Here is a 57671-nt window from a genome sequence, read left to right as displayed (position 1 = left end):
CCTGGATTTTTATTTACCCTTAATAAAAAACAGATTTTTAGCGGATTTTCTGAAATCTTGAAATATGGGTTAATTACTGAAAAAAAATTCTTTTATGATGTTTTTGTGTTTCTTAAAAAAATTTTTAATAATAATTCAAATTTTACTGAAAAAGAATTTTTAAATCTGTTAAAGGAAAATTTGAATAAAATTACATACTTTATTAAACATTCAATAGAGATAAAGTTAAATATTGTTAGAAATGATTTTGATGATAAGGGAATAAGGAATTTATTGAATTTTGGACATACTTTTGGACATGCGATAGAAAAATTAAGCAGAGGAAAAATAGAACATGGTATTGCTGTTTATATTGGTATGATAATTTCTTTAATAATTTCAAAATATTATTTTAAAATGAATTTTTCTAAAGATAATAATGAAATATCTAATGATAATATTCAAAAAAAAGATTTTCAAAATTTTGAATTAATAGCAAAAAATACAATTTTTAGATTTAATAATAGAATATTTAATAATAAAAACATCAATATTGGTAATAAAGAGTATATAAAAAATATTAATTTTAATAATAAAGAATTTACAAGAGAAGGAGACAAGGAACAAGAATTTGAAATTGTAATAAATGGTCTGGTTTCATTAATGGATTCTAAAAAGTTCAAATATCTAAATTTAAAATATTTAAATATAGATAGGTATTGGCAAAAACTTTTTGAAATAATAAAAAATGATAAAAAGAGTATTAATGAATTAATTAATTTTATAATTCTTGAAGAAATTGGAAAAGCAAAAGTTGTTAAATTTAGAATCTGATTAATTATAATTTTTAAAGTTTAGTGATAACTATTTTGGAAAAATTAAATCAGGATAATGCATGTGGAAGAAGAAAAGCTTAATAAAAAATTATGTGTAACTATAAAAGGGAAAAACATCAAAGAGATTAAAAGATTAGTTAAAGACCTTGATTTTGTAGAAATAAGAGTAGATTTGATTGATGATTTTGATTATGAAAAAGATATTAATAAACTTCGAAAAATAATTAATTATATGAATAAAGTAATATTTACAATAAAAAAAGATAAATTTAATTTTAAAATAAGGAAAGAACTGGTACTTTTTTGTTTTCTTTCAAATATATCCTATATTGACATTGAATATGATGATATTGAGTTAATTAAATATTTTTTTCATTTCAAATCAGAATTTTTAGAATTTAACAATAGAATAAAAACAAAAGTTAATAATAAAAATATTATTTTGGCAAACATTCCATATTTAATTATTTCATACCATAATTACAATGAATTTCCTGCATTTAAAGAATCTTACAAAATTATAAAAAAAATAATAAAAAATAATCCTGATTTTATTAAATTTATAGTATATTCAAAAAAAGAAGATTTTGATAAATTGAAAGATTTTATTGATTTAGTTTATATAGAGAAAAGGTATGATGTTAATCAAAATAAAACTAATAGAGAGAATAAAATAGGGAATAAGTATATAAAGAAGCTATTAAGTGAAATAAAAAACTATAAAAACAGGGTTATATTTTTTACAATGGGGGAATATAGCTTATTTTCAAGAACAATAAGCGTAAAAAAAGGAGCCCCTTTTACTTATGTCGCTTTATCAAAAGATAAAAGAGCTGTTTCTGACCAACCTACAAAAGAGGAATTTATCAAATATTATTTTGAAAAATAAAGCTTTAAAAAATTCTTATTTTAAACTAATATAGATATATGATAATATTATCTGGAGTTGCAGGAAACCCAATTTTACATAGTTTAAGTCCAGCTATTTTTGATTTTTTATTTAAAAAATATAAAGTTGATGCAAAATACTTAAAAATTTCATGTGAAAATGAAGTTGAACTTACTAATTTGATAAAAGAACTTAATTTAAGTTATATTAATATCACTTCCCCTTTAAAACAAAAAGTATTAACAAATCTTGATTATAAAGATTATCCTGTTAAAAAATCTAACTCTTGCAATACTATTGTTAACTACAAAAATAAACTTTATGGGTTTAATACAGATATAATTGCACTAAAGAAAATACTGGAAGATAATGTTTTTAATATTTACTTTCAACAGAATGAAAATATCAAAAATAAAGGAAATATAAATATTCTACTTCTGGGTGCAGGTGGTGCTGCATACTCTGTTTTATATGCAATTAATATCATTGTTTGTAAGTTAACTAAAAATGGTATAAATTTAAAGATTAATGTGGATATTTTAAATAGAACAAAAAGTAAAGCAATAAAATTGAGAGATCAATTTATAGAAAAAGATTATGATTTTGAATATCAAGATAACAAAAATTATAAAGAAAATAGTAATTTAAATAATGAAAATTCTGAAATTGATTGTAAAAATAAAAAGAATGATTTTAAAAACAATATATTTAATATTAAAATTTTGGATAGTTTACAGGATAAAATTAATAAATTGGTTAAAGTGGATGTTGATAATTATGATGTTATAATCAATACAATTCCTGATAATAATTATTTACAGAAACTATTTGGTAAATGTGATGAATTAAATAAAAAAAATATGATTATAATTGATGCAAATTATAAAAATTCATATTTTCAAGAATTTTCAAGAATTTATGGGTTTAAATTTATAGGAGGGTTAAACTGGCTAATTTTACAGGCAGTTGAAGGATTTAATATATTTTGTAAATTTAGAAATAAAACATTTGAAAATAAAACTAATATATTTGAAAATAATAAATTTAAAAATAATAAATTGAAATACAAAGATAATAAATCTAAAAGTAATTTATTAAAAAATAATAAAATTAAAAATAATTTTCTTTTAGAAAAAATAAAAAAACATGTTTTAAAATCAAAGAAGAAATTTTTGAATAAAAACAAAGGGATAGCAATAATTGGTTTTATGGGATCTGGAAAATCAACCATTGGGAAAAAGGTTAATGATAATATTAGTGTTATCAATAAAAAGATTAATAATAAAAGGATAAATATTAAATATTTTGATACAGATGAAATTATTGAAAAAGATTGTAATATGCCAATTGCTGAAATATTTGAAAAGTATGGTGAAAAGAAATTTAGAAAAATTGAAAAGAAAATATTAAAAAAAATAATAAATGGAAATTGGCAAAACAGGTATAAAAATGTAAATAATAAAAAAATAAATTCTTATGATTATAAAATGAACAAAAAAAATAGAATAGGATATCAAAATAATAATTATGATAAAATAGATAATAATACCGATAAGATTATTTTATCAGCTGGTGGTGGAGCTATTTTAAATAAATCTATAAGAAATTTATTAAAGAAAAAATTTATTGTAGTATGGCTTGTAAACAATTTTGAAACAACTATTTCTAGAATTGAAAAGGATAGTAATGTCAGACCTCTGGCTTATAAAAAAGATGATTTTAAATCTAATTATAAATTGAGAAAAAATGACAATTTAAATAATGAACCTATATTAAACGAAAAAGTTATTGTTGATAAAAAAAATCTAAAAAAAATGTGGGAATCAAGAAAAAAATTTTATGCTGAAATTTCAGATATTGTAGTATTTACAGAAAATAAAGAAATAAATCAAATTTGTTTGCAAGTAATTAATGAAATAAAAGAGTATTTGTAAAATAGATATTTAATAAGATGAAATTTTAATAAGTTTTTAATTTGTAAAATAGTTTAAAAGGGTATGCAATAGTTTTATGGTTTACCCATGCTATATTTAAATTTACTTAGATTTTCATCTTTTTTTGGTTTTCTAAAAATAAATAAATGTTCATGCATTATTAATAAAAAATTATATTTATTTACCATTGCTTTCCAGTATAATGTCTGCTTTTTCTGGTGTCTCCAATCAGGATGGCACAATATGAATCTTCTTTCAAAACTCTATAAAATTCTTTAATAGCTTTTTCAAATTCATTTAAAAATTTTTTAACACTTGATATATTTGAAAGGTCATTTTTTATTTTACCATCAGAATATTTAATAATATTTAAATATGGAGGATGTGTTAATATTAAATCTACACTTTCATTTTGTATTTCTTTAAGGTTTCTAACATCTCCAATTTTTACATTTTGATTGTATTTACTATTAAAATCAAAGTCAAGATTTTTTTTAGTAATTTCAATTGCTTCAGGATTAATATCGATACCAATCCCTCTTCTATTTAATAATTTGCATTCTATAAGTGAGGTACCTCCACCTACCATTGGGTCAAGGACTATATCACCTTCTTTAGAATATCTAAGAATAATATTTTTAGCTATTTGTGGCGCAAAGTTTCCTCTATATTTTGAGTTATGTGTTGCCCATCTATTCTTGCATGGGTATCCATCCCAACTTCAATTCCAATTAAATAGTCATAAATGCTTTTTGAAGATAAATTTAGAAAAAAATGTTTTAAACCTGTTTTTTCAAAAAAAACAATAAGTTTTTCAATTTTATTATCTTTTAGATTTTGATTTTCAAAATTGTATTCTATAATTTCATAATTTTTTTCAGAAAAATCTTTAATAATTTTTAATTTTGTATCTCTAATTGCAAGTAATAAGGGAATTACAGGAATTACATTAGGATAATTACTTAAAATATTTTTTAAATCTTGATTAAAATTTTTACTTCCTATTAGTGAGTTAAAAATATTTAATTCAATTTTAAATTTTTCAGCATTTTTTTTAATTTTATCCCAATCTACAAAAAAATTAAAACTTCTGTTTGTATCAATTAAAGTATCATGGAATAATTCAATTATGTTATCTATATTGTTTACATTTAAATATTCATAATATAGCTTTTCTTTCATTATAGCTCCATCAAAATTAATATTAATATTTATTTAAAAATAATTTCTTATAATTAATTCATTAATTTGTCCTCTTTTTGAAGCAATTGAATTAATAGATCTTTTTGCTGATATTCTTTCAATATTAAAGTTTTTAAATAAATCTTCAAAAAAGTTATCATCTTTATTATGGTTTTTAGGATCAGAATTACTAAGCATCAAATATGCTCCATTTTTATCCATTTTTTTAAAAAAGTTAGCTAATCTAATCTGATCTTTATCAGTAAAACCAGTTTCAGTATAACCTGTAAAGTTTGATGTTTTATTTATAGGTCTATAAGGTGGATCAAGATAAACAAAACTATCTTTTTTTATATAATTTTTTGATAATTCGAAATCGTCATTAAATATTTCAGTATTTTGTAAAGCTTTATTAACATTAACTATATTATTCTCATCGCATATTTTAGGCTTTTTATATCTACCAAAAGGAACATTAAATTCTCCTTTTTTATTTACTCTAAATAAACCATTAAAGCATGTTTTGTTTAAGAATATAAGATAAGCTGTTCTAATAATCCATTCAAAAGAATAATTTTTATAATTGAATGTAACAAGCTGTTCATTATAAATATTTCTTATATTATAGTAAAATTTTTTTTCTTTTCTTCGGTTTTTAATGTATAATATGATTTTTCAATTTCTTTTAAATACCTTATTAATTCATTATGATATTTTTGAATAACTTTGTATGCCAAAATTAATTCTTTATTTATATCAAATAAATAAGATTTTTTTATTATGTAATTTCGTTTTAAATAGAAAAAGAAAGCTCCTCCTCCAACAAAAGGCTCAATATAAACATCAATAATTTTTTTTTCTTTATATTTAGCAGGAATTCTTTTGTAAAGTTCTTCAAGCAGTTGTGTTTTCCCCCCAGCCCATTTAAGAAATGGTTTTGCATTTATTAAAAATTCTTTATTAATTGTTGTAGTCATTTTAATCTCTTATAAAATTAATTTCTGCAATATTAATTTAATTTATATAATTTTAAATTACATGATCTAATATTTATTGATTCAAGTAAAGTTTAAATTAATTACTTTTTTTTCAAATTAAAAAATTTATTTGATAAATGGAAAAATTACAATAAACTAAGTTTATCTTTTAAATTATTTTTAATGGTTAAAAAATATAATAAAAAAGGTATTGAAATTAAATCATTTAACCAAATTGTTGAAGAATGTAATGATAGTTATTAAAATAATATTCAGAATTTTGTTATAAACAAAAATATATTTAATATTTCAACTATTAAAGAGGAAAAATTGGATATTGTATTTAGAGCAATATCTGAAGCAACAGAAGAAGCAGTACTAAACTCAATGGTTTGCTCTAATGATGTTATTGGGTATAATGGAAATAAAAGATTAAGTTTAAAAAAATTTATATAAAACAAACCAAGAAAAAACAAAATAATAATTTTTAAAATGACTAAAAAATTGATGAATTTAAAAAAAAACAAAAAAAATATTATTAATATTCCTGCATCTAAAAGTCTATTAATTAGAGCAATTGCTTTTTATTCGATGCCTGATTTTGATTTTAATAAAATTGATAATAAAACAAATAATGAGAAAAATAGAAATAATAATTATAGAAAAAATGATGATAATAAAAAGTTAAAAATTAGTATTTATGATTATTCTATTTTAGAAAATATTAATTTATGTGATGATGTAATTTCTACAATAAAGGTGTTTAAAAAACTGGGAACAGATATAAAGGTTAATAAGATGAAAAATTATATAAAAATAAATAAAAGAAAAATAAATAAAAGAAATTTTTTAAGCAAATCATTTTCTTTACCTGAAAAACTTAATTGTGGAGAATCAGGACTTTTATGTAGAATGCTTATTTCAATAATTCCATATTATTTGCTATTCGATTTTACAATAAAACTATTTCATTTATTTGAAAATACAAAAACAACAATATTAAAAAAATATATTTTAAAAGATAAAAAAAATAAAGATAATGATAATTTCTTAAAAAAGAATATTAAATTAGATAAAGTTAATGAAGGTAAGTTTAATTCAGATTTTAAAAAGAGATTTATTTCAAGTTATTTAAATGGATTTATTTTAAATTATTCAAAGAAATCTGTTTTAATGTATGGAAAAGGAAGTTTAAATAAAAGAGTTCTTGATATTGATCAAAATTATTTAAATCAGGGAATATTAAAATTTTTTAATTTTGAATTTATAGAAAAATATGATTATTTACCAGTTAAGATAAGTTACAATATTGAAAAGTTAAAGGAATTAATAGATTATTTGTATGATTTAGATTCTAATGGGATATTAAAAAATTCTTTTGAAAATAAAGAAGATTATAAAAACGATAAAGAAAATTTTTTAAAAAAGAATGATTTTTTAAAAAAATATTTCACTTTTTTTGAAAACAATTGTAACGAAATTGTTATAAATAGTTTTAAAACTTCACAAATTGCAACTGGTGCTATTTTAGTTTCCTCAAAATTGCCATTTGAAACCACTATAAACTTACTAAATATTAGAAGTAAACCTTATATAGACCTTACATTGGATTTTTTAAGAAAAATAAATGTTAGTTTTGATGTATATGATAATGATGTTAATAATATTGTTCATAATAATTCTATTAAAGACAAGGTTATTTATAAAAATAATTATAATTTAATCTTTTATAAAAATGATAAGCCAATAAAAAATAGTATTTATATCGAAGGGGATTGGTCAGCAGCAGCATTTTTTTATGTTTATAAATATTATATGTTAAAAAATTCTTACATATTTAAAAATGATTATAGACTAAGAGATTTTGATATAAAAGGGGTAGATGTAAATTCAAAACAAGGTGATAGGGTAATTTATGATTTTTTTAATTCAAAAATAAAAGATGAAAAATTTAAAATTAGCAAAGATAATAAATTTAAAATTAATTTTGTTAATGGATATATGGAAAGTTTTAATTTTGATGCAAAGGATAACCCTGACCTTGTTCCCCCTCTTGTTTTATTAGCATCAGGTTTAAAAGGGATTTCAACTATCTATTCTGTTAAAAGATTGAAAAACAAAGAATCAAATAGAATTAATTCATTAATTGAAGGATTTTCAAAATTAAAAGTTAAGCTCCATTATGATGATGATAATGACCTTTTGAAAGTTTATGGCGTTGATATTTTAAATCAAAGGTTTTTTAATAAAAATTCTAATAAATTCAATTTTGATAATAAAAACAATAATTTAGATGATATAAAAAAGAAAATAGTAATTAATTCTTTTAATGATCACAGAATAGTTATGACATTTGCTTTTGCTTCATTGATTTTTAATAAAAAGATAAAAATACTTAATGAAAAGTCTGTAAAAAAGTCATTTCCAGATTTTTTTAAAGAATTTAATAAATTGAAAAATAAAAATTAATAGTTAAAAATATAAGTTAATAGCAAAAAATAAAGTTAATAAGTTACATTAAAAAGGTAGAAATATTAATAGAAAGATCAATAGTAAAAGTGGTTATAGTAATAATAGTAATAAAAAAATAGTAATAGAGGTATTGTATGAATAGATTTGGAAATATTTTCAATATACAGATATTTGGGGAGTCACATGGGAAATATATTGGTGTAACAATAGATGGAGTACCATCAGGAATTAAATTAAGTGAAAAGGATTTTGAAAAGGATTTAAAAAGGAGAAAACCAGGTGGTTCAGGAGAAACAAAAAGGATTGAAGAGGATAAACCATTAATTATAAGTGGAGTTTTTAAAGGTGTTACAACAGGAATGCCTGTTACCATTCTTTTTGAAAATAAAAGCTATAATTCAAAAAATTATGAAAAGATAAAAGATATTCCAAGACCAGGTCATGCTGATTTTGCTGCATATATAAAGTATAATGGGTATAACGATTATAGGGGTGGGGGACAATTTTCAGGACGAATGACAATTGCTTTAGTTGCAGCAGGTGTTGTTGCAAAAAAGATAATTAAACCAATTCAGGTTGAAAGCTATATAACAAAAATTTATAAATATGATATTAAAAGTGATACAAATCATACAAATCATACAAATCATACAAAAATTAATCCAATGAAAGATAATTTAGCAAAAAAAATAAAATATAATTTTAATGATATATTCAATGAAAAAGACAAAATAAATTACAAGAATAAAAAAGAAAGGAATGAAGAAACAAAAGGAAAAAATAACGATGAATCAAATAATTTTAATATCTCCAAATTTATTGAAAATATTGAAAAAGAAGGTAATTCAGCAGGGGGCATTATTGAATGCAAAATAACTAATGTTGATGCAGGGTTAGGAGAGCCCTTTTTTAATTCAGTGGAATCTATGTTATCCCATATCCTTTTTTCGATCCCTTCAATTAAAGGGGTTGAGTTTGGACTTGGATTTGAATTTTCACAATATCTTGGAAGTGAAGTTGCTGATATAATTGAAGATATTTCAGGAAAAACTAAATATAATTATAATGGTGGGATAACAGGAGGTATAACTAATGGAAATGAAGTTTATTTTAGAGTTGTATCAAAACCTATCCCAAGTATTTCTAAAAAAATTAAAACTATAAATTTAAAAACAGGTAAAAAAGATGTTTTGAAAATAGAAGGACAACATGATTCTATAATTTTATTTCGTTTACTACCTGTAATTGAAGCTGCAGCAGCTATAGTATTTGCTGACCTTGTATTATATAATAAATTATATGGAAAAATGGAGACATAATTATTTTTATTTAGTTTTTTATGTTTATTTTGATAAGATTCCCTTTTTTGATTATTTTCCTTTTTTTTGCAAGAATAGACAGTCTTCTTGAAAGAGATGGACGTTCAACATTTATAAAATCAGCTATTTTATCAATAGTATAAGGTAATTTAATCCATCCATTAAGATCTGGTTTAATTTTTCCTTTTTTTAACTGGAGTTCTATAAAAAATAGAAACCTTTTATCTATTGTTTTAAATTGTAGTAATAATAATTTTTCATATATATTGTAAAATCTATTGGCTATCAATTTGTAATAAGCCTGTTCAAATCTCTTATCTTTATGAATTAATTTTAAAATTTTATGTTTAGGAATAAACAAAATTTCACAATCTTCAAATGCTTTAATATGAATGGAAATGTAAATTTTAAAGAACCTCCATTTTTTGATAGATTAACAATTTATGTTATAGTTTCTCTTATTTTGATAATTCTTTCAGGATTAATTCAAAGAAAAACAGGTTTAGTTATTAAAAAAATAACAGATTATAGTCAAACCTATAAAATTTTACACCTTATAAAGTTTATTTTAACAGGTTTTATGCTCATATTTATAATTTTAAGGCAGAAAATGAGATTAAAGGAAAAAAAAGAAAAACTAAGAGGTGAGAAAATTATCAAATATAATAAAAAAAGAATATTCCCAATTTTAATTAATTCGAGTCTTGCATTAATAATTTTAATAATCAGTGGGATAATGGCTGCTATTTAATTATAATTCTGGAATGTCATAAGTTGATATTAAGAAAAAGTGTATTATTAATATATAAGGATTAATACAATTTATTGAAATAATAAGTATCCAGAACCCTGTAAAAATGTTCATCGTTTTTAACGATTTACTTTTTAAAAGTTATATAATACTTAATTACTAAAGTAATAAGTATTTTGTAATGATATAATAAAACAAAATGGAGGGTATATGAAAAAGATTGCTATAGTTTTCCTTATTTTAATTTTTGTTTTCTTTTCCATGTATTCATGTGAAGCTTTAACAAAAGTTACAGAAAAAATTCCTGAAATAGCCATGACTATCCCTGCAAGTTTGGCATCAACTGTAAAAAGTGTTAAAGCAACAACAGGTGCACCTGATGCTCCAGGAGTTTTTCAACCTTTTAGAGATGCACTTTCAGCAGCAGATTGGGGAATTGACACTGTTAATCAGATTATTAATACATTGAATGAAAATTATATTCCAGATTCTTTTGCAGGTGTAATTGGAAATTATTATGTTGTTGTATCAACGGATTCATCAAGAACTTATGCTGTTAGAATCAATATTTATAATGGAACAACTGAAGATCCTGCTACATTAATGTTACAAATTAATTATAATAAGGGTGAAGTAAAAGGGGAATTTATTCTTGATGTTCAACAGATGGATTCAAGTTCAGATGTATCAATGGTAAAGATTTTTTATGATGGTACTGTAACAGGTTCAGAGCAGTTAAAAGGATGGGTTACATGGGATACTTCTTCACCTTCTTCAGCTATTTATCCTATTAACTTATACTTTCATGGGTATAAAGATGGTGATTTAATAGATTTTGAAGGTGGTGTTTTATATAACTATGTATTTGATGATGGTACAAATCCACATTCTTATGAAGCAAACCATGTTTATATGTTTAAAGCAGTAAATGACCCGGTTAATGATTATTCAACAGTTAAATTATATTTCCCAGAAAGTACAGTTTCGGATAATACCAGTTTAAAATCTATTGATGAAGCTTTTTTAACTATTCTTTTTACATGGGTTAACTATCCAGAAAATAATGATGTTCAAAGTGCTCTTACTTCAGCTGGAATTGGTTGGGATGAAAATGCTGGTGTAACTGAACAGGATTTTAAAACTAATTTAGAAACATGGCAAACTAATAATCCTGATGATCCATCTCTTGATTCAATACTTTTTATTTTAAATCTTGATAATCCAATTTATTACAATAATGTTGATGGTTATGTTGCAAATGGAGCATCTCCAGCTGTGGATGTTTCTGCATACCCTCTTGCATTATTACTTGATTCTATAACTTTTATTTATACACCAGATGATTTTGAAAATTCAACTGATTTTAATATTTCTTTTTTAACTGATTAATAAAAAAAGGGGGTAATTCCCCCTTTTTTTTATCCCTTATTTACAGTTTTCATCATGATCACAATCACTTTCTCCATGATTATGGTATTTTTCTTTAACAGTATATTCTTTATCTTCAATTTTTTTCTCAAGATATGCCTGAACTAAACTTCTAACATCACCTGCTGCACCCCTAAATACAGTTATTCCTAGTTGCTGAAAAAATTGTATTGCTCTTCCTCCTATACCTCTAACAATCAATACATCTACATTTTCTCTTTTTAAATAATGAGGAATATCACCAGGACCATGATTATCTAAAGGGTTTTTGATAATCTCTAAAGAATATTGTGAATCATCTTCAGAATTTTCTTTCTCATTTTTAATTTCTACAAAAGCAAAATATGGAGCATGTCCAAAATGCTCTGAAATAATAGAGTTTAACCCATTATTTTCTAAAACTGGTATTGCTAATTTCATCTTATCCTCCAGAATGTTTTTTGTTTTTTAACATTTATTTTTAATTAAAATAATTTTATTATTAAGCAAAGAATCAACTATTTTTTTTCTTCCCCTTTCCAGTATACGTTGAACAGTGCCTCGTGATACACCCATAATTTTTGAAGCTTCAATTTGACTTTTCCTCTCATAATCACATAATCTTATAGCTTCAAATTCATCAAGTGTTAGGGTATTTGATTCACTCATATGAATAGGAATACCAACAGGCTTAAAAACTTTATCATTTTCAAGGAACCTGCAAAATCGTTTTTTCTTTTTAAAGGGAATAAGCCACTCCTATAATTTATATTTGTGCATATGCACATAAGTTAGTTTAATTATATTTTTTAAAATGTAAAGCATTTTTTTGTTAATAATAAAATTGAAATTATTGAGATATTTAAAAAATAAGAAATAGATTCTATCATTATTAAAATTTTTATCGCTAAGTTAGTTATGTAATTCTATAATTTAATACTTTTAAAGCAGTAAAAAAAACAACTAATATATTCTGTTTAGCCTTTAGCAACTAACAATCGCTCAAAAAATTTTAATAATGATAGATAACATAACTTTAATTTATTTTGATTAAATAATTTATAAATACAATAATTTCGAATTTTATTATTAACTGCACATGCCATGGAAATAATTTATTCTCTTTTGCCTTTGGCAACTGACATCCACTCGAAAAATTATAATAAGGATAGATATAGCTTTCATTAATTTAATTAAATATACCAATTTCAATTTTGTTATTAACTGCACTTACCACGAAAATAATATTTTCTACTTAGTCTTTGACAACTAACATCCATTCGAAAAATTTTTTCATTCATGCAACTTTTTTGAATATTTTCTTGTCTATAAATAATAAAAGACAAATAAAAAAGGATTATGCAGTATGAAAGATATTTATTTTAATTTTATTAAACATCCACATGATACATTCTTTAAAATCGTTTTCAAAAATATTAATAATGCTAAAGATTTTATTAATATTATACTACCTGATAATATTAAAAAATATATTGATATTGATAACCTAAAAATTGTTGACTCTTCATACATTACAAAGGAATTTAAAAATAGATTTGCTGACCTTGTTTTTGAAACTAATTTAATTAACTCTAAACATAATATTAACATTTACTTCCTTTTTGAACATAAATCATATAAAGATAATGCTATCTTTATTCAACTATTACGATATATGTTAGTTAAATGGGAAAAAGATTTTCAAAACAATAAAGATTTATCTTTAATAATACCTGTTGTTTTTTATCATGGAAAAAGTAAATGGGATATTGATACAGAATTTATAAATAATTTTAAAATAGATAAAGAGATTAAAAATAATTTTAATAAATATTTATTAAATTTTAAATATCTATTTTTTAATGATAGTAAGAATAAATTAAGTTATAAAGTAATGAATTATAATAGATACTTGAAATTAGCTCTTGATGTATTAAAATATAAAGCAGAAGAGGATAAGGAAATAATATACAAGATACTTGATATAATAGATGAAGAGATTGAAAATAGCGAAATAAAAGGAATATTTTATGTATATATATTGTCAATATTGAAAAGTGAAGATAGAGAAATGGTGATAAAAAAACTTGAAGAGAAGGAGAGCAAGATGCCATCTATATTAGAATCATTAATAAAAGAAAGCAAAATAGAAGGATTAAAAGAAGGTGAATTAAAAGGAAAACTTGAAGGGCAAATACTTGATAAGCAACAGGTTTTAATAAAATTGCTTAATTTAAAGTTTGGAATAACTGAAGAAGAAAAGCAAGTTATATTAAATTGTTTTGACAAAGATAAACTTGAGAAGGGGATAGAAAAAATCCTTTTTGTTAATAATAAAATTGAAATTATTGAGATATTTAAAAAATAAGAAATGGATTCTATCATTATTAAAATTTTTTTCACTAAGTTAGTTATGTAATTTTATTATTTAATCATTTAAACATTAACTACAAACAAAAATATTAAATATTTTATGTCTTTGACAACTAACAATCGTTCAAAAAATTTTAATAATGATAGATAACATAACTTTAATTTATTTTGATTAAATAATTTATAAATACAATAATTTCGAATTTTATTATTAACTGCACATGCCATGGAAATAATTTATTCTCTTTTGCCTTTGGCAACTGACAATCACTCGAAAAATTTTAATAATGATAGATATGTATTACTTTATATAATTTAATTAAATATTTTAAAAGATAATAATTCCAAGTTTTATTATTAACTGCATCTGCCACGTAAAAATATATTTATCTTTTAAGTCTTTGACAACTACAATCCAGTCGAAAAATTATAATAATGATAGACATATAAATTTAATTTATTTAATCAAATATACTAATTTCTAATTTTATTATTAACTTCAACTACCACAAAAAAATATATGCTTTTTACATATTAAATTAAAAAAAATTAAAATTTTATTGACAGGATTAGAATAAATAATTATTATTTATGTAAAGATTGGCATATATCAAAATGACAAAATTAAGGTTAAATTTTAATTATTAAGAATAAAACAAATTTAAATTTAATTTAAAAAGACATCCTATAATATGTCAACAAAAAAAATAAAAAAAATAGGATGTTGACAATCTAATATAATTAGTGTTCTTTGACATTTATATATATCAGGCACAATGAGGTTTAGCAACAAAAACCTTAACAGGATCATAAATAGAGGAATAAGTATACAAATGCCAGATAATTTTAGCAAGCTTAACCATAACTTTAAAAATAGCTTTTTTAGAATTACCTCCTTTGTTAATTTCATTAAGGTAAACCTGTTTTAATTCATTATTATGCATTAAAGCAGATACAGCACAACAATATAATTGTTTTTTAACAATAGAGATTCCTTTTGATTTTTGATATGTTCTATCTTTAGAACCACTTTGATCTTTACCAGGGTAAAGGCCAATGTATCCTAAAAATTTATTTACATTATTAAATTTATTTAAATCACCACAACAACCAATGATTGTTGCAACTGTTTTTTTACCAACACCAGGGATTGATAAAACAGCTTTTATAGGGTTAATACTATTTTTGTTATTATTATCAGAATAATTAAATTCTAAATTTTTTAATATAAGGTTAATATTTTTTTCTATATTTTTTATTTGTTCAAGAAGAAGTTCTAACACAGTAATTTGATTTCTTAGATTAAATTCATTAGCTTTAATGCCATTATTTGGAGTAATAGAAATTTTAGCAAATTCAATAATTTTTTTAGCTTTATGTTCAGAATTATTGTTACCTTTAATTGATCTAAAAATTTTAACAATATCGTTTTTGTTAGCTTTGGCTAAAGCAAAAGCAGAAGGATATTTTTTTAAAATGGTTCTTGATGTAACATTAAAAGGGTCTCTAAAAACAATATCATACTCATAAAAAGTTTTTTGTAAAATACTTGAAATTCTTCTTTTGAGATTGTATATTTGTTTCATAAGGAAATTGTATTCCTTTATGAGTTCTCTTAGGTTAGAGACATCATTTTCTGGAACCAGTGATTCTTTAATTAATCCAGTAGATAACTGGATAGCAAGATTTAAAGCATCTTGTTTATCAGTTTTGGTATGTTTATTAAAGGATTTAGAGAAATAGGAAGAGGAATAAGGATTAACAAGAGAAATTTTATATCCTTTTTCTCTAATACTAAAGAACACTGGTTTCCAGAAAACATTAGTTGCTTCTAAAGCAAATTCAAAATCATTTTTATTATTTGACAGTTTATTAATAATTTCAAAAAACTTTTTAAAATTCTTAGAATTATGAATTAATTTAAATTTTTTAACAATCTTTCTTTTTTCATTGATAATACAAACTTCAGAAGATTTTTTTGCTACATCAATACCTACAAAAAACATAATTCAACTCCTTTTAATTTTTTTAATATCTGGCATTTGCACAACCTCGAATACACAGTGAGACGAATAACTTCGAATCCTGTAACATCCTGAATATTTGCTAAACAGCCTGATATATAGATTTAAGATGGATAAAATCAAAATTCTTTATTAAGTCTTTAAAAAGACAAGGAGATTTTTATTTGTATTTTATCCATTAAACACATATCATATTTATTATCCCTAATATTATTAGGTTGTCAATAGTACTTTTATTTTTAATATATTATACGAGGAGAAATATAATGTTTAAAAAAATTTTATTTCCCACAGATTTTAGTAAAGGTGCTTTTAAAGCAATAGAAAATTTTGCAAAAAACAATAATACAGAAATTGAAGAATTAATACTTTTACATGTTATTGAAGAATCTGTTATTGAAGAGATTATGGATAGCTATTCTTATTATTTTAATAAATACAATAATGAAAATGAAGAAATAAAGGATATTGAAAAAAAATTAAAAGAAAGAAATTTGAAACTTTTAGAAGAAAAAAAAGAACTTGCCCAAAAAACATTGAATCCGAAAAAAATTAAAATTATGGTAAAATTTGGAACTCCATATAAAAAAATAATTGAAACTGCTATTGAAGAAGATGTTTCTATGATTTTATTACCTTCACATGGAAAGCTTGATTTTACACATGAATTTTTAGGTTCAACAACGCATAGAGTAATATTAAAAACTAAAAAACCAGTTCTTTTAATCAAAATTGTTTAAAATATTAATATATCCAAAATATTCTATATTAATTTCTTTTTTTATATTTTATAATTGTTAGTACAATTTTTAATTATTTGTGTAATTTTTAATTAATAGAAGAAAGGATTAAATAATGGGAAAATTAAAACTTGGATTTTGTCCAACAATGAAACCATATGCAAATCTGATAGGGAAAAAAATTAAAGAAATTGAGTTAGTGGAGATTCCCAGTGCAGCAATGGTGATGAACTATATTAACTATGAGAAACTTGATATGGCTTTAATTGGTAGAGAAGCTTATTCTAGAGAATTATCAAATAGTATAAAGAAAAGAAGATTGAAAAATGGGTATACTTTAGTTTATTCTGAAAAAGTTGGTATTCCTGAAGATCAACTAAAAGAAATATTAATTAAGACATACCTACCAGAAAATATTGTGAAAAAAGTTTTACCAGGTATAAAAAATGTTGAATTTTATAAATCACTTGAAGAATGTGAAAAAGCTGAAGATTATCCTATGTTAATTGATTGGAAGGATTTTAAAGATTCATATGAATTGCTAATTCCATTGAAAAGAAGTGGTGGAAAGTCACCTGTTTTTAGAGCTCCGATTATATATTATAGAGATAATGTTAATGAAGAGATTATTAAAAAAATTGAATCTATAATATAGATAAAATTTTAAATTAAAGTATCCGAAAATAAATTTATGAAACAGATTACACTAATATTTTTTATTTTTTTTATTTTTGTTTTTACAAGTTATATAGATATTAATGCTCAGGATTTACCTCAAGACAAGATTTTACATTTTGTTATCTCAGGAAATTTATTTTTGTTATCATTTTATTGTTTTGATACTTTTTCAAATATAAATTATAATCAAAATTATTTTTTATCATCTGTTTTTGCATTTATACCAGAAATATTAAAAGAAATTTATGATTCAACAAAACCTGATAATTTTTTTGATGTTTATGATTTGTTAGCAGATATAACAGGGATATTATTTTATGAATTTTTAGTTTATATTTTTAATGAAATTTCTGAGAATAAAAATACTGTATATATTTTTAAAAAAAGAAGCTGCCTTAATTTTAAGGCAGCCTTTTTATTTATTGTGGGATAAGAGAAAAATTTTAATAAAATTCGTTTAAAATTTATAGTCAGGATCAGTTATATTAGTCTTATTTCCTAATGGAAGAAAATCTTCTAAATCTTTATTATATCTAATTCTTCGATAATTACAGTTGTTTTTAAAGCTTCTTTTAAACATTTTTTTCCAATTCCATAAGCAAAAATCATAGATGAGGTTAATACCATTATAAAAAAAATTATTGTAGTGTTTTTTTAACATTAATCTTTCCTTTTTCTTTTTTTTTAAAGAGAATCTTGTTTTCTATTCCATTTGTATTAGTAATATAATGATGAAATGTGAATTTAATGTGAAGACAAAAAGTAAGTTTTGTGAATTGTTGCTTAATATGTGTAGAATATGTAAAAAAATAATATATATAAAGTTAAATAATATATTAAAAAGTATATTAAAAAGATTCTTTTAGTTTTAATGTAGCATTTTTTAAAAGTGATTTGATATTCTGCATTGAAATTACACCTATAATTTTTAAATCATTTTTTTCATCAACTACAGGTAAAATCTTTAAATTATAGGTTAACATAATATTATATGCTGTTTTTAAGTTATCAGTTATTTTTATTTTATGTATGATAGGGCTGGTTATATCCTGTGCAATAATCAAATTAGCTGTTAATTCATCATTTTCGTATATTAAAGGTTTTAAAGTGGATAGATCAAAACTACCAATTACATTATCGTTTTCATCAACTACATAATATTCATCATAATTTGATAGTGCTACTTCTTTTAAGATTTGAGGTAATGTATAGTTGTAAGGAATTAAATGAGGATTGGAATCAATGGATTCTTTAATTTTAATTTTTTCTAAAATTTCTTCATCACTTATTTTTTTATAAGTTTCATCTGCTTTAGTAATTGCATATTTAACAAATGGAGGTCCTATTATTTGAACTATAAAAGTTGAAACAGTAACAACATTTAAAACTGTAAATCCAATTGTTGGAAATTTGTTATATGTGGATATTGCAAGACCAATTGTTACACCAGCTTGAGAAAATAAACACAACCCCATATATTTTGCAATTTTATCAGGAGCCTTTGTAATTTTAGCAGCTAAAAAAGGACCAATGTTTTTACCAAGAGTTCTTGCTATTACATAAAGTACAGCTATAATAACTATATACAGGTTAATTTTCTGGAAATTTAACCTTGCACCAGCAAGTATAAAAAATAATAGATATATTGGAGGAGAAAACTCTTTCATAAGATCAAAAACTTTTTCAGAATATTTTGGTGCAATGTTTACAAATGTAACTCCAAAAAACATTTCAGCTAAAATCAAATCAAAATCGAGTAATTTAGCAACTGCAACAATGAGTAAAATAGAACCAAAAGTGAAACTTAGCAAAAGATCTTTTTCGTGTTTATATTTTGCAGTAAAATCCAATACCCATTTGTAAAAAAAAGCAATTCCTGCTCCGAGTATAAAAGCACCTATAATCTGATATAAAGGTAGTAGAACAGTTGAATAAAGAGTTATCCCTTGATGTTTTATTAACATTTTAGCAGTTGATTTTGCAAAACTATATAAAAGTAATGCAAGTCCATCATCAAGTGCAACAATTGCAAAAACAAATGTTGTCAATGACCCTGCAGCTTTATATTCCCATAATACATCAACAGTTGCAGCAGGGGCTGTTGCAGAAGCAAGTGCTCCCAGAATTATAGCCATTGGAAAATTATGAGTAAAAAAATAAACTATTAAGGTAACAAAGATAAAAGCAAATAAGCCCTCAAAAAGGAGAATTATAATCAATGTTTTTCCAAATTTTTTAAAAACTGATGCTTTTAATTCTCCTCCAACCAGAAAGCCTATAATTCCCAGTGCAATATAATTAAGTGGCGCAAAGTCCATAACTATTTTTTCAGTAACTAAATTGAATCCAGAAACTCCTAAAATCAATCCAATAACAATATATCCAACAACCTGTGGTATTTTTAAATTTTTAAAAAGTCTTGCTCCAAATACACCAATAATTAAAGATAAAGCAGTTATTAAAATAATATGTGCAGACATTGTACTGTCCTTATATAATAAAGATATTAAATTTTTATATAATCAAATCTATTTATAACTTTTAACAAATATACAAACCTATTTAAAATTATACTTATTCAGTTTAAAGTCAATATTAATATAAAAGGGATGAAGTTTTATCGATTTTTTAATTTTAATAAAAGTTAATTGAAATTTAAATAGATGAGATGAAATTTTATAGTTATTAATTTAATTATGGGTATTAATTAAAATTTGTATTTGCAGTAAATATGGAAAATATATTAAATTCTATTAAATTACAATTTTATTTTAACTTTAGCTTTGTAAGAATGCTTTGTTGTAAAGTTATCTTTTTTACCACATGCCAATAAAACAGTGTAGGTTTTGCCTTCAATAAATTTTTTATCATATTTATCACCAGAATTAACAGGAATAACAAAACCAATTTCAGTAAAATCTCCTTCCTGTTTTCCCCAATAATTTATAATATTGTTTTTACCACCAAGTTTTGTATCGCTTTTATGGGAGAACATTGTGTTTCCGTATTGATCATCAATATATGTTTTTCCATCTTTTACATAGCCTATATAAATATCAGCATCTTTCATAACATTTGTAGGATCAAAACCTATAGCTACCCAACCCTCACTTTCACCTTTCATAATAATTTCAAGATTATTTCCAGTAAATCTCCATTTTAAAGTAAATACATCATTTTGAAAAGTTTTATAGTTTTCTTTAGAAGTAAGTGAAATTGTAAAAGCTAAAAGTAAAATTAAAACAACAAAAAAACAGTTTAAAAAATATATTTTTGATTTTTTCATTATAGCTCCTCTTAATAAATTAAATTAGATTATTTATAGATTTGTAATAAATACAAAAATAAAAATAATATTAATTATTGTAAATAAAATAACACAATTATGTTAAAAATCAATTTATTCAAAAATTAATTTAAAAAATATCATTAAAAAAATAAAATATTTATGTTTAAAAATTTTTTAGTTTAAGATAATAATTAATTTTATTAAGTTGAAAACCAATTCTCAATTAATCGTAAAGAGTAATCAAAGTAAAATGCTATTAAAATTGATCCAATTGCACCTTCCATAATAAATGCATTATTGTTATTAATAAGCCCAGAAATTATTGGTGAACCAAATCCACCAGCACCAGCTGTTGCGCCAATAGTTGCAGTCCCAACATTAACTATTGTTGATATTCTTATTCCCTCCATAATAATTGGGAGACTTAGTGGTAATTTTACTTTCCAGAATATTTGAAAATCTGTCATACCCAATGCCTTAGCACTTTCAATTGTTGATAAATTAATTGAATTAAATCCTGATATAGAATTTTGTAATATTGGGAAAATACCAAAAATAAATAATGTTATAATAGCGGGTTTTACACCAAAACCTACAAATGGGATTATTAAAAATAAAAGAGCTACAGGAGGAAAAGTTTGTCCAGATGAACCTATATTCAAAATTTGCACCTGAATTTCATTCCCATATTTAGATGTAGCAAAAACAGCCAATGAAAATCCAATAATAAAAGAAAAAAAGGTTGATATAAGCACAAGAAAAATATGTGCTTTAGCAAATCCCCATACACTATTGGCTATATGCAATACCGGTTTTGAATCAGGAAAAAGAAAGTGTAAAAATTTTTCCCATATCGCTTGATTTTTAAAAACAAGAAATATTAACAGAGTAAGAATAAAAAACTTTATTAAAATCAAATTTCTATTGTTTATTTTTTTCATTTTTCTTATTTTTAATGTTTTTTTCTGTTCAACAACAGTTTTCTTTTAAATAAAGGGTTATCTAAAAACTTATAATATTGTTCTTTTTATATTTTTAAATATATATTAGAACATAAAAAAAAGAATTTATCTTTTAAGTTTCAAGACAACTTCATAAATATTAATTATTATGAGCAATATTAAGTATTATATTTAAAGAAATCACTCCTAAAAATTTCTTATTTTCATCTAATACTGGCAAATATTGTGAATCATTGTTTATCAATTTAGAAAGAGCATCTTTTACTGAATCTGAATTAAAAACAAAAGAATCAATATCATGTTTATCAAATTGGATGAAAAATTCATCTATCTCATTAATTTTTTTTCCATTTAATGACTTACTTATTTTATTCAATTGTGATGGGTCTGAAGATAAGGAAGAAAGATATTTTCTAAGATCAAGATAACCTTTTAAATTATTATAATCATCAATAACCCATAAAAAACCCTGAAAATTATTAACAATAAATACATTTTTAATCACATTTTTTTCTATTTTTACAACTGGAGCTGATTTTGTGTATTCTTTGATTTTAATCCTTATAAGTTTTTTTAATGCTTTATCACTTCCAATAAATTTATTTACAAATTTATTTGCAGGATTTTTTAAAATATTGTCAGTTTTATCGTATTGTTCTATCTTACCTCTATTAAAAATAGCAATATAATCCCCAAGTTTAATAGCTTCATCGATATCATGAGTTACAAATACTACAGTTTTTTTTAGCTTCTGTTGAATTTTTAGAAATTCATTTTGTAAAATATTTCTTGTAATTGGATCCAAAGCACCAAAAGGTTCATCCATTATCATAATATCAGGATCAGCTGCTAAAGCTCTTGCAACCCCAATTCTTTGAGCTTCGCCACCAGAAAGTTCTGAAGGTTTTTTATAAAGATATTTTTCAGGTTCAAGATTAACAAGTTCTAATAATTCAATAACTCTTTTTTTTATCCTATTTTTATCCCATTTAAGAAGTTTAGGAACAATTGAGATGTTTTTTTCAACATTCATGTGGTAAAACAATCCTGTATTTTGTATAACATATCCTATTTGTCTTCTTAACAATTGAGGTTTAATTGTTTTAATATTTTTCCCTTTAATAAAAATATCACCTTTTGTAGGTTTAATTAATCTGTTTATAAGTTTGAGTGTAGTTGTTTTTCCTGAACCTGAAGGACCGATTAAAATAGTTAATTTTCCTTTTTTTATTTTTAAATTGAGGTTTTGCACAGCAACATTTTTATCATAGATTTTAGTAACTTTATTGAAAACTATTAAATTATCAATTTTTTCATCCATTATATCTAAACCTTTATTGTTTTGTATCTTTTAAAGATATTAAAATCTCTGTTTATAGAAAATATTTTATAAATTATATATTTTTTTTACACTATAAATTAATAAAGAAAATAAAAGATCTGTAATTATTGCAAGTAATGTTATTGGCAAAGCTCCAAGTAATATAAGGTCACTTGCTGCCTGTCCTAAACCCTGAAAAACAAAAACTCCCAATCCACCAGCACCAATCAAAGCAGCTAATGTTGCATTTCCAATTGTTTGAACTGCAGAAATTTTAATACCTGCTAAAACAATGGGTAAAGTCAAAGGAAATTGAATTTTAGAAAATAATTGTAATGAGTTCATCCCCATCCCTTTTGCACTTTCAATAATGTTTTTATCAAGATTAGAAAATGCAGTATAAGTATTTCTAACAATTGGTAGAAGTGAATATATAATTAAAGCAATTAAAGCAGGTGTTTTCCCTATACCACTAATCCCTATATTTTGAAGCAAAGTGTATTTTTTAGATAACAATGAAAGGGGAATTATTAATATTCCAAATAAAGCTAATGATGGGATTGTCTGGAAAAAACCTACAATTTGTAATATTGGACCTTTAACTTTTGCACTTTTAAAAGCCCATATTCCTAGTAAAAAACCGGTGAATGTTCCTATAGTTATACTAACAATAGTAAGGTATATATGGGTGTTTAGTTCATAAAAAAATTTAGATTTTTTAGTTATATATTCTTTAAATATAGAAAAACTGGAAAAAAAATCATTCTTTAAAAAATAAATAAATATAAATAAGTTTAGTAAAACAACAATTGTGATAAATAGGTTGCCCTTTTTAAATTTAGGTTTGATTAATAAAATGTTATAAAAAAATAACAAAATAAAAATTAATAAACCAGTACCTATTGAAATTCTATAAGTCTGAAGTTCATTTTGGAGGTAATAAAAAGAAAAAGCTCTAATTTTTATAAAAATAATTACTAAAATGGATTGAAATACAAAATAATTATAAATAAGTTTAATCTTTTTTATTAATGGATTTTTACCTGTAAGTAAGAAAATGACTATTGATGAAATGATCATTAAAATAATAAGTATAAAAAAAGGTGTTCCTAAAACACTTATAAATGAAAAAGGGTTACCATTTGCTATCCTATTTTTCTTTATTAAAATAGAAGGAAGAAATAAGATAAAAAAAGTAAATATAAGATTAAAGATTAAAAATTTATATTTGATAGATTCAATTTTTATATTTACCATTACTTTAATTATTTAACAAATCCCTTTTCTTTTAAATAATTCATAGCAACATTATATGGATCTTCTCCCTCAATTGCAATTTTTGAGTTTAAAGTTTGTAAAGTAACAAGATCTAATGATTTAAAAACGGGTTCTAATATTTTTTTAATTTTAGGATATCTTTTTAATACCTCTTCTCTGATTATTGGAGCTGGTGCATAAACTGGTTGAACATGCTTTGTGTCTTGAAGTACAACTAATCCTAATGATGCAAGAGCACCATCTGTTCCATAAGCCATTGCTAAATTTACACCACTAATCCCTTGTGAAGCAGCTTTTTCAGTTTGAGCTGTATTTCCACCAGATAGTGTTATAATTTGATCTTTTGATAATTTAAAATTGTATGCTTTAAAAAATGCAGGTAAAGCATCTGGTCTTGTTAAAAATTCTTCAGAACAAGCAAGTTTTATATTACCTCCATTATTAACATATTTAGCAAGGTCTTCCAGTGTTTTAATGTTGTTTTTTTGAGCAATATCTTTTCTTAATGCTAATGCCCAGGTATTGTTAGCATTTGCTGGAGTAAGCCATACAATCTTATGGTTGTCATAATCTAATTGTTTTATTTTTTTATACCCTTTGTTAAAATCTTTCCATACATCTTTATCATCAGTTTTATAAAAAAATGCTCCATTTCCTGTATATTCGGGATAAATATCAATTTCTCCAGCAAAAATAGCTTTTCTAACTATGTCTGTTGTCCCAAAACTAACTTTGTTTGTTACAGGTATGTTGTTTTTTTGAAGAAGTATAACAATCATATTTCCAAGTAAAGCACCTTCTGTATCAATTTTTGATGCTACAATAACAGGTTTATTTGAAATCTGTTTTTTCTGACATGATGTCAAACTGAAAAGGGATAATATTAATAAAAATATAACTCCTATAAACAATACTTTTTTTAACATAAAATCTCCTCCTCCTACTTTTTATTAAAAGAATTCAAACCAAAATTTAAAAATATTGTTTATTTTCACACTTTTGATAATTATAAGATAAAAATTGAATATTTCAAAGAGTTTTAATGTGTTAGTTGCATGTTGATATTGTAAATTAAAAAAAATTTTAATCCTGATGATTTACGGAAATATTATCAAGAGTTCACTGATGTTTTAATGGGTAAAAAAGCTAATTTAACTTTTAAATAAAATTTTTGTTGAATAAATAACGATAAGTTTTATAAGTTATTACAAGATTATTTATAATATTTTTATGGATTTTAAAGTGAATATAATATTTATTTTAATAAAAAAAGATTTAAAACTTTTATTTTACAATAAAAAATCTTTTTTAAAATCAATTATTTTTCCATTAATTATTATGTTTATTCTTTTAATATTATATTTTGTAAACGATATAAAACCTGTTAACAAAAAAATTAAAATTGGTTGGGATTACTCTATAAAAAATACAATTTCAAAGAAATCTTTACCAGATTATTTTAAATTTATATACTTACAAAAAAATGAACTTTTATCTTTTTTAAAAAAAGGGAAAATTGATATATGTGTAACTTCTGTTGATGGTAAAAATTTTGAAATTTATTATAATGATAATTTAGAAAAAATGGTTTTATACAATAGTATAGAACTTTTGAAGTTTTTTATAATTAGCAATACAATTCAAAGCAATTTAAATAATTTTAAAAAAATAAAAATATTTGTTTTAAATAAAAAAAATAAGGGAAATGAAAATAGCAATACAATTGTTATTGTTTTATTTTATACATTTTTATTAATAATGCTAAGAATTAACAATCCTAATGCAGCACTAATTACAGTAGACGAGAGGGAAAATCGAACAATAGAATTGTTAAAAATATTACCTGTAAAAGATAATATTTTAGTTATCTCAAAAATAATTACAAATATTATTAGTTTAGTTATATATCTAACCATTATTTTTGCTTTAACTATAATACTTTTATATATTCTAAAAAATAAAGTAATTTCTTTTTTTTATCTAAATAAATTTATAAAAATGTATATTATTCTTTTAGTTTTTTCTTGTTTCTATTCATTTTATCAGGTTTATTGGGGAATTAAATCTTCAAGTGTTTTTAAAGCTAATAAAAATCTTACATTGTATCCTGTAATCTTTTTTCTATTTTTTACTCTATATTTTTCTTTATCTATATTTTTAAAATTTAATTTTGAAGAAAAATTAATTAAATATCTATTTTGTTATATCCCTTTTATAAATATATTTGATTTTGGTATAAAATTTCTTTTTTCGGGATTGGATATCAATTTTATTTTTATATTTTTTATAGAAAATATATCTGTTTGCATAATTTTATTTTATTTAACAAAAAATGTAATATCAAAGGAGAAAATTTTATTTTTCAAAAATTAATATAAAAATTAATTATAAGTATTGTATTAAACATTGTAATATGCAGACTTAATTTAATGGAGACTATATTATGATAAAAGTTGAGAATGTTTATAAAAAATATCCAGGAAATGATTATTTTTCAGTTGAAGACCTTTCTTTTGAAGTAAGTAGAGGAGAAGTTTTTGGATTACTTGGGCATAATGGTGCCGGGAAAACAACCACAATAAGAATGTTAACAACTTTATATAATCCTGATAAAGGAAAAATTTTTATAAATAAAATAGATTCAAGATATGAAAAAAATAAAATCAAAAAAAAACTTGGAGTGGTATTTGAGAATCCTCTTTTATATAATAATCTAAGTGGAGAAGAAAATATATTGTATTTTGGTCTCCTTTTAAATATGAAAAAATCTCTAATATTTAAAAGATTAGAAAAATTATATGATGATCTGGAAGTTGATTTTGCAAAAATGGTTGTAAATAAGTATTCAAAAGGGATGAAACAAAAAATAGCTATTATTAGAGCATTAATCCATGATCCCGAAATAATTTTACTTGATGAACCAACTGGAGGGTTAGATATACCTACCAGGAAACTTATAAGAAAATATATAAAAAAATTAAAGTCAAAAAATAAAATTATTATCATGACATCTCATATAGCTGAAGATATAGATCTTTTATGTGACAAAATTATCATTTTAAATAAAGGGAAAACTCTGGAATATGATTATATTAAAAATTTGAAGACCAGGTATAATGAAGAAAAATTTGAAAATTTGTATATAGAAGTATTGAAAAAAAAGGTATAAATATGAAGATATGGACTCTACTAAAACTTGATTTTAATCAGTTAAAAAGTCAATATAAAAATATTTTTTTTAATATTATTTTTCTTTTAATACTTGTTCTAATTTTTATGATTATTTCAATTTCAGTAAATATTTTTATAAAAAATAAATCAGATAGTGATAAAATTATTTTAGTTATGGATAAAAAAGATTATAGTTCAATTAAGATAATGAATAATTTTTTTCAAAAATATAAATATTTGAATAAATTTGTTAAAATTGAAAAAATTAGTTTAAAACAAGATTCAGGAGAGGTTGAAAGTTCATTTATAAAAAACCTTTTAAAATTATATGTAAAAAATTCATATGATATTTTAATAGAAAGCAAAAAAAATACTTTAAATATTTACATCCCTGATAAAAATGTAAATAACATTTTTGTGAAGCAACTTATTGATTTAATTAATATCTATATAATAAATCAAACTTCTTTTACTTATATTGATAAAAAGTTTAATAGTAAAAGGTTTATAGTAAAAAAAGTAAAAATTAATATTAAAACTAATTTTAGGATTATATCTTTTATTATATCTATTTTTTTAAGTTTTTTCTTGACTTTAAGATTGTCAGCTTTTTATTCTTATTATATAACAACTTATCAAAAAATTAATAATCAATTAATGATTATCCTTTGTTTACCATTAAAATCATCAACTATTATTAAAGAGAAGATTTTACTATTATTTATTTTCAACTTTATAAATAGTTTTATGATTTTATCTTTTTTTATAGCAATTTTTAATATTTTAGCATATTTGCTTTTTAAAATATTTTTTTTATCTTCATTTACAATTTTAATATTAGTTTTTCTACTTATTGTATATAGTTTAACTCTTTCATTTTTACAATTGTTTCTTGGATATATTTCTGATTCAAAAAAAGATGCAAAAATTAACCTATTTTATATCCCTATGTTTATTGGATTAATTTTATCAATTAAATTTGGTATAGACATTGCCAATATTACAAATATAAACTCTGGAATATCATTTTTGAATTTTATTCCAATAGTCAATAGTTATGAAATTATTAAACCATTTTTATATAATAGTTTTTTAAATAATCTGGTAACAATAAAATCATTTGCTAATTGGTTTTTACTGGTAAAGGAAATTATTATAGTAGTTTTAATAAATACAGTTTTTATAATTATTTTATACTGTTTTACAATTAAACTTTTTAAATCTGAAAAAATACTGTATTTTAAATAAAGTAAAAGGGAGTGTATGATGAATATGACTATTTTCTGGATTACAGCAATAACAGTATTTGCAGTAGTTTTCCCTCTTTTAATTATAATTAAGATGAAAAAAATAAAAAATAAAAAAAAATAAGACATCTTCAATCAAAGAAAAACTTTCTTCCATTTTTTAATTTATACCAAAATTCAATTTGTAATATCTGTAAATATGTATTATATTAATTGAAATAGTTAAGAAAACTTAACTATTTGAACCTAAGTTATCTTTGTATTCTACACAAAATGAAGATTAAATAAAAAATAAAATATTGTGATAAACTAATTAAATTGAAAATAAATTATTTATAATAAATTATTATATAAATTATAACTTAAATATCAAATAATTAAAAAATAAAGAAATAGGAGATTTTGCAATGAATTATAGAAAACTCGGAAGATGGGGTATTAAAATTTCAGAAATTGTATTAGGGGGATGGCTTACAGCTGGTGGATATGTTAATGATGATGTTCTTTCGAATGTTAAAGCATCAGACATAAAACTGGATAATGATGTTTTAGAAAGAATTGAGAATATATTAAAGTCTTAGGCTTTTTCTTAATTAATACTTGAGGCTGTCCTTAAACTTAAAGGATAGCCTCTTTTTTATACAGACATTAGATTTATTAATTATTATACCATATATGGGACATCAGAAGAAAAAGTTGGATAAGCATAAATTGTTGTTTTAATATCTTTAGTTGTCAGGTTATTATTTATTGCAAAAGCAAAAAGATTTATTGTTTCTGCAGCATCTGGACCTATTAAATTAGCTCCCAATATTTGGTTTGTATTTTTATCAATAAATATTCTATACCCATAAACTTTTTCATTTAATCGTATCGCATTAAACCATCTGGAATTTATCCCTTTCTTTTCAATATAATCAATATGTTTTTCATCAAGTTGTTTTTTTGTTAATCCAGCTGATGCAATTTCAGGGATTGTAAAAACAACTGTTGGGATTGATTTGTAAGTTGCTTTTAATGAGTTTCCATTTAAAATATTTTTAGCAACAATATGCCCTTCTGTTTCAGCAATTGGAGTTAAAGGCAACCCATTTGAAAAAGCACAGTCACCAGCAGCATAAATATTTGGCAATGATTTGCTTTGTAAATATTCATTAATCTCAATCCCTTTTCTACTATATTTTATATTTAATCTATCAAGATTTAATGTATCAACATTTGCTACTCTTCCAGCTGCTTTTACAACCAATGATGTTTTATGATTAATTATTTTGCCTGTTTTAAGGTTTTTTGCTTTAACTAAATATTGAGGTAAATGGTTATTGCTATCCAATTTTTCTACTTCAATTACCTGATGTTCAAGTATAAAATTTATCCCTATTTCTTTTGAAAATTGAACCAGATTATCAACTAAAAAATCATCAAAGTTTTCTAATGGTAGTTTTCCCATATGTATAATAGTAACTTTAGCACCAATTCTTGCTGAAATATGAGCAAATTCCATTGCTATATAACCACCACCAATAAAAGTAATATCATCTGGAAACTGTTGAAGGTTTAAAAATTCTTTATTGGTAATTGTTAATTCTTCTCCTGGAATATTGATTTTCATCGGTTTTGCTCCAGTTGCAATTACAATATGTTTTGCAACTAAGCTATCGTTGCCAATAGATATTTCATGTTGTGATAAAAATTTAGCCTCACCTTTAAATAACTGTATACCAGCTTTTTTATACCTTTTCTCACTGTTTGAGGGAAAAGGTGAGGTCCATGTATTTTTAAATTTTATTAAATCATTCCAATTAATAGAAATTTCTCCACTTATCCCTTTGTTTTTAAATTTTTGAACCTGATCAAATGTTTTAATAACTGAAACTAACATTTTTTTGGGATCACATCCCTGTAATACACATGTTCCCCCTATTTCATCTTTTTCAATAATTGCTACTTTTTGACCTGCTTTTGCAAGTTTAAAAGAAACTGTAGCACCTGCTGTTCCTGTACCTATTATTATAGTATCAAATTCTTTTTTCATATTTAATCCTCGTATAATATATTAAAAATAAAAGTACTATTGACAACCTAATAATATTAGGGATAATAAATATGATATGTGTTTAATGGATAAAATACAAATAAAAATCTCCTTGTCTTTTTAAAGACTTAATAAAGAATTTTGATTTTATCCATCTTAAATCTATATATCAGGCTGTTTAGCAAATATTCAGGATGTTACAGGATTCGAAGTTATTCGTCTCACTGTGTATTCGAGGTTGTGCAAATGCCAGATATTAAAAAAATTAAAAGGAGTTGAATTATGTTTTTTGTAGGTATTGATGTAGCAAAAAAATCTTCTGAAGTTTGTATTATCAATGAAAAAAGAAAGATTGTTAAAAAATTTAAATTAATTCATAATTCTAAGAATTTTAAAAAGTTTTTTGAAATTATTAATAAACTGTCAAATAATAAAAATGATTTTGAATTTGCTTTAGAAGCAACTAATGTTTTCTGGAAACCAGTGTTCTTTAGTATTAGAGAAAAAGGATATAAAATTTCTCTTGTTAATCCTTATTCCTCTTCCTATTTCTCTAAATCCTTTAATAAACATACCAAAACTGATAAACAAGATGCTTTAAATCTTGCTATCTAGTTATCTACTGGATTAATTAAAGAATCACTGGTTCCAGAAAATGATGTCTCTAACCTAAGAGAACTCATAAAGGAATACAATTTCCTTATGAAACAAATATACAATCTCAAAAGAAGAATTTCAAGTATTTTACAAAAAACTTTTTATGAGTATGATATTGTTTTTAGAGACCCTTTTAATGTTACATCAAGAACCATTTTAAAAAAATATCCTTCTGCTTTTGCTTTAGCCAAAGCTAACAAAAACGATATTGTTAAAATTTTTAGATCAATTAAAGGTAACAATAATTCTGAACATAAAGCTAAAAAAATTATTGAATTTGCTAAAATTTCTATTACTCCAAATAATGGCATTAAAGCTAATGAATTTAATCTAAGAAATCAAATTACTGTGTTAGAACTTCTTCTTGAACAAATAAAAAATATAGAAAAAAATATTAACCTTATATTAAAAAATTTAGAATTTAATTATTCTGATAATAATAACAAAAATAGTATTAACCCTATAAAAGCTGTTTTATCAATCCCTGGTGTTGGTAAAAAAACAGTTGCAACAATCATTGGTTGTTGTGGTGATTTAAATAAATTTAATAATGTAAATAAATTTTTAGGATACATTGGCCTTTACCCTGGTAAAGATCAAAGTGGTTCTAAAGATAGAACATATCAAAAATCAAAAGGAATCTCTATTGTTAAAAAACAATTATATTGTTGTGCTGTATCTGCTTTAATGCATAATAATGAATTAAAACAGGTTTACCTTAATGAAATTAACAAAGGAGGTAATTCTAAAAAAGCTATTTTTAAAGTTATGGTTAAGCTTGCTAAAATTATCTGGCATTTGTATACTTATTCCTCTATTTATGATCCTGTTAAGGTTTTTGTTGCTAAACCTCATTGTGCCTGATATATATAAATGTCAAAGAACACTAATTATATTAGATTGTCAACATCCTATTTTTTTTATTTTTTTTGTTGACATATTATAGGATGTCTTTAAATTTTATATATTTTTTGGCATTTTTAATAATCTTGCATTTATTGCAACAATAATTGTACTTAATGCCATTAATGCAGCACCAATTGCAGGAGATATTAAAACACCAAATTTAATTAAAACTCCTGCAGCAAGAGGTATTGCAAAAGCATTATAACCAGTTGCCCATAATAAATTCTGTATCATTTTTTTATATGTTGCTTTTCCAAAAAATATAAGCGAAACTACATCTTCAGGATTACTGTTTACAAGAATTATGTCAGCAGTTTCTGCTGCTACATCAGTTCCTGATCCTATAGCTATACCAACATTAGCAAGTGCTAAAGCAGGTGCATCATTTATTCCATCACCAGTCATTGCAACAAATTCTCCCTTTTTTTGAAGTTCTTTAATCTTTTCCTGTTTTTCATGAGGTAAAACTTCAGCAAAAAATCCATCTAATTTAAGTTTATTAGCAACAGATTCAGCAATTTTTTTGTTGTCTCCTGTGAGCATATAACATTTAATATTTTCTTTTTTTAATCTTTTTATTGCTTTAAATGATTCTTTTCTGATTTGATCTTCTAATGTAATTACACATACAAGTTTTTCATCTATAACAACAAACACTAAAGTAGCTATATTATTTATCTCAATATTTTCAGGTAATTTAATATTTCTTTTTTTTATTCCCTGTACACTAAGTAGTTTGATATTTTTATTTTCTACAATTCCTTCAATTCCTTCTCCTTTTAATACTTTGAAATTTAAAACTTTTTGAGGAGCAATATCTAAAGTTTTTGCTTTTTGTAATATCCCTTTTGCAATAGGGTGTTCAGAATTTTTTTCTAGAGAAGCTGCATATTGTAATATTTTGTTTTCAGTATATTCATTGTTAAATAAAATAACATTACTAACTCCAAAATTTCCTTCTGTTAAAGTACCTGTTTTATCAAATACAATTGTTGAAATTTTTCTAGCATTTTCAAAAGCAGTTCTATTCCTGATAAGTAAACCATTTTTTGCAGATATTGAAGTTGATACAGCATTTACAAGAGGTATTGCCAAACCTAGAGCATGAGGACAAGCAATAACCATAACTGTTGCAAGTCTTTCAATAGCAAAAGCCATATCAGGACCATATAAAACCCAATATATAAAAGTTCCTAATCCAGCAGATATTGCGATAAATGTTAACCATCTTGCAGCAATATCTGCAAATTTTTCAGTTTTTGATTTTTCTTCCTGAGCTCTTCTAACAAGGTCAATAACTTTTTTAAGATAGGATTCCTCTCCTGTTTTTAAAACTTTTACTTCTAATATTCCATCTCCATTTATTGAACCTCCAATAACCTTATTATCTATGGTTTTTTTTATAGGTTTGGATTCTCCAGTTAACATTGATTCGTCTATGTAACTTTCTCCTTTTACTATGATTCCATCAGCAGGAATCTTTTCTCCTGCTTTAACAAGTACAATATCATTTTTCTTTAATTCAGAAATTTTAATATCAACAATATTATTTTCTTTTATTAGATGAGCTTTATCAGGCATAAGCTCACTAAGCTTTTCCAGTGCTTTAGATGCACCAAGAACAGATTTCATTTCTATCCAGTGTCCAAGCAGCATGATATCAATTAAGGTTGCTAATTCCCAGAAAAAATATTTCCCTCTTAATCCGAAAACTACAGCTGCACTATATACATACGCAACAGTAATTGCCAGAGCAATTAATGTCATCATACCAGGTTTTTTTTGTTTTAATTCTGAAAATATCCCTTTTAAAAATGGAAACCCTCCCCAGAAAAATATAAAACTTGAAAGTGCAAATAATATATATTTGTCACCTGGTAAAATAAATTTTAATCCAATTAAACTTTTAATTAATGGTGATAATATCAATATTGGAATGGTAAGTATCATGGAAAAGACAAACCTTTTCTTGAAATCCAGCATCATCATTTTATGGTGGTCATGATGATTATGATGATTTTTCATTTCATTCATAAATACCTCCTCAGTATTCATTTTAAGCTGATTAGAAAATTTGGATTATTTTTCTAAATCAGCTTTCATATTTTCATACTCTTCTTTTGAAATTTCTCCTCTTGCAAATCTCTCTTTTAAAATTTTCAATGGATCATTTGAATATCCATCTCCTTTGAAAATTTCTTTAAATTTTTGTGGATTTACCATATAAAATACTAGTAATCCTAAAATTATTAAAAATATAAACATCATTTTTTTCTCCTTTTTTTATATTTGTTTTAATGTTTTTAATTAACTTTGTTAGATTTTAAATTATTCTTTAATTGAAAAAAATAATTTAAATTGTTAATAATTACTTATTAAGATAATTATTATCAAGGTCCTTTTTTATTTTTTCATATTCCTCTTTAGATATTTCTCCTTTTGCATATCTTGTTTTTAAAATTTCATAAGGGTCATGTTCATATGTTCCTTTTTTAAATATACTTTTAGCTTTTTTAGGGTTAATAATAAATATAAAAAGTATAACAACTGCAAGTATAATTAATATCCAGAAAATAAGGGATAATGGTCCAAATCCCATCCAATTTCTCCCTCCCCAGAATCTTTCATCCATACAACTATCCAGTAAATATTGTCCTGTAAACATTTTTTCCTCCTTTTTTTGAAAATCAAAATTTTTATTCCAACCATTGTGGAATTAGATATTCATCATAAAAAATTCCTGATCTTAATTGTTTAGGCATGAAAACTAAATTCATTTCATAACCCTTGTAGAATTTAATATTGCAAGTAGTGCAACTCCTACATCAGCAAATACTGCTTCCCACATAGTTGCCATTCCAAGGGCACCCATAATTAAGAATATCCCTTTAACTCCCAGTGCTAAAAAGATGTTCTGCCAAACTATAATTCTGGTCCTTTTTGCAGTTTTAATTCCCTCATAGAGTTTCAATGGTTCATCGCTCATTAAAACTATATCTGCTGCCTCTATTGCAGCATCTGATCCCAATGTCCCCATAGCTACTCCAATGTCTGAACGCACTAATACAGGAGCATCATTTATGCCATCCCCTACAAAAGCTATTAGATCTTTATTATTTATTTTCTTTTTTATCAGTTCCTCGATCTTTTCTAACTTTTGTTGTGGTAACAATTCTGCATAATACTCGTCCAATCCAAGTTTTTGATAAACTGCTTTTGCAACCTTTTGGTTATCACCTGTGAGCATTATCTGTTTTTTTACTCCAGCGCTCCTAAGTTTTTGAATAGCTACCTTTGCATCTTCTTTGATTTCATCAGATATAATAATAAAGCCTGCATATTTATAGTCAATAACAACATGGACAATAGTTCCATCAACATCATTGGTATCGTGTTTGATGTTTTCTTTGTGAAGAAGTTTATCATTTCCAACTAAAATATAATGGTTATCTATTTTAACTTTTATACCATGTCCAGAAATTTCTTCATAACTTTTAATCTTATTCTCATTTATTTTTTTATTAAAAGCTTTAAGAATTGATTGAGCAATAGGATGGCTGGACTGGCTTTCTGCATACGCAGCAAATTTTAATATCTCATCTTTGGAAAAATTATTTTTAGCGACAATCTTTGTAACCTTGAAGACACCTTTTGTCAAAGTCCCTGTTTTATCCCATACAACTGTATCAAGGTTGTTTAACCCTTCAAGATAATTTGAACCTTTTACCATGATCCCTTTTTTAGATGCAGCACCTATACCCCCAAAAAATCCTAAAGGAATTGAAATCACTAGAGCACATGGGCAGGATATTACTAAAAATATGAGTGATTTGTATATCCATTCTGAAAAGGTTTCTTGATGAGCAAACATTGGAGTTAGTGCTGGAATATTGTAAAGTGCCACAGGTATAACAGCGAGAGCAAGTGCACCAAAAACTACTGCTGGAGTGTAATATTTAGCGAACTTAGTTATAAATTTCTCAGTAGGAGCCTTTTTGTTTACAGCATTTTCTACTAAATCTAATATTTTAGATACAGTTGATTCACTAAACTCTTTTGTTACCTTAATGCTCAAAAGTCCAGTTTTATTAATCATACCAGAGAGAATCTGCTCTTTTGGTTTAACTTTTCTCGGTACAGATTCTCCTGTTAAAGCAGATGTATCCACCATTGAAGTTCCTTCTAAAACAATTCCATCAAGAGGAACTTTCTCACCTGGTTTTACAATAATTATATCACCTATATTAACTGTATTGGGATCTACCTTTTTAGTTTCTCCATCTATCTTTAGATTTGCATAATCAGGTCTTACTTCTAATAAAGATTTAATTGATCTTCTAGAGTTATCTAATGCAATATCCTGAAGTAATTCACCAACTTTAAAAAATAGCATTACTGCCACTGCTTCTGGAAATTTCTGTATTGCTAATGCTCCTGCTGTTGCAACAGTTAACAAGAAGTTTTCGTCAAAAACTTTTCCCTGAATCGTATTTTTAATAGCTTTCCACAGAATATCGTGCCCGATAATTATGTAGCTCAAAACATATAGGGATAAACTCCAGTAAAACTGAATTTTAAATATTAAAGCTCCAGCATATATTAATGCTCCTAATCCAAGAATTGTAATCTCTTTTTTTATATTGAACTCTTCTTCCACTCTGCATGTTTCACATTCCACTTTGCAGGTATCCTTTGTATTGTTATTATCAAAGTTGAGAATTGGTTTGTTTGACATAATACTCCTTTCTTTTTATATTTGTTTTAAAATTTTTAATTCATAACCAGCATCTTTTATTTTTTCAGAAATCAAATTGAGTAAAGCATTATCTATAGGATTTTGTGTTTTAATGATTGCTTCCCCTTTTTTTGCTGAAACTTTTAAAATATCTATCCCTTCAACTTCAGATAATGCTTTTGAGACTTTCATCTCACAATGGTGACAACTCATCCCTTTAATTTTTAATTTTGTTTTCATGATTCTCTCCTAAATCTTTTTTTTATTTTAATTTTATTTTCATTATATATAAATTTAAAATTATACTTTTAAACTAATATTGTTTAATTATTATTTTATTTACTTAATTTTTGCTTTATAGTTTAGTTATTTTTTTATTTATTTTATTACTATTTTAAAGTTTTTATTTTTTTAATTAATTTTAATTTATCAACTTTATAAATCTCAATCTTAAAGCATTAGTAACAACAGAAACTGAAGAAAAAGCCATTGCAGCACCTGCAATCATTGGATTAAGTAATGGACCTCCAAAAAGGTGTAAAATTCCAGCAGCAATTGGAATACCAATAATATTGTAAATAAATGCCCAGAATAGATTTTGTTTAATATTTTTCATAGTTGATTTTGATAGTTTTATTGCATTTATAATATCTGTTAATCTATTTTTCATTAAAACTATATCAGCAGTTTCCATTGCAATATCTGTTGCTGACCCAACAGCTATACCAATATCAGCTAATGCTAAAGCAGGAGCATCATTTATTCCATCACCAATCATCATAACATTATCACCTTTTTCTTTCAGTTTGCTTATAATTTCACTTTTCTGATCTGGTAAAACATCAGAAATAACATTTTTTATTCCAAGGTTTTGAGCAATAACTTTTGCAGTTACTTCGTTGTCTCCTGTTAACATATATACTTTATAACCCATAAACTTTAATTTTGTAATAACACTTTTGCTTTCTTTTCTTGGTTTATCAGCAATTGACAAAATTGAATAAATTTTATTATCAATTACCAAAAATAAAACTGATTTTCCCTGGTTTATAAAATCTTTGTATGAGTCTAGAAATATCTTACTTTCTATATATAAATTATTTTCTTTTGTTTTAGAATTATAATCTTTATTTAAAATATTATTGTTTAAAATATTGTTATTAATATTTTTTTCTTTAACATTTTTATCATTATTAATAGTACCAATATTAAAGTTATTTAAAAAGGGTTGTACAAGTTTAAAATTTCCAATTACAACATTATGATTTTTAATTTTACCCATAATCCCTTTTCCTCCAATTGCTTCGAATTCTTTAACTTTTAATAATTCAATGTTTTTAGATTTTGCAAAATTGGTAACTGCTTGAGCAATTGGGTGTTCAGAATATGATTCTAAAGAAGCTGCAATTTGTAATAATTCTCTTTCATCTAAGTTATTATTTTTATTAAATATGAAGTCTATAACTTCAGGTTTTCCAATAGTTAAAGTTCCTGTTTTATCAAATACTATTGTTGTGATTTTTCCTATTTTTTGTAAAACTTCACCCCCTTTAATTAAGATCCCTTTTTTTGCTCCTACACCTGTTCCAACAATTATTGCAGTAGGAGTTGCTAAACCTAAAGCACATGGACAGGCTATAACTAAAACAGCAACAAAAATATTAAGAGCAAAGGTGAAAGAGTTACCTGTTAAATACCAGATTATAGAAGATAAGATAGCTATACCTATTACAACTGGTACAAAATAAAGGGAAATGGTATCAGCAAGTTTTGCAATTGGAGCTTTTTTGCTTTGAGCATCTTTAACAAGATTAATAATGTGAGCTAAAACTGTTTCCTGTCCAATTTCTGTAACTTTTATTTTTAAAGTTCCATTTTTATTTATAGTACCACCAATAACTTTATCATCAATTTTTTTTGATACAGGTAAGCTTTCTCCTGTAATCATAGACTCATCTATAAAACTATTTCCTTCAATAATAATTCCATCTACAGGTATTTTTTCACCTGGCTTAACAAATACAATGTCTCCTTTTGTCACATCTTCAATTAAAATTTGTTTTATTTCACCATTTTTGTCTACAATATTAGCATATTTAGGTTTAAGCCCCATTAATTTTTTAATTGCATCTGAAGTCTTTGCTAAAGACCGTGCTTCTAAATATTTACCTAACTGAATAAAAGCAAGTAACACTCCAGCAGTTTCAAAATATAGTTTATCAATATATTGAAAATTTTTTAAAGTAATCATAATCAAAGAGTAAATACTATAGATTAAAGCAGATGAAGTTCCTATTGCAACAAGAGAATCCATATTTGGATGTAGTAGATATAAATTTTTAAATCCTCTGGTGTAAAATCCAGAACCAAAATAAACTATTGGTAAAGTTAATAAAAATTGAGCTAATGCAAAATTGAAAGGAGAAAATTGTGGATTGATAAAAGCAGGTAATTTTAAACCTATAAAATGTCCCATAGAAATTAATAAAAGAGGAATAGCAAAACCTATTGAAAATATGAGTTTAATAAATTTACTTTTTAACTCTTTTTGTTTTTCTTTTTCTTTTTTTTCGATTTCAGCTTCAGTAATATCTAATGCTTTGTATCCTGAGTTTTCTATTACCTTTTTTATAGTTGATAAACGTACTTTTGATGGGTTAAATGCAAGTTTTCCAGTTTCTAATGCAAGATTAATTTCAACTTTATCAATACCCTCTAATTTTCCAACTTCTTTTTCAATTGTAGCAACACATGAAGCACATGTCATCCCTTTAATTGCAATTGTGGTTTCAATGTTACTACTTTTATTAATATTGTTTTCATTTTTATTCTTTGTCTTATCCATACAAATTCCTTTTTTATAATTTTAATTATAAATAGGTTATAGTATTAGCTATTATTATAAATAATAATAGTCATACCCCCTATACCTATAATAATTATTATTTTTGTAAATGTCAATACATATTTAACTATTTTTAATAAAATTTTTTTATTTTTATAATTGGTGTTATATGTGCTAATTTTAAATTGAATCTTGATTTAATAAGGAAGGTATATAAAAAAAATGATATAGATATATTTGAAAATTTAATATTAAAATTTATAATAAATTATTATTTTTATATTCATTTTCTTTGATTTTTTGAAGAAGTTTTATTTAACCATTTTTTTTATTGTGATCATTAATTCATCAATAACCTCTTCATGTCCTGCTTTTAATTGTTCAACTATGCATGATTTCATATGTGCTTCCAGTAAAATAGTTTTGACACTTTTTAAGGCAGCTTCAACTGATGAAAATTGATGTAAAATATCATCACAATAAACATCGTTATCAATCATTCGGGCAATACCTCTTATTTGCCCTTCAATCCTGTTTAACCTTTTTATCATGTTTTGTTTTAATTCTTTTGAATGGTGTGATTGGCCTGGATGACATATTCCATGAGAAGTGTTGTTTAGTTTAATTTTTTTGTTCATTATAATTCCTCGTATAATATATTAAAAATAAAAGTACTATTGACAACCTAATAATATTAGGGATAATAAATATGATATGTGTTTAATGGATAAAATACAAATAAAAATCTCCTTGTCTTTTTAAAGACTTAATAAAGAATTTTGATTTTATCCATCTTAAATCTATATATCAGGCTGTTTAGCAAATATTCAGGATGTTACAGGATTCGAAGTTATTCGTCTCACTGTGTATTCGAGGTTGTGCAAATGCCAGATATTAAAAAAATTAAAAGGAGTTGAATTATGTTTTTTGTAGGTATTGATGTAGCAAAAAAATCTTCTGAAGTTTGTATTATCAATGAAAAAAGAAAGATTGTTAAAAAATTTAAATTAATTCATAATTCTAAGAATTTTAAAAAGTTTTTTGAAATTATTAATAAACTGTCAAATAATAAAAATGATTTTGAATTTGCTTTAGAAGCAACTAATGTTTTCTGGAAACCAGTGTTCTTTAGTATTAGAGAAAAAGGATATAAAATTTCTCTTGTTAATCCTTATTCCTCTTCCTATTTCTCTAAATCCTTTAATAAACATACCAAAACTGATAAACAAGATGCTTTAAATCTTGCTATCCAGTTATCTACTGGATTAATTAAAGAATCACTGGTTCCAGAAAATGATGTCTCTAACCTAAGAGAACTCATAAAGGAATACAATTTCCTTATGAAACAAATATACAATCTCAAAAGAAGAATTTCAAGTATTTTACAAAAAACTTTTTATGAGTATGATATTGTTTTTAGAGACCCTTTTAATGTTACATCAAGAACCATTTTAAAAAAATATCCTTCTGCTTTTGCTTTAGCCAAAGCTAACAAAAACGATATTGTTAAAATTTTTAGATCAATTAAAGGTAACAATAATTCTGAACATAAAGCTAAAAAAATTATTGAATTTGCTAAAATTTCTATTACTCCAAATAATGGCATTAAAGCTAATGAATTTAATCTAAGAAATCAAATTACTGTGTTAGAACTTCTTCTTGAACAAATAAAAAATATAGAAAAAAATATTAACCTTATATTAAAAAATTTAGAATTTAATTATTCTGATAATAATAACAAAAATAGTATTAACCCTATAAAAGCTGTTTTATCAATCCCTGGTGTTGGTAAAAAAACAGTTGCAACAATCATTGGTTGTTGTGGTGATTTAAATAAATTTAATAATGTAAATAAATTTTTAGGATACATTGGCCTTTACCCTGGTAAAGATCAAAGTGGTTCTAAAGATAGAACATATCAAAAATCAAAAGGAATCTCTATTGTTAAAAAACAATTATATTGTTGTGCTGTATCTGCTTTAATGCATAATAATGAATTAAAACAGGTTTACCTTAATGAAATTAACAAAGGAGGTAATTCTAAAAAAGCTATTTTTAAAGTTATGGTTAAGCTTGCTAAAATTATCTGGCATTTGTATACTTATTCCTCTATTTATGATCCTGTTAAGGTTTTTGTTGCTAAACCTCATTGTGCCTGATATATATAAATGTCAAAGAACACTAATTATATTAGATTGTCAACATCCTATTTTTTTTATTTTTTTTGTTGACATATTATAGGATGTCTTTAATTTTATATTTTATAGAAAATATTAGAAGATATCTATAATTTTATATTTTAGTTTTTTTTGACATATTACATGATGTCTTTATTTTTATATTTTAGTTTTTATAGATATGATATAGGATGTCTATAATTTGATTTTAGTATTGTGAATATACCTATACTCCCTATTAACATATAATCAGTAATTGATAATTGTCAACTTAAAATTTTAATTTTTATTGTGTTATAAAATATAATATATGAGACATATAACTTTTTTATTTAGGTTTGCTTAATAAAAAAAATGTTTTATACTTCAAATGATTTTGAGCAAAAAAAAATTAAATAAAACTTTATTAAAATATAATTATCTAAAGATAAAATATAGATTATAAAAAGATAAAATGGAATTAATTAAATATTTTTATATTTTTTCTTCATATATTTTGTTTGCTTTTAGTTTATATATATTATATCTTAATTCTGAATCTGAACAAAATAAAGTTTTGTTTATTTTTAGTTTATTGGTATCTTTTATAGTTTTTGCTAATTATCAAACCATAATAAGTTCTTCAGAAAAAAACGCATTTTTCTGGTTTAAATTAACATTTTTCTGGCCACTTACTGTTTCTTTTACTTTACATTTTATTTTAACTTTTGTTAAAGTTAAGTATAAAGGAGCGATTATAGTTCTAAATCATATTTTAGCTTTAATTCTTAGTATATATCAAATTTCTTTTATGAATCAAGCATTTAATTTAGTACTAACATCAAATGGTTGGAGTTATTATTTAAAAAGTACTGCTATTTCAAAATACTATATTTTTACAATTTATGCTGTTATTAATGAAACAATTGCTATAATCATTTTAATTAAACAAATTCTATCAAGTACCCACAAAGAAACAAAGATTATTAAATTAATGTTTATTCTTACAATTTTAATAAACCTTGTTTATGGAGCTATATTTGGAATATTGTCTTCCTCAAAAAAGATCAATACATTAAAGGACTTTAATAGTCTGATCATAGTTTTTGATGTTTTAATTTATGGTTATTTGATAATGAAATTTGGTGTATTTAAAAATGTATTAAAACAAAAAATATTAGAAAATTTAAATTATTCCAATACTATTATTCTTATAGTCCAAAATGGCAAAATAAATTATATAAGTAATTATTTTTCTAAATTACTTTGTAAATCAAATAAAGAGTTATTAGAAAAATCAATAGAAACTATTTTTAATAAACATATTTATAAAGAGTTATATCATATTTTAGAAAACTTAGAGGATAAAGAAAATAAAAAAAATGTTGAGATAAAAATAACTTCACCAAATGGGAGAGCACATTATCTTATTTTTAATATTATAAAAATCTATAACCCATTAGAAGATTATTCTGGATATATTTTTATTGGTATGGATGTAACTCATTTTAAAATTGTACAACAAAATTTACGAATAATGTCTAAACAGGCTAAAATTTCTAATTTAGCTAAAGCTAATTTTATTCACAATGTGAATCATGAATTAAGGACCCCTTTAAATGCAATAATTGGATTTTCTTCTTTATTATATGCTGAACTTAAAAATGAAGAACAGAAAAAAGAGGTTGAGATTATTAATAATTCTGCAAAAATTTTACTCGAATATTTTGAAAATTTGATAGATATTTCTGATTTAGATTTTTTTAATATAGTTTATAGTAATTTTAATTTAACAAAATTAATAAAATCCATATACAGAACTTATAAATATATTGCTGATGAAAATAATATAAAATTTTTTTTAAAACTATCATCAAATTTACCAGAAACTGTAAGAAGCGATTCTGTTAAAATCAAACAAATTATTATTCAACTTTTGAATAATTCGTTTAAATTTGTTTCATCAAATAATCCTGAAGTTAAACTTATAGTGGAGAAACAAAGTGAAGATGATGAAAATTATTATATTAGCTTTTTAATTAAAGACAATGGTATAGGAATTGAAAAGGATAAAATTAATCAAGCTCTTTCTATGTTTGAACAATTAGAAGAGTATATTACTAAAAAACATAGAGGAATTGGGTTAGGTTTATATATTGTTAAACAATTGATTGAAGTTATGAATGGTGAAATAGAGATAAAAAGTGAAAAAAATATTGGTACTGAAGTTTTTGTAGTTTTACCTGTAAAAAAAATTAAAGAATAGATTAATTTATTGTTTTTTTTTAAATTTAAGTTAAAATCTAAAAAATTTATTTCAAAAATCTTTAACTAAAAAATATAGACTTATAAAGGGATTTTTTTTGATTTATTTAACAGTTTTAAATATCATTTCAGGAATTTTAGTTTTTTCTTTTGGTTTATATGTTTTATTTTTAAATTATAAAGATAATTTAAATCAAATATTTTTTGTTTTATCGTTGTTTGTTTCTTTTTTTTCCTTTATATATTATAATTTTTATCTTTCCTATGATAAAAATATAGCTAAATTCTGGTATAAATTTCTTTTAGTCTGGCCATTTATTGTATCATTATCCTTTCATCTAATTCTGGCATTTGTTAAAAACAGAATAAAACTATTTTGGACTATTGTACTTCATTTTATAGCTTTTTGTTTTACAATTAATCAAATTTATATTTATAAACATTTTATCCAGTTTAAAAAAATAAATGATATATGGATTTATTATGTTATTCCACATATTTCGATAGCAAATATTCTTTTTATTATCTGGGCTACAATATTACAAATATTAAGTTTATATTATTTATTTAGACATTATATTAATATTAAATCAAAAAAATTTAAAAAAATAACATTGGTTATAATTTTTGGTATTTTAATCCCATTTGTTTATGGATTTATTAAAGGAATTTTTCAAGGGTTTGGTGGATTTTATATAATTGATTTAAATATTCCATTTTATGCAATAAGTACAATTATTTTTGGATATGGAATTGTAAAGTATGATTTATTTAAAAGGACATTAAAGGATAAGTTAATAGAAAGTTTTGATTCATCAAATATTCTTTTTGTTATTGTTAAAAATAATAAGATAAATTTTATAAATAATTATACAAGAAAGCTTTTAAAAATAGAAAACAAAAATATTAATTCGCTGAACATACTTGATTTTATAGAAAGAGAAAATTTTAAGACAATTTATCATAAAATAATTACTATTTCAAATAATTATAATTCAAAACTTATAGAAATTAAAGTGTTTGATATAGAAAAAAATGAACATTTTTTCATTTTTAATATTACCAGGCTTTTTGATGAGGTTAATGAGACATATTATTATATTTTAATAGGAAATGATATTACTTATCAAAAAAAGATTGAGGAAGAATTAAAAAAAGCAAAAGAATTAGCAGAAATTTCTGATATATCTAAACAAAATTTTATTCATAATCTTCATCATGAATTAAAAACTCCTTTAACTTCAATAATTGGTTTTTCAGATTTTTTAATTAGTAAAATAAGTAATGATGAATTTAGGAAAGAATTAGAAATTATAAATAATTCAGGTAAGGTGTTGTATGAATATTTTCAAAATTTGATTGAAGTTACAAATCTTGATTTTAAAGAAATTAAAAATGATATTTTTGATATTAACAATTTGATCAAGCATATTGAAAATACATATTTATTTTTAGCTAAAACAAAAAAAATTGATTTTAAAATTGAGACTAAAGGTCACATGAATAAATTACTTATTGGTGATTTTATTAAAACAAAACAGATAATTAGTATGATTTTAAATAATTCTTTTAAATTTGTGTCAGATAATCCTAAAATTAAATTACTTATTGAAGAAGTAGATAAAAATGAGTTTTATGGAAATAGTATATTTAATGACAATAAAGTTTCTGATATTTATGAAAATGGAAAAGATAGTTTTTCTGAAAACAGTTTTAAAAAAATATTTAATGAAGAAGATTATATAAATTCTTTTAATAATTTTGAAAATTTTTATTTTTATAGATTTATTATTGATGATAATGGAATTGGAATTGATAGTAAAAAAATTGATAAAATTGGTCAAATTTTTGAATTAGGGGAAAATGTCTTAAATAAAAACTTTCGTGGCATAGGGTTAGGTTTGTTTATTACGAATAAGTTAATTCAAATGTTAAAAGGTAAATTCTTTATTAAAAGTAAATTAGGTGTTGGAACTGAGGTTGAAGTAATACTTCCCTTTAAAAAGTCGTTGAAATAAGTAATTTTTATTATATAATTTGAAGTAGTTTTATTATGATAATTTTTTCAATATTTACTTTTATTATCTTTTTATTCAATTTAGTATTTAGTTTTTATATTTATAGGCTAGATCCTAAAGAGAAGTCACATATTTTATATTTTATATTATCTTTATTTATTTCATTAATGGTTTATAGTGAAAATGTATTATATAGTAAAAGTAATTATTATACTATATATTTCTGGATTAAAATTTCTTTTCTATGGCCAATTATTCTAGCCTTATTTTTGGATTTTGCTCTATTTTATTCCAAGAAAAAGGTTTCTATATTTACAGAAATTTTATTCTTTATTCCACCCCTTATATTTTCATTTCTTGAGTTTAATCAAATAGTTTATAAAGTGTCATTTAATTTTAAATCTTATGGATGGTCCCCTGTTTATGAGCAGTTTTCAAGTGTATTATTATTAATTGAAATAGTTGTTCTTGCTTTTTATTGGGTATATGGGATTTTAATAATTTTAAATTATTCAAAAAAGTTTAAATCGATAAGGTATAAATATTTTAATATTCTCTTTCTTATAGGAATATTAATACCATTTTTATATATTTTAATAATAAATATTTTGAAAATACTATTTAAATTTTCTACTCCACATGTCACTTTTACTTTTACTGCAATAGGTAATTTAATAATAGGTTATAGTCTTCTAATCTATAAAGAAAGATCCAGGTCTTTAAACTTTTTTTATGATAACTTAATTAGATCATTAAACAATTTACTTGTTATAGTTGAAGATAGTATAATAGTTTATGCAAATGAATATACATTAAATGAATTAAAAACAACTGCTGATGAATTAATTGGGCAAAAAATTTACCAAATTATACCTGTAAAAGATTTTAATAAAATATATGAACAACTAAAACCTTTAAAGTCAAATGAGATATTAAAAAACCAGGAGAGTAGTTTAATAGATAAAGATGGTAATATCCATTATATTTCAGGGAATATAACAAAAGTTTATGATTCACTTACAAAAAGATTTGCATATTTAATTGTTGGTTCTGATGTTACTTCCTTAAAAAAAATTCAATTTGAATTAAAAAAAGCAAAGGAGATGGTAGAAATTGCAAATATTTCAAAAAAAAGTTTTATTAATAATCTCCATCATGAAATTAGAACTCCATTAAACTCAATAATTGGGTTTTCAGAGCTATTAATGATGGATAGTAAAAATAAAAGTATAATGAAAGAATTAAAGATTATTAATAAATCTGGTTCAATTTTAGTTGAATATTTTAATAATTTAATAGAGATAGTTAATATTGAATATAATAAAATTTATAATGAATATTTTAATTTAGAAAAGTTTATAAATGAAATAAAAGATATTTATGATTTTATAGCAAAAGAAAGAAATATAGTTTTTAGTGTTTTTATTGATAATGATGTTCCAATATATTTAACCGGGGATAGATTAAAATTAAAACAGATTTTGAATTTAATTTTAAACAACTCTTTTAAATTTATTCATTCTGAACCTGAAGTAAAATTAAGTATCCTTAAAAAAAGGGAAAATAATAGTGAGATAATTATATCTTTTATAGTTGAAGATAATGGAATTGGTATTGATAAAAATAAGCTTGATAAGATTTTTAATCCTTTTGAACAAGAAGAACATTACTTAACAAAATCACATAGTGGTATGGGGCTGGGTTTATTTATAGTCAAAAAATTATTAAATTTAATTAATGGTAGTATTAAAGTTGAAAGTAAAAAATTTGTTGGTACGAAAGTTATTATTGATATCCCTTTTAAAAAATCAATATAAAAAAGAGGCTATCCATTAAATTTCTGGATAGCCTCATATAAAATTTTTAATGAAATTTTTTATTTTAATTTCTTAATGTATTTTATAATTCTATTTTTTAGTAAGTTGGAAAAATATAAAATTTTTAGCTTATGATTGATTTAAAATTTCCCCTGTTTCAATATCAATGGTTACTGTTTGACCATCAACTGTAATTGTAACGGTTCTTTCTTTTGTAAATTCAGCAGTAACTTCTTTGTGGATTGTTCTAGTATTTCCATTCTCATTATTTACAATTGTACCATCTGTAACAATTGTTTCTTCTCCTATAAATGTTGTATGATATTGGTTATCATCAAGCTTTTCTTTATAAGCATCAACAGAGAGTGTATGAGTTATTTCAAAGTGACCCACTTTATTATCCCTTTTAACATCTTTTATTCCTGTTCTTGTACCTTCAATATGGATTCCATCAACACCATCATTAACACCAGTTATTGTAAAATCAGTAGTTATTGATACATCTCTTATAGCTCCATTTATAAGGTTAGTAAAAGATCCTGTAGCAGTTCTTTTATATCTCATTGACTTTATATTTGCGTTATTTGCAAGATTTCTTGGTTTATCAGGATCCAATTGAACTGGAGTTCCTGTTGCATCATCGGTTTCATAAAACCATACTTGAATTTCAACAGTTGACATAATTCCTTCAGATGTATCTGTTGTTATTGATACATCATTTAAAGTTCTAATGTAGCTTTCTGAATCAGGATCCCATTCAAATGATGTTGCTAACCCATTATTGTAAGTGATTGTAATTGATCCCTTATCATCTAAAGCTTTTTCAATTTGATCAATTTCACTGGTTGTATAAGAAGCCATTTTAGTTGTTGAATCACCATATACTATTGCTGTGTTATCTTTTAATTCCTGTAAAACACCATCAGCTGTATTTTTTATTGAATCAGTAATCTCATTAATAGTTTCATCATTAGTGGTTGAAGAAGATAATCCACTACATGAATAAAGAAAAGAGATTAATAGAAAAGTAACAAAAGGTAAAATACTATTTCTTAATAATTTTCTCATTTGTTTCTCCTTATAATTTTTGTTTTTTTATTACACAAAATTTGTAAATTGTTTTGATAAAAAGTTACAAATTTTTTTAAAAAAATTATAATTCTTGTAACTTTTATAGGTTTTATGATACATATATGTAAAGGAATCAAAAAAACAATTTTTTAATATTTTTTGGAGGAATGTTATGTTTAAAAACAGGGAAAATACAATTATATTAATTTTAGTTTTATTTTTATCTATTTTTTCTATTTCTTTATTTGCTCAAAGTACTTCAAAAGTTGCTTATAGTAAAAATTATGAAATTATTGTAAAAATTCTTCAAAGATTAAATGTTCCAAAGTTAAAAATTAAAAAAATAGTTGAAATTTACAAAGATACAGATAAAAAAGTTACCCCTGTAAGATTTGAACTTCAAAAAGCTCAGATTGATTTTCAACAGGAATATATAAAAGAAAATCCAAATATTGATAAATTAAAAAAAATAATATTTGATATGGCAAAATTAGAAGCTCAAATAAAAATTATTCAACTTCAAGGTGAATTACAGGTAAGAAATATTCTTGGGGATGATCTTTTTTTTCAATTTAAAGATGCATTGCAAAAATTACAAAAACAAATAAACAAAAAGAAAACAAATAGTTAAAATTTTAATTGTAAAAGTATTATTCAAGATTGATAATTTATTTTTTAACAGGATATTAAATGGATTTAACAAAATTATCTTTAGAGGAACTTATTAATAATTATTTACAGATAGATAAAAATGAAGATTTAATAAATACATTTTTAGAAAAGGTAAAAATAAAAATAATTCCACTGTTATATTATTTTGGAGTGAAAAAAGAAGAGGATATTGAAGAATTATCAGTAGAAATTTTATTTGAAGTTTATAAAAGTTTAAATAGATTTAAAAATGAAGCAAAGTTTAATACTTTTTTATTTAAAATAGTAAAAAACCAATGTTTGAACTATTTTAGAAAACTGGAAAGAGAAAGTAAGAAGAGATCACAAACCAAATTAGAACTTATAAATAAAAATGATAATACAATAATAAATGAAGTAGAAGAAAAGATATTTGAAAAAGAAATAAAAAAGGAAATTAATGGTTTAATACAGAAAATGCCTGAAGAATATTCAATTTGTCTATATAAAAAATATTGGGAGGATAAAACAATTGAACAAATTTCAAAAGAGGTTGGTATATCTATTTCTTTAGTTAAAGTTAGAATTTATAGGGGTAAAAAATGGTTAAAAAAAAGATTAAAAATCAAAATTTAAATGAACTTTTTTATAAAAATATAAAACAAAAGAAAGAAGATTATTCTAATTTTATAAAATCTGATAGATATAAATTAATAAGTAATAATATTAGTTATAAATTTAAGCAAAGATTAAAAAAGCAAAATATTAAAAAAAGGAAAAATTCTTTTAGATTTAAATTAAAATATACTATAGAATTTGGACTTCCAGTTCTATTGATTGTAACAGGATTTATAATTTATTTTTCAGTTTTAAAACCTGCAAAAGTTTCTGATGATTTTATGGTTTTTAATCCAGAATTTAATGTTGTCTCTTCTATTGATACTGTATTTGATGATTCTGATCAACAATCTGTAATAACTATACCTGAAATTATAAAAAAATATTCAAATTTCAACCTAATCAATACTATTTTTGATTATTCAATTTCTCTTCAAAATAATAATTATGAGTAAATATAAAACTTTAAAATTAAGTTTTATATTTGATTTTTTCTTAAATTAATTATAATATTTTTATAGAATCAAGTTAAATTTTTTTAGAGAGATCATATGGATTATAAAAACAATATTGAGAAGAGTAACAAACCGGATTCTTTTAAACGGATTATGGAGACCGCTTCAAATTTGTTTTCAAAAAAAGGTTATGATGCAACTTCTGTAGATGAGATAAGTGAAAAAGCCAATGTTAATAAAGCTCTAATTTATTACTATTTTAAAAGTAAAAGAAAATTGTTGTTATACCTTTTTGAAGAATTTACAAAAAAAGATGTTCCAGAAATAATAAAAAAAGTAACTTCTTTTAAAAAATTTAATAAAGAAGCTTATAAAACTATTGTATTTAATATTTTCGAAGAGATTGTGAAATATATTGATATTATAAAGATTTTGTTTATCCAGGGGATGGGAAAAAGTCAGGATGTTGATTATTTATGTGAAAGTTTCCAATCAATTATAGATTTTATAAATCAAGAAATTAAAAAATATGGAATAAAAATAAAAAAAGATAATAATACTATTTACAAAATGTTACTATCTCTTTTTATCCCTTTAATTAATTTTGCTGTGCTATATAAAGAGAATAAAATCTCGAAAAAAGAGGAATACCTTTTCTTTTTTGTAAATTATACTTATAAACTTTCATATGAGTTTGTTGAGTATATTTAAGATATTTCACTATTTAATCTTCTCAATATTTAGCTAAATTATTAATACAAAATTTATTTATTTAAGTTATAAATTAAATTTTAATTACCCATTTAATATTTAATATCAAAATTAAAAATCATTATTAAATTAAAATATCTAAAAAATTAAAATATAATGATATAAAAATTTATTGACATTAACTAAATGGTTAGTTATATTTTTAGAAAGTAATTAACTATTTAGTTAAGGAGGTTAAATATGCCAATATCACCTTTATATAAACCTGTTTTTGATATTTTATTAAACAATGAAAAATTAAGAAAAAAAACTGAAAATGAAATATTAAAAAAGATAAAAAGGGATCTTGTTGAAAAAAATGTTAGAATGAGAAATTATAGAGAAACTGAATATAGATATAAATTTTATGAAGCTGTTATAAATACTTTTGAAATGAATTATAAAAAAGGGATTATTTCTAAAAAATTTGTAAAAAAACTTGCAAACAATGTTTTATTTAAAGATAAATTATTTGAAGACCTTGAAGTAAAAGAAAAATTTTATAAAAAGTATAAAACATATCCTCCAGGTTTTATTACAATTTCTCCAACAAAGTTTTGTAATTTGAACTGTATTGGTTGTTATGCAAATTCAAAATCTTCAGAAAAAGAAACATTACCCTATAGATATGTGAAAAAAATTTTAAAAGAAAACTATGAGGTCTGGGGTAATAAAGGTGTTGTTGTATCTGGGGGCGAACCTTTTTTATATAAATCTGAAGGAAAAACATTACTTGATCTGGTAGAAGAATTTAATAATATGTTTTTTCAAGTATATACTAATGGTACACTTATAGATGAAACTGTTGCTAAAAGGTTATCTGAATTAGGTAATATTTTACCTGCAATTTCTGTTGAAGGATATAGGGACGAAACTGACTATAGAAGAGGAATTGGTGTTTATAATAAAATATTAAATGCTATTGATAATCTTAAAAAATATGGTGTACCATTTGCTGTTTCAGTAACAGCAACAAAAAAGAATTTTGAAATTTTAAACAATCCTGAATTTTATGATTTTTATTTTGAAAAATTAGGTGCTTCTTTTATGTGGATTTTTCAATTTATGCCAATTGGAAGAGGTGTAACAGTTGATTTGATGTTAACTGCGAATCAGAGAAAACAATTATTTGAGACCTGGTCAGGAATTTTATTTGACAAAAAATATGCTGTTGCTGATTTCTGGAATTCTGGAATGCTTTCATATGGGTGTATTGCTTATGGAAGGCCAGGTGGATATTTATATATAGATTGGAATGGTAATATAATGCCATGTGTATTTGTTCCATATTATGAAGATAATATTATTGAACTTTATGATAAAGGGAAAAGTTTAACAGATGCATTGTTTTCAGATCTCTTTATTAATGGAAGAAACTGGCAAAATTCTTATAGTTATAACCATCCAGTGCTGAATCCAAAAGATCCTGAAGAAATACAAAATTTATTATTACCATGTTCAATAAGAGACCATTATAAGAATTTCAGGGAAAATATTTTAAGTAAAAATTCTAAACCTGAAGATGAATTTGCTAAGATTTCATTGGAAGATAAAGATTATTATAACAGACTTGTAAAATATGAAGAGGACCTTAAAAGAGAGTTTAATCCAATATGGAATAATGAATTTAAAATTATAAAAAGTAAGGCAAAAATAGGCTAATAAATTGAAAAAAAACAAAAAATTATCAAAAAGATATGATTTTGGGGATATGAATTTGGTATAAAGTCATATCCCCTATTTTTTTGCAACTATTTTTCAAATAATTCATTTCAATTTTTTAAATATATTTTTTTAAATACCTGATTTCAATTTTTTCAATTACTCTCAAAATTTCAATAAATCTTAATTTAATAAATCTTAAAAATTAGTAGAAACTGTAAGTTTCAGAAAAATTATTTGACAATTCAATTGATACAATTATATTTGATATGACCAGGTGGTCATTATAATTGTTATGAAAAAGATTATAGACATTAATCGTATTTTAAAATCTGCTTTAAAAGAGTTTTCCAAACTTGGATATAATAATGCATCAACAAATAGGATTGCAGAACTTGCAGGTGTTTCTAAAGGTTCAATCTTTAATTACTTTAGATCTAAAAGAAAGTTGTTTGAAGAAGTACTTAACTATTCTTTAAACCTTTTTGAAAAAAATTGTAACAACTTTGAGATTAAATCAGAAAAACCAGAAGAAATTTTAAAAGAAGCATTATTTTTTCTCAAAGAGTTTTATGAAGAAAATAATGAAATATATGATTTTTATATTAAAGCTGTTTATTCAAAAAATACTCCTGGAAGAACCTCTTTAAGAAAAGTTGTTAAGATCTTTTCTACAACAATAACAAAAAAGGTTATTGATAAACTTAATGGTCTTGGTTATTTGAAAGATTGCTCTTCTGAAGAAACTATGATTTACTATATTAATGCCTTGATTTCTAGACTTGTTGAGAGTCATTTTTTTGAAATAAATTCACCTTTTTCTGATGAAGAAAAATTAAACACCATTATTAAATTTATGATATTTGGAATTATAGATGCCAAAAATTAGGAGGAAATAAAATGAAAACTTTAAGTGATTTGGTTCTTTCCTTTAAAAAGGAAAGAAGCGATTATCGTGCTCTTAAAAAAAAGCATGATGGGGGGACTAAGATATTAACATATTCTCAACTTTATGATGAAATTTTTATACTTGCTTCTTATCTTATTAAAATTGGGGTTAAGAAAGGGGACAGAGTTGCCCTATTATCTGATAATAGAATGGAATGGATGATATCAGATCTTGCATGTCAGGTAATTGGTGCTGTAGATGTCCCAAGGGGTGCTAATATAACTTCTGATGAAATAGCATATATATTAAATCATGCTGAAGTTAATTATATATTTGCTGAAAATACCTATGTTTATAAGAAAATAAAAGACGCAAAAGATATTCCCGAAATAAAAAAAATAATTTTATTTGACAAAAAGGAAAATGTAAATGATAAGAATATTAATACAATTAATGAAGCATTTGATATTGGACATAATTATTTAAATGAAATTGGTTTTAAACAGATTGAGAAGTTAGCATCTGAAGTAGATGAAAATGATCTTGCTACTATTATATATACATCTGGTACAACTGGTGTTCCTAAAGGGGTAATGCTAACCCATTTCAATCTTGTTCAGGATATAATAAGACTTCCAGTTCTTGCCAATATTGCGCCAAAAGATAAATTTTTAGCAATCTTACCAACCTGGCATTCCTATGAAAGAACTGTGGAATATACTGTCCTTTACATTAGAGGTGAAATAGTTTATTCAAAACCTGTTCCAACAGTATTGTTACAGGATTTTAAAGAAGAGAATCCACAATTTTTAGCATCAGTACCAAGAGTCTGGGAAGGAATTTATAATGGTATTTTAAAAAAGTTAAAACAAAAAGGAAGTGTGACTTTTGGATTATTTAAATTTTTTAGATTTTTTGCTAAATTGAAGTTTATTGCATTGGGTAATTTAAAATTTCTTTTTCCATTGTATTCATATGGAGCTAAATTTAGAACAATTTTATTTTACCCAATTTATTTAATTTTATTGATTCTGGTATATCCATTTTATCTGTTAGGTGATATTATATTATTTAAAAAATTAAGAGCTGCAGTTGGGAATTCTTTTAAAGCAGGAATTTCTGGAGGTGGTGCTTTACAAAGAGTTGTTGATGAGTTTTTCAATTCAATAGGTATAACTGTTCTAGAAGGATATGGATTAACTGAAACTTCACCAGTAGTTGCTGTAAGAAATATTTTCCATCCTATTTATTATACAATTGGAGATACTCTGGAAGATGTGGTTGTGGAAATAAGAGATGAAAATGGTAAAAAATTGAAACCTGGACAAAAAGGTATTGTATGGATTAAAGGGCCAATTATAATGAAAGGATATTATAAAAGATCTGATGAAACTAAAAAAGTGATTGTTGATGGTTGGTTTAATTCTGGAGATATTGCTAAAATGGATATAAGAGGTTATGTTAAAATTACTGGAAGAGCAAAAAGTACAATTGTTTTATTAGGAGGAGAAAATATTGAACCTGAACCAATTGAAGAGAAATTGTTAGAATCCAGTTTTATAAAAACAGCTGTTGTTGTAGGTCAGGATAAAAGGACTTTAGGAGTTTTAATAGTTCCAGAATTTGAAAATGTAGCTAACTTTTTGAAACATAAACATATTAATATTGATTTCTCAAAATCTGGTGCAAAAAAACAAATTATAGAAAATGAGCATGTTAAAAATTTAATTAAACATGAAATACATCATCTTATTTCTACAAAAAATGGTTTCAAACGATATGAATTAATTGGTGGTTTTAAACTTCTTGAGAATGAATTTGAAGAAGGAGTTGAATTAACTCAAACTTTGAAATTGAAAAGGCAGATAATACAGGATAAATACAAAAAAGAGATTGAATCCATATTTAGAAAATGATTGTTTAAAATATTTTCCTATTTTAATGAGATTTAAATAAATAAAATAATAAATATAATTTAAAAAAAAGAGGCTTTCCTGAAACTTAAAGGATAGCCTCTTTTTTGTATTTCTAAGTTATATTTTTCAATAAAAGGAAAAATATCTCATAAGTTTTGAGATACTCTCTTGAATGTTTTACTCTTGTTCTACAGAAAAATCCATGAATAAAGAAATTTTTAAAGATTGATTAAATTTAACATTTACTTCTTTTTCAATAACAAAATCATAGTAGATAATCTTAATCTTGTGAGTTCCAACAATTAGATCTAATGTAAAATCAGTTGAATTGAAATTGATTTTTTGATCATCAATATAAAGCACAGCATTTAAAGGAATTTCAAATGAAACTTTTGATGTCATTGATTGTAAATTAAATTGAAAAACACTATTTTTAGTAACATTTATAGTTGTTGTATATGGAAAATAGAAAGGTTGAACAGGATCAAGTTTTAATTGATAACTTCCTCTCTTCAATTTTAATATTAAAGGAGTTGTTCCAGATTGTTTTTGCCCATTTATATAAACAAATGCTTTTACATTTGTTATAACTTTAACCTCGTAGTAAACAACTTCCTTTATAAATTTGATGTTTAGTGTTGTAGTTCTTCCATTTTCAATTTTTATATTCATTGTTTTTTTAGGGTATTTTGTGTTTAAAGGAACAAGGTCAAGCTTGTAAGAACCTGCTTTAATTTTTTTATCAAGTGGTGTTTTTCCAAGTTTAATATTATTAAGATAAACCCATGCATCAACATCAGTTTTTATAATAAGTCTTCCAACTCCTGTTGTAGTTACTGGAGGAGTTTGAGAAGCTGATTCTTTTTTTAATCTAAAATAGAATCTATTAGAACCAGTTGTGGTTACTTTAATTTTATCATAAAGGTCTTTATATCCTTCAGCAGTTAACTTAATAGGATAATTTCCAATTTTTAGTGAAGTTTTGTAATAATACCATATAACCCCTTTTTTGTCTCTATATTTATATTTAGTTTCACCATAGTAATGACCTGAAATGTAAACTTTTGAAAATACATTTGTATAAATATATACTGTTTTTTTTGTTAAACTCTGTGAAAATGCTGTTGTTGAAAAAATTGAAACAACTAAAAGAATAAGAATAAAAAAAATCAGAAACTTTTTCATTATAACCTCCAATGAATTAAAATTTGCTTTTATTAAATATTAAACTATTAATAATTACATACTATAGAATATCACCAAAAATTAAAAAAATCAATTTTTTCTTGATTTTTTTTATTGTTAATAAAATATATGTATAAAAGATAAAAACATAATTTTTAGCAAAATCAATTAATTTAGGATTAATATGAAAAAAAAGATATTGATTATTCTTCTTTTTTTAATTCCAATAATT

At 23.4% G+C, this 57671-nt stretch carries 55 protein-coding genes (2 of these 55 cut by a window edge); 30 read left to right on the top strand and 25 right to left on the bottom strand.

What is annotated here, in order from left to right; all coding sequences use genetic code 11:
* The 3 genes from ACZ5EC_RS08515 to ACZ5EC_RS08505 all read left to right on the top strand — a co-directional run.
* Positions 1–813 carry the 3' portion of a 3-dehydroquinate synthase gene (locus ACZ5EC_RS08515; RefSeq protein ID WP_464302053.1) on the top strand. It extends 651 nt beyond the left edge of the window, so only the last 813 of its 1464 coding nucleotides appear in the window; its start codon lies off the left edge, out of view; it ends in the stop codon at positions 811–813.
* Positions 814–876: 63 nt separating this feature from the next.
* Entirely contained in the window at positions 877–1704 is an 828-nt protein-coding gene (locus ACZ5EC_RS08510; protein ID WP_464302052.1) for a type I 3-dehydroquinate dehydratase, read from the top strand.
* Between the two features lie 38 nt (positions 1705–1742).
* Positions 1743–3638, top strand: a complete 1896-nt coding sequence (locus ACZ5EC_RS08505) for a shikimate kinase (RefSeq protein WP_464302051.1) — start codon at positions 1743–1745, stop codon at positions 3636–3638.
* Positions 3639–3819: 181 nt separating this feature from the next.
* On the opposite strand, the gene ACZ5EC_RS08500 is transcribed toward ACZ5EC_RS08505, so the two are convergent.
* Genes ACZ5EC_RS08500 through ACZ5EC_RS08485 form a run of 4 tightly spaced genes read right to left on the bottom strand, consistent with a single transcriptional unit; the run spans position 3820 to position 5797 of the window.
* Positions 3820–4284 (bottom strand): TRM11 family SAM-dependent methyltransferase, encoded by a 465-nt coding sequence (locus ACZ5EC_RS08500; RefSeq protein ID WP_464304160.1) that lies wholly within the window; start codon positions 4282–4284, stop codon positions 3820–3822.
* Positions 4281–4820, bottom strand: coding sequence for a DpnII family type II restriction endonuclease (locus ACZ5EC_RS08495; RefSeq protein ID WP_464302050.1), 540 nt, complete (start codon positions 4818–4820; stop codon positions 4281–4283). The genes ACZ5EC_RS08500 and ACZ5EC_RS08495 overlap by 4 nt, the downstream gene beginning before the upstream one ends.
* Positions 4821–4853: 33 nt before the next feature.
* Positions 4854–5432 carry a DNA adenine methylase gene (locus tag ACZ5EC_RS08490; RefSeq protein WP_464304159.1) on the bottom strand — a complete coding sequence of 193 codons (579 nt, stop codon included), beginning with the start codon at positions 5430–5432 and terminating at the stop codon, positions 4854–4856.
* Positions 5433–5437: 5 nt separating this feature from the next.
* Positions 5438–5797: a DNA adenine methylase gene (locus ACZ5EC_RS08485; protein WP_464302049.1), complete on the bottom strand. Its 360-nt coding sequence runs from the start codon at positions 5795–5797 to the stop codon at positions 5438–5440.
* A 270-nt stretch (positions 5798–6067) separates the two neighbouring features.
* On the opposite strand from ACZ5EC_RS08485, the gene ACZ5EC_RS08480 reads away from it, so the two are divergent.
* The 3 genes from ACZ5EC_RS08480 (at position 6068) to ACZ5EC_RS08470 (ending at position 9588) form a co-directional block, all read left to right on the top strand.
* Entirely contained in the window at positions 6068–6253 is a 186-nt protein-coding gene (locus tag ACZ5EC_RS08480) for a P1 family peptidase (RefSeq protein WP_464304158.1), read from the top strand.
* 51 nt (positions 6254–6304) lie between these two features.
* Complete coding sequence (locus ACZ5EC_RS08475; RefSeq protein WP_464302048.1) at positions 6305–8266, top strand: 3-phosphoshikimate 1-carboxyvinyltransferase; 1962 nt, start codon at positions 6305–6307, stop codon at positions 8264–8266.
* A 137-nt stretch (positions 8267–8403) separates the two neighbouring features.
* The gene (locus ACZ5EC_RS08470) at positions 8404–9588 is read left to right on the top strand and encodes a chorismate synthase (protein WP_464302047.1); all 1185 of its coding nucleotides are present in this window, start codon (positions 8404–8406) and stop codon (positions 9586–9588) included.
* A 10-nt stretch (positions 9589–9598) separates the two neighbouring features.
* Here ACZ5EC_RS08470 and ACZ5EC_RS08465 read toward each other — a convergent pair whose 3' ends face one another.
* Positions 9599–9949 carry a Crp/Fnr family transcriptional regulator gene (locus tag ACZ5EC_RS08465; RefSeq protein ID WP_464302046.1) on the bottom strand — a complete coding sequence of 117 codons (351 nt, stop codon included), beginning with the start codon at positions 9947–9949 and terminating at the stop codon, positions 9599–9601.
* A 27-nt stretch (positions 9950–9976) separates the two neighbouring features.
* Here ACZ5EC_RS08465 and ACZ5EC_RS08460 point away from each other — a divergent pair, with 27 nt between their 5' ends.
* Positions 9977–10339 carry a hypothetical protein gene (locus tag ACZ5EC_RS08460; RefSeq protein ID WP_464302045.1) on the top strand — a complete coding sequence of 121 codons (363 nt, stop codon included), beginning with the start codon at positions 9977–9979 and terminating at the stop codon, positions 10337–10339.
* A gap of 210 nt (positions 10340–10549) precedes the next feature.
* Positions 10550–11728 carry a hypothetical protein gene (locus ACZ5EC_RS08455; protein ID WP_464302044.1) on the top strand — a complete coding sequence of 393 codons (1179 nt, stop codon included), beginning with the start codon at positions 10550–10552 and terminating at the stop codon, positions 11726–11728.
* A 36-nt stretch (positions 11729–11764) separates the two neighbouring features.
* Here ACZ5EC_RS08455 and ACZ5EC_RS08450 read toward each other — a convergent pair whose 3' ends face one another.
* Together ACZ5EC_RS08450 and ACZ5EC_RS08445 are read right to left on the bottom strand one after the other, a co-directional pair.
* On the bottom strand, positions 11765–12187 hold the full coding sequence (locus tag ACZ5EC_RS08450; RefSeq protein WP_464302043.1) for a NifB/NifX family molybdenum-iron cluster-binding protein: 423 nt from the start codon (positions 12185–12187) through the stop codon (positions 11765–11767).
* Between the two features lie 27 nt (positions 12188–12214).
* Positions 12215–12496, bottom strand: coding sequence for a DUF134 domain-containing protein (locus tag ACZ5EC_RS08445; RefSeq protein ID WP_464304157.1), 282 nt, complete (start codon positions 12494–12496; stop codon positions 12215–12217).
* 616 nt (positions 12497–13112) lie between these two features.
* Between ACZ5EC_RS08445 and ACZ5EC_RS08440 the strand changes: the two genes are divergently transcribed.
* The gene (locus tag ACZ5EC_RS08440; protein WP_464302042.1) at positions 13113–14114 is read left to right on the top strand and encodes an Rpn family recombination-promoting nuclease/putative transposase; all 1002 of its coding nucleotides are present in this window, start codon (positions 13113–13115) and stop codon (positions 14112–14114) included.
* Positions 14115–14886: 772 nt separating this feature from the next.
* On the opposite strand, the gene ACZ5EC_RS08435 is transcribed toward ACZ5EC_RS08440, so the two are convergent.
* The gene (locus ACZ5EC_RS08435) at positions 14887–16125 is read right to left on the bottom strand and encodes an IS110 family RNA-guided transposase (RefSeq protein WP_464301685.1); all 1239 of its coding nucleotides are present in this window, start codon (positions 16123–16125) and stop codon (positions 14887–14889) included.
* 284 nt (positions 16126–16409) lie between these two features.
* Here ACZ5EC_RS08435 and ACZ5EC_RS08430 point away from each other — a divergent pair, with 284 nt between their 5' ends.
* The 3 genes from ACZ5EC_RS08430 (at position 16410) to ACZ5EC_RS08420 (ending at position 17994) form a co-directional block, all read left to right on the top strand.
* Positions 16410–16883: a universal stress protein gene (locus ACZ5EC_RS08430; RefSeq protein ID WP_464302041.1), complete on the top strand. Its 474-nt coding sequence runs from the start codon at positions 16410–16412 to the stop codon at positions 16881–16883.
* 115 nt (positions 16884–16998) lie between these two features.
* Entirely contained in the window at positions 16999–17538 is a 540-nt protein-coding gene (locus tag ACZ5EC_RS08425; RefSeq protein WP_464302040.1) for a hypothetical protein, read from the top strand.
* A 36-nt stretch (positions 17539–17574) separates the two neighbouring features.
* Complete coding sequence (locus tag ACZ5EC_RS08420) at positions 17575–17994, top strand: VanZ family protein (RefSeq protein WP_464302039.1); 420 nt, start codon at positions 17575–17577, stop codon at positions 17992–17994.
* A 24-nt stretch (positions 17995–18018) separates the two neighbouring features.
* Here ACZ5EC_RS08420 and ACZ5EC_RS08415 read toward each other — a convergent pair whose 3' ends face one another.
* The 7 genes from ACZ5EC_RS08415 to osmF form a co-directional block, all read right to left on the bottom strand.
* Positions 18019–18222 carry a hypothetical protein gene (locus ACZ5EC_RS08415; RefSeq protein ID WP_464302038.1) on the bottom strand — a complete coding sequence of 68 codons (204 nt, stop codon included), beginning with the start codon at positions 18220–18222 and terminating at the stop codon, positions 18019–18021.
* 187 nt (positions 18223–18409) lie between these two features.
* Positions 18410–20041, bottom strand: coding sequence for a cation:proton antiporter domain-containing protein (locus ACZ5EC_RS08410; protein ID WP_464302037.1), 1632 nt, complete (start codon positions 20039–20041; stop codon positions 18410–18412).
* Between the two features lie 278 nt (positions 20042–20319).
* Complete coding sequence (locus tag ACZ5EC_RS08405) at positions 20320–20847, bottom strand: DOMON domain-containing protein (RefSeq protein ID WP_464302036.1); 528 nt, start codon at positions 20845–20847, stop codon at positions 20320–20322.
* 203 nt (positions 20848–21050) lie between these two features.
* Entirely contained in the window at positions 21051–21791 is a 741-nt protein-coding gene (locus tag ACZ5EC_RS08400) for an ABC transporter permease (RefSeq protein ID WP_464302035.1), read from the bottom strand.
* A gap of 160 nt (positions 21792–21951) precedes the next feature.
* On the bottom strand, positions 21952–23133 hold the full coding sequence (locus ACZ5EC_RS08395) for an ATP-binding cassette domain-containing protein (protein ID WP_464302034.1): 1182 nt from the start codon (positions 23131–23133) through the stop codon (positions 21952–21954).
* 66 nt (positions 23134–23199) lie between these two features.
* Positions 23200–24390: an ABC transporter permease gene (locus ACZ5EC_RS08390; protein WP_464302033.1), complete on the bottom strand. Its 1191-nt coding sequence runs from the start codon at positions 24388–24390 to the stop codon at positions 23200–23202.
* A gap of 8 nt (positions 24391–24398) precedes the next feature.
* Positions 24399–25337 carry a glycine betaine ABC transporter substrate-binding protein OsmF gene (gene osmF / locus ACZ5EC_RS08385; protein ID WP_464302032.1) on the bottom strand — a complete coding sequence of 313 codons (939 nt, stop codon included), beginning with the start codon at positions 25335–25337 and terminating at the stop codon, positions 24399–24401.
* A gap of 316 nt (positions 25338–25653) precedes the next feature.
* On the opposite strand from osmF, the gene ACZ5EC_RS08380 reads away from it, so the two are divergent.
* The 4 genes from ACZ5EC_RS08380 to ACZ5EC_RS08365 all read left to right on the top strand — a co-directional run bounded on the left by ACZ5EC_RS08380 (position 25654) and on the right by ACZ5EC_RS08365 (position 29410).
* Complete coding sequence (locus ACZ5EC_RS08380; RefSeq protein ID WP_464302031.1) at positions 25654–26784, top strand: ABC transporter permease; 1131 nt, start codon at positions 25654–25656, stop codon at positions 26782–26784.
* Positions 26785–26854: 70 nt separating this feature from the next.
* Complete coding sequence (locus ACZ5EC_RS08375) at positions 26855–27580, top strand: ABC transporter ATP-binding protein (protein ID WP_464302030.1); 726 nt, start codon at positions 26855–26857, stop codon at positions 27578–27580.
* Positions 27581–27582: 2 nt separating this feature from the next.
* Positions 27583–28830: a hypothetical protein gene (locus ACZ5EC_RS08370; RefSeq protein WP_464302029.1), complete on the top strand. Its 1248-nt coding sequence runs from the start codon at positions 27583–27585 to the stop codon at positions 28828–28830.
* Positions 28831–29236: 406 nt separating this feature from the next.
* A complete protein-coding gene (locus ACZ5EC_RS08365; protein ID WP_464302028.1) occupies positions 29237–29410 on the top strand; it encodes a hypothetical protein in 174 nt (57 codons plus the stop codon).
* 83 nt (positions 29411–29493) lie between these two features.
* Here the strand turns inward: ACZ5EC_RS08365 and ACZ5EC_RS08360 are convergent, their stop codons facing one another.
* Entirely contained in the window at positions 29494–30864 is a 1371-nt protein-coding gene (locus ACZ5EC_RS08360; protein ID WP_464302027.1) for a dihydrolipoyl dehydrogenase family protein, read from the bottom strand.
* A gap of 282 nt (positions 30865–31146) precedes the next feature.
* Between ACZ5EC_RS08360 and ACZ5EC_RS08355 the strand changes: the two genes are divergently transcribed.
* Both ACZ5EC_RS08355 and ACZ5EC_RS08350 read left to right on the top strand, forming a co-directional pair.
* On the top strand, positions 31147–31479 hold the full coding sequence (locus ACZ5EC_RS08355; RefSeq protein WP_464302026.1) for an IS110 family transposase: 333 nt from the start codon (positions 31147–31149) through the stop codon (positions 31477–31479).
* Between the two features lie 87 nt (positions 31480–31566).
* Entirely contained in the window at positions 31567–32385 is an 819-nt protein-coding gene (locus tag ACZ5EC_RS08350) for a transposase (protein ID WP_464302025.1), read from the top strand.
* A gap of 96 nt (positions 32386–32481) precedes the next feature.
* Here the strand turns inward: ACZ5EC_RS08350 and ACZ5EC_RS08345 are convergent, their stop codons facing one another.
* The 7 genes from ACZ5EC_RS08345 to ACZ5EC_RS08315 all read right to left on the bottom strand — a co-directional run bounded on the left by ACZ5EC_RS08345 (position 32482) and on the right by ACZ5EC_RS08315 (position 40645).
* Complete coding sequence (locus ACZ5EC_RS08345) at positions 32482–34461, bottom strand: copper-translocating P-type ATPase (protein WP_464302024.1); 1980 nt, start codon at positions 34459–34461, stop codon at positions 32482–32484.
* Between the two features lie 45 nt (positions 34462–34506).
* Complete coding sequence (locus tag ACZ5EC_RS08340; protein ID WP_464302023.1) at positions 34507–34695, bottom strand: SHOCT domain-containing protein; 189 nt, start codon at positions 34693–34695, stop codon at positions 34507–34509.
* 100 nt (positions 34696–34795) lie between these two features.
* Positions 34796–35092: an SHOCT domain-containing protein gene (locus ACZ5EC_RS08335; RefSeq protein ID WP_464302022.1), complete on the bottom strand. Its 297-nt coding sequence runs from the start codon at positions 35090–35092 to the stop codon at positions 34796–34798.
* Between the two features lie 108 nt (positions 35093–35200).
* Complete coding sequence (locus ACZ5EC_RS08330; protein WP_464302021.1) at positions 35201–37162, bottom strand: heavy metal translocating P-type ATPase; 1962 nt, start codon at positions 37160–37162, stop codon at positions 35201–35203.
* Between the two features lie 15 nt (positions 37163–37177).
* Positions 37178–37402, bottom strand: a complete 225-nt coding sequence (locus tag ACZ5EC_RS08325) for a heavy-metal-associated domain-containing protein (RefSeq protein WP_464302020.1) — start codon at positions 37400–37402, stop codon at positions 37178–37180.
* 181 nt (positions 37403–37583) lie between these two features.
* On the bottom strand, positions 37584–40007 hold the full coding sequence (locus ACZ5EC_RS08320) for a heavy metal translocating P-type ATPase (protein WP_464302019.1): 2424 nt from the start codon (positions 40005–40007) through the stop codon (positions 37584–37586).
* 311 nt (positions 40008–40318) lie between these two features.
* Entirely contained in the window at positions 40319–40645 is a 327-nt protein-coding gene (locus ACZ5EC_RS08315; RefSeq protein ID WP_464302018.1) for a metal-sensitive transcriptional regulator, read from the bottom strand.
* Positions 40646–40927: 282 nt separating this feature from the next.
* Here ACZ5EC_RS08315 and ACZ5EC_RS08310 point away from each other — a divergent pair, with 282 nt between their 5' ends.
* From ACZ5EC_RS08310 to ACZ5EC_RS08295, 4 genes are all read left to right on the top strand, one after another.
* Positions 40928–42166 carry an IS110 family RNA-guided transposase gene (locus tag ACZ5EC_RS08310; RefSeq protein WP_464301685.1) on the top strand — a complete coding sequence of 413 codons (1239 nt, stop codon included), beginning with the start codon at positions 40928–40930 and terminating at the stop codon, positions 42164–42166.
* 472 nt (positions 42167–42638) lie between these two features.
* Positions 42639–44429, top strand: a complete 1791-nt coding sequence (locus ACZ5EC_RS08305; RefSeq protein WP_464302017.1) for a sensor histidine kinase — start codon at positions 42639–42641, stop codon at positions 44427–44429.
* A 97-nt stretch (positions 44430–44526) separates the two neighbouring features.
* Positions 44527–46446, top strand: a complete 1920-nt coding sequence (locus tag ACZ5EC_RS08300) for an ATP-binding protein (protein WP_464302016.1) — start codon at positions 44527–44529, stop codon at positions 46444–46446.
* 167 nt (positions 46447–46613) lie between these two features.
* On the top strand, positions 46614–48263 hold the full coding sequence (locus ACZ5EC_RS08295; RefSeq protein ID WP_464302015.1) for an ATP-binding protein: 1650 nt from the start codon (positions 46614–46616) through the stop codon (positions 48261–48263).
* Positions 48264–48392: 129 nt separating this feature from the next.
* Here the strand turns inward: ACZ5EC_RS08295 and ACZ5EC_RS08290 are convergent, their stop codons facing one another.
* Positions 48393–49331, bottom strand: coding sequence for a hypothetical protein (locus ACZ5EC_RS08290; RefSeq protein WP_464302014.1), 939 nt, complete (start codon positions 49329–49331; stop codon positions 48393–48395).
* A gap of 175 nt (positions 49332–49506) precedes the next feature.
* Here ACZ5EC_RS08290 and ACZ5EC_RS08285 point away from each other — a divergent pair, with 175 nt between their 5' ends.
* The 7 genes from ACZ5EC_RS08285 (at position 49507) to ACZ5EC_RS08255 (ending at position 56254) form a co-directional block, all read left to right on the top strand.
* Complete coding sequence (locus tag ACZ5EC_RS08285) at positions 49507–49965, top strand: hypothetical protein (protein WP_464302013.1); 459 nt, start codon at positions 49507–49509, stop codon at positions 49963–49965.
* 59 nt (positions 49966–50024) lie between these two features.
* Positions 50025–50600 (top strand): RNA polymerase sigma factor, encoded by a 576-nt coding sequence (locus ACZ5EC_RS08280; RefSeq protein ID WP_464302012.1) that lies wholly within the window; start codon positions 50025–50027, stop codon positions 50598–50600.
* Positions 50567–51037, top strand: coding sequence for a hypothetical protein (locus tag ACZ5EC_RS08275; RefSeq protein ID WP_464302011.1), 471 nt, complete (start codon positions 50567–50569; stop codon positions 51035–51037). Before ACZ5EC_RS08280 ends, ACZ5EC_RS08275 begins: the two co-directional genes overlap by 34 nt.
* A gap of 96 nt (positions 51038–51133) precedes the next feature.
* Entirely contained in the window at positions 51134–51748 is a 615-nt protein-coding gene (locus tag ACZ5EC_RS08270; RefSeq protein ID WP_464302010.1) for a TetR/AcrR family transcriptional regulator, read from the top strand.
* A gap of 240 nt (positions 51749–51988) precedes the next feature.
* Positions 51989–53449, top strand: coding sequence for a radical SAM/SPASM domain-containing protein (locus ACZ5EC_RS08265; RefSeq protein WP_464302009.1), 1461 nt, complete (start codon positions 51989–51991; stop codon positions 53447–53449).
* Between the two features lie 295 nt (positions 53450–53744).
* Positions 53745–54338 carry a TetR/AcrR family transcriptional regulator gene (locus tag ACZ5EC_RS08260; RefSeq protein WP_464302008.1) on the top strand — a complete coding sequence of 198 codons (594 nt, stop codon included), beginning with the start codon at positions 53745–53747 and terminating at the stop codon, positions 54336–54338.
* A gap of 11 nt (positions 54339–54349) precedes the next feature.
* A complete protein-coding gene (locus ACZ5EC_RS08255) occupies positions 54350–56254 on the top strand; it encodes an AMP-dependent synthetase/ligase (RefSeq protein ID WP_464302007.1) in 1905 nt (634 codons plus the stop codon).
* Positions 56255–56431: 177 nt separating this feature from the next.
* Here the strand turns inward: ACZ5EC_RS08255 and ACZ5EC_RS08250 are convergent, their stop codons facing one another.
* Positions 56432–57439 (bottom strand): PEGA domain-containing protein, encoded by a 1008-nt coding sequence (locus ACZ5EC_RS08250; RefSeq protein WP_464302006.1) that lies wholly within the window; start codon positions 57437–57439, stop codon positions 56432–56434.
* A 184-nt stretch (positions 57440–57623) separates the two neighbouring features.
* On the opposite strand from ACZ5EC_RS08250, the gene ACZ5EC_RS08245 reads away from it, so the two are divergent.
* On the top strand, positions 57624–57671 hold the 5' portion of the coding sequence (locus tag ACZ5EC_RS08245; RefSeq protein WP_464302005.1) for a VWA domain-containing protein. It continues 1971 nt past the right edge of the window; 48 of the gene's 2019 nt are visible here — the first part of the coding sequence; it begins with the start codon at positions 57624–57626; the stop codon falls past the right edge of the window.

It is taken from the genome of Exilispira thermophila (assembly GCF_055389015.1).
This window is presented reverse-complemented; position numbering and strand designations above follow the sequence as displayed.

Coding starts and splice junctions, on each gene's coding strand:
- ACZ5EC_RS08340 (WP_464302023.1), bottom strand. CDS start 34,695: ATGATGTTTATATTTTTAATAATTTTAGGATTACTAGTATTTTATATG.
- ACZ5EC_RS08365 (WP_464302028.1), top strand. CDS start 29,237: ATGAATTATAGAAAACTCGGAAGATGGGGTATTAAAATTTCAGAAATT.
- ACZ5EC_RS08405 (WP_464302036.1), bottom strand. CDS start 20,847: ATGAAAAAATCAAAAATATATTTTTTAAACTGTTTTTTTGTTGTTTTA.
- ACZ5EC_RS08255 (WP_464302007.1), top strand. CDS start 54,350: ATGAAAACTTTAAGTGATTTGGTTCTTTCCTTTAAAAAGGAAAGAAGC.
- ACZ5EC_RS08275 (WP_464302011.1), top strand. CDS start 50,567: ATGGTTAAAAAAAAGATTAAAAATCAAAATTTAAATGAACTTTTTTAT.
- ACZ5EC_RS08320 (WP_464302019.1), bottom strand. CDS start 40,007: ATGGATAAGACAAAGAATAAAAATGAAAACAATATTAATAAAAGTAGT.
- ACZ5EC_RS08305 (WP_464302017.1), top strand. CDS start 42,639: ATGGAATTAATTAAATATTTTTATATTTTTTCTTCATATATTTTGTTT.
- ACZ5EC_RS08460 (WP_464302045.1), top strand. CDS start 9,977: ATGAATGGAAATGTAAATTTTAAAGAACCTCCATTTTTTGATAGATTA.
- ACZ5EC_RS08440 (WP_464302042.1), top strand. CDS start 13,113: ATGAAAGATATTTATTTTAATTTTATTAAACATCCACATGATACATTC.
- ACZ5EC_RS08290 (WP_464302014.1), bottom strand. CDS start 49,331: ATGAGAAAATTATTAAGAAATAGTATTTTACCTTTTGTTACTTTTCTA.
- ACZ5EC_RS08335 (WP_464302022.1), bottom strand. CDS start 35,092: ATGTTTACAGGACAATATTTACTGGATAGTTGTATGGATGAAAGATTC.
- ACZ5EC_RS08475 (WP_464302048.1), top strand. CDS start 6,305: ATGAATTTAAAAAAAAACAAAAAAAATATTATTAATATTCCTGCATCT.
- ACZ5EC_RS08420 (WP_464302039.1), top strand. CDS start 17,575: ATGAAACAGATTACACTAATATTTTTTATTTTTTTTATTTTTGTTTTT.
- ACZ5EC_RS08455 (WP_464302044.1), top strand. CDS start 10,550: ATGAAAAAGATTGCTATAGTTTTCCTTATTTTAATTTTTGTTTTCTTT.
- ACZ5EC_RS08315 (WP_464302018.1), bottom strand. CDS start 40,645: ATGAACAAAAAAATTAAACTAAACAACACTTCTCATGGAATATGTCAT.
- ACZ5EC_RS08425 (WP_464302040.1), top strand. CDS start 16,999: ATGGGAAAATTAAAACTTGGATTTTGTCCAACAATGAAACCATATGCA.
- ACZ5EC_RS08470 (WP_464302047.1), top strand. CDS start 8,404: ATGAATAGATTTGGAAATATTTTCAATATACAGATATTTGGGGAGTCA.
- ACZ5EC_RS08285 (WP_464302013.1), top strand. CDS start 49,507: ATGTTTAAAAACAGGGAAAATACAATTATATTAATTTTAGTTTTATTT.
- ACZ5EC_RS08350 (WP_464302025.1), top strand. CDS start 31,567: ATGAAACAAATATACAATCTCAAAAGAAGAATTTCAAGTATTTTACAA.
- ACZ5EC_RS08375 (WP_464302030.1), top strand. CDS start 26,855: ATGATAAAAGTTGAGAATGTTTATAAAAAATATCCAGGAAATGATTAT.
- ACZ5EC_RS08415 (WP_464302038.1), bottom strand. CDS start 18,222: ATGTTAAAAAAACACTACAATAATTTTTTTTATAATGGTATTAACCTC.
- ACZ5EC_RS08360 (WP_464302027.1), bottom strand. CDS start 30,864: ATGAAAAAAGAATTTGATACTATAATAATAGGTACAGGAACAGCAGGT.
- ACZ5EC_RS08495 (WP_464302050.1), bottom strand. CDS start 4,820: ATGAAAGAAAAGCTATATTATGAATATTTAAATGTAAACAATATAGAT.
- ACZ5EC_RS08330 (WP_464302021.1), bottom strand. CDS start 37,162: ATGTCAAACAAACCAATTCTCAACTTTGATAATAACAATACAAAGGAT.
- ACZ5EC_RS08345 (WP_464302024.1), bottom strand. CDS start 34,461: ATGAATGAAATGAAAAATCATCATAATCATCATGACCACCATAAAATG.
- ACZ5EC_RS08250 (WP_464302006.1), bottom strand. CDS start 57,439: ATGAAAAAGTTTCTGATTTTTTTTATTCTTATTCTTTTAGTTGTTTCA.
- ACZ5EC_RS08450 (WP_464302043.1), bottom strand. CDS start 12,187: ATGAAATTAGCAATACCAGTTTTAGAAAATAATGGGTTAAACTCTATT.
- ACZ5EC_RS08280 (WP_464302012.1), top strand. CDS start 50,025: ATGGATTTAACAAAATTATCTTTAGAGGAACTTATTAATAATTATTTA.
- ACZ5EC_RS08355 (WP_464302026.1), top strand. CDS start 31,147: ATGTTTTTTGTAGGTATTGATGTAGCAAAAAAATCTTCTGAAGTTTGT.
- osmF (WP_464302032.1), bottom strand. CDS start 25,337: ATGTTAAAAAAAGTATTGTTTATAGGAGTTATATTTTTATTAATATTA.
- ACZ5EC_RS08395 (WP_464302034.1), bottom strand. CDS start 23,133: ATGGATGAAAAAATTGATAATTTAATAGTTTTCAATAAAGTTACTAAA.
- ACZ5EC_RS08390 (WP_464302033.1), bottom strand. CDS start 24,390: ATGGTAAATATAAAAATTGAATCTATCAAATATAAATTTTTAATCTTT.
- ACZ5EC_RS08505 (WP_464302051.1), top strand. CDS start 1,743: ATGATAATATTATCTGGAGTTGCAGGAAACCCAATTTTACATAGTTTA.
- ACZ5EC_RS08265 (WP_464302009.1), top strand. CDS start 51,989: ATGCCAATATCACCTTTATATAAACCTGTTTTTGATATTTTATTAAAC.
- ACZ5EC_RS08325 (WP_464302020.1), bottom strand. CDS start 37,402: ATGAAAACAAAATTAAAAATTAAAGGGATGAGTTGTCACCATTGTGAG.
- ACZ5EC_RS08260 (WP_464302008.1), top strand. CDS start 53,745: ATGAAAAAGATTATAGACATTAATCGTATTTTAAAATCTGCTTTAAAA.
- ACZ5EC_RS08410 (WP_464302037.1), bottom strand. CDS start 20,041: ATGTCTGCACATATTATTTTAATAACTGCTTTATCTTTAATTATTGGT.
- ACZ5EC_RS08310 (WP_464301685.1), top strand. CDS start 40,928: ATGTTTTTTGTAGGTATTGATGTAGCAAAAAAATCTTCTGAAGTTTGT.
- ACZ5EC_RS08270 (WP_464302010.1), top strand. CDS start 51,134: ATGGATTATAAAAACAATATTGAGAAGAGTAACAAACCGGATTCTTTT.
- ACZ5EC_RS08485 (WP_464302049.1), bottom strand. CDS start 5,797: ATGACTACAACAATTAATAAAGAATTTTTAATAAATGCAAAACCATTT.
- ACZ5EC_RS08430 (WP_464302041.1), top strand. CDS start 16,410: ATGTTTAAAAAAATTTTATTTCCCACAGATTTTAGTAAAGGTGCTTTT.
- ACZ5EC_RS08295 (WP_464302015.1), top strand. CDS start 46,614: ATGGTTTATAGTGAAAATGTATTATATAGTAAAAGTAATTATTATACT.
- ACZ5EC_RS08435 (WP_464301685.1), bottom strand. CDS start 16,125: ATGTTTTTTGTAGGTATTGATGTAGCAAAAAAATCTTCTGAAGTTTGT.
- ACZ5EC_RS08370 (WP_464302029.1), top strand. CDS start 27,583: ATGAAGATATGGACTCTACTAAAACTTGATTTTAATCAGTTAAAAAGT.
- ACZ5EC_RS08400 (WP_464302035.1), bottom strand. CDS start 21,791: ATGAAAAAAATAAACAATAGAAATTTGATTTTAATAAAGTTTTTTATT.